The sequence below is a fragment of the Brucella sp. RRSP16 genome, from assembly GCF_052246815.1.
GTDB classification, from domain to species: Bacteria; Pseudomonadota; Alphaproteobacteria; order Rhizobiales; family Rhizobiaceae; genus Brucella; species Brucella intermedia.
In genome coordinates this window covers 344,631-401,567 of the sequence record NZ_JBQQAM010000003.1, presented here as the reverse complement: position 1 = coordinate 401,567, position 56,937 = coordinate 344,631, and the positions used below count along the sequence as shown (strand labels likewise).

The window sequence follows — 56,937 nt, the reverse complement described above, 5'->3', positions numbered from 1 at the left end:
CGCTTTGGTCCCCTGACCGCCAATGACGATATTTCGCTGAAGCTCGGACGCGGCGAAATTCTCGCTTTCCTCGGGGAAAACGGCGCTGGCAAGACCACGCTGATGAACATCCTGTTCGGCCATTATGTGCCGGATGAAGGCCGCGTGTTCGTCAAGGGCGAGGAAATCCCGCAAGGCAAGCCGCGCGCCGCCATCGAGGCGGGGGTGGGCATGGTGCACCAGCATTTCACGCTCGCGCCCAATCTTACCGTGCTTGAAAACATCACCACCGGCACGGAAAGCCTCTGGAAGCTCAAATCCGCGCACGGCCCCGCACGCACCAAGATCGCCGCAATCGCGAAACGCTTCGGCTTGCAGGTCGATCCCGATGCGCGACTTGGCGATCTTTCGGTAGGCGAGCAACAGCGCGTCGAAATTCTGAAAGCGCTCTATAACGACGCCGATATCCTCATTCTGGATGAGCCGACGGCGGTTCTCACCACGCAGGAAGCCGAAAACCTGTTTGCGACGCTGAAAGAGATGGCGCGGCAGGGCCTGTCGCTGATCTTCATTTCTCACAAGCTGCATGAAGTCATGTCCGCCGCCGACCGCGTGGTCGTCCTGCGCGGCGGCAAGCTGGTGGCCGAACGCAAGGCTTCCGAAACCTCGAAGGAGGAACTGGCCGAACTGATGGTCGGCCGCCGCGTCTCGCGCCCTTCCCGCGCCGCTTCCACGCCCGGCGAAACCCTGCTGGAAGCACGGAATGCAACGGTTGTGGAGGACGGCGCAACCCGTCTTTCTGACCTCGACTTTCACGTTCGCGCCGGTGAAACACTGGGGATCATCGGTGTTTCGGGCAATGGGCAGGCAGCGCTTGGACGCCTCGTTTCCGGCCTCAGCCAGCCGGCAAGCGGTGAACTTGTCATGTTCGGGCAGACGGTGACGAAATTCGACCCCCGCCAGTTCGTGGCCGAAGGTGTTGGCCGCATTCCGGAAGACCGCAATGCGGAAGGCGCAATCGGCGATCTGACGCTTTGGGAGAATGCTGTGCTGGAGCGCGTGCGCGACCGGCAATTCTCCAATGGTCTTCTGGTCAACCGCGCGGCAGCGCGCGAGTTTACCGACCGTATCATCAAGGATTTCGATGTGCGCGGCGGCACGCCTGACAGCCGCATTCGCCTGCTTTCCGGCGGCAACATGCAAAAGCTCATTCTGGGCCGCAATCTGGAAACCGCCCCGCGTATCCTGATCGCGGCACAGCCGACGCGCGGCCTTGACGAAGGCGCGGTGGCGGCTATCCACGCCCGCATTCTGGAAGCGCGCGCCAAGGGTGCTGCGGTGCTGCTCATCTCCGAAGATCTGGATGAAATCATTGGCTTGGCGGATCGTGTTCAAGCGATTGTCAAAGGTCGGCTCTCGCCCCCGATCGATGCCGGGGAAGCAAACGCGCAACGACTGGGCCTGATGATGGCAGGTGAATGGGGCAAAGCATGATCCCGAAAAGTGTGAAGCGGATTTCAGATAAGATCATGCTCAAGCAATTGGAGGGGCTGAACTGATGCGTATCGAACGACGCGAAACACGGCCCGTAGCACTGGTGGCAACCGCACCGGTCATCGCTGTTCTGGCCGCCTTCGTGCTTGCCGGCCTGCTGATCGCCGCCGCAGGTGCGCCGGTTCTGGAATCCTTCCGCCAGATCGCCATCGGTGCCTTCGGCAACAAGCTTTCGATCACCGAAACGCTCACCCGCGCAACGCCCTTGATGCTGACGGGTCTGGCCGCTGCCGTCGCCTTCCGCTCCAAACTCTGGAATATCGGTGCCGAAGGCCAGTTCTACATGGGTGCGCTAGCGGTCGTCGCCTGCGGCACGCAGTTGCAGCTTCCAGCCGCCATTCTCATTCCGCTTCTGCTGATCGTCGGTGCGATTGCAGGCATGATCTTTCTTCTGATCCCGCTCGGGCTGCGCCTGCGCTTCGGCGTCGACGAGGTTGTGACGACGCTGCTCTTGAACTTCGTGGCGGTGCTTATCGTTTCCATGATGATCGAAGGGCCGATGAAAGACCCCCTCGCCTTTGGCTGGCCGCAATCCGAGCCCGTGCCGGACGCGGCGGTGCTGCCGAAAATCATGTCCGGCATGCGGCTTCACATCGGCATCGCGATAGCCATCGCCCTGGCGCTCATCATCGCCTATGTACAGAAGCGAACCGTCTTCGGCCTTGAAACCAAGGCTGCGGGCCTCAATCCGCGCGCCGCGCGCTTTGCCGGTGTCCCGCTGGCAAGGACGCTGGTAAAGGTCGCCTGCATTTCCGGTGGCCTTGCGGGGCTTGCAGGCGCGATACAGGTCATGGGCGTGAAAGGCTACGTCACGACCGATCTTTCGCCGGGCTTCGGCTATTCCGGCATCATCGTCGCCATGCTCGCCAACCTGAACCCCATCGGCGCGATCTTCTCTGCACTTTTTGCTGCCGCCATGTTTGTCGGCGCCGACGGCATGAGCCGCGCCATCGGTATTCCGAGCTTCATCGCCGATGTCACCGTCGCGCTGTCGCTCCTGACCATGCTGGTCGCTCTGTTTTTCACACAATACAGGATCGCCCGATGAACGAGCTGATGGATATTCTTCTCTCCGCCGGCCTGTGGGTCTCGGTCCTGCGCATCGCAACACCGCTTATCTTCGGCACGCTCGGCGCGCTGTATTGCGAACGGGCGGGCGTACTGAATCTCGGCATTGAAGGCATCATGACCTTCGGCGCAATGATCGGCTGGCTGACCGTGTTCAACGGCGCCGACCTGTGGACCGGCGTGGCGGTTGCGGCAGCTTCCGGCGCACTGTTCGGCCTGCTTCATGCAGCCCTCACCGTGCCGCTCGGCCTCTCGCAGCATGTGGTGGGGCTCGGCATCACGCTGTTTGCATCGAGCCTCAGCTATTTCCTGTTCCGACTTCTGGTGCCGCTGTCCTCGACGCCGCCGTCCATCACGCCTTTCCAGCCGCTCAATCCGTCATGGCTTTCAGAAATCCCGTTCATTGGACAGGTGCTTGGCACTCAGACGGCGCTGACCTGGATCGCCATTCCGCTGGCGCTTCTGCTCGGTTATGTGCTTTTTCGCACGCCGCTCGGCCTTGCCATCCACATGACCGGCGAAAACCCGCATGCAGCGGAAGCGCAGGGCATCAACCCGATCCGTGTGCGCATTTTCACGATCATGTTCGGCAGCGCGCTCATGGCTGTCGGTGGAGCATTTCTTACGCTCTCCGCCTTCAACTCGTTCTTCCCGACCATGATGCAGGGGCGCGGCTGGGTCTGTATCGCACTTGTCGTCTTCGCCTCGTGGCGTCCGGCCCGCGCGCTTCTCGGCGCGCTTTTGTTCGCGCTGTTCGATGCGTTCCAGCTTCGATTGCAGACAGTCTACGGCAAGGCCGTGCCCTACCAGCTTTTCCTTATGATCCCCTACATCATGTCGATCGTGGCGCTCATCGTCATGGCGCGGCGCGCTCGTGTTCCGCAGGCGCTGATGCAGCCCTATCGTCGCGGCGAACGGTAAGCGCTTCACGCACACCAGCCCCTCACACTGAGGTCCGCCCCACGCGCACCCTGAGCCCTGAGCTTGCCGAAGGGGCGAAGGGCCTGTGCTTGAGATTGGCCGCTACACCAGCCCCTCATCATGAGGAGCCGCCGCAGGCGGCGTCTCGAAGGGCAAGGGGCGGCAATGCCGTGCGGCAGCGCGGTTTAGACGAGAGAATTTTCAAACAAAAACGGCGCCCGAAGGCGCCGTTTTCTTTATGCTGTCGGGCTTATGCAGCGCTCGACTTGCTCTTTTCAAAGCGCTTGCGCTCGTTCGGGTCAAGATAGAGCTTGCGCAGGCGGATGGACTTCGGCGTCACTTCCACCAGCTCGTCGTCCTGAATCCACGACAGGGCGCGTTCCAGCGTCATCTTGATCGGCGGGGTGAGCTTCACGGCTTCATCCTTGCCGGCGGCGCGGATGTTGGTGAGCTTCTTGCCCTTGAGCACGTTGACTTCCAGATCGTTGTCGCGGCTGTGAATGCCGATCAGCATGCCCTGATAGACCTTGACGCCAGCGTCGATGATCATCGGACCGCGATCTTCAAGGTTGAACAGCGCATAGGCAACAGCTTCACCCTGATCGTTGGAGATCAAAACGCCGTTGTTGCGGCCAGCGATTTCGCCCTTGTATGGCTGATAGTCGTGGAACAGGCGGTTCATGATCGCCGTGCCGCGCGTATCGGTCAGGAGTTCCGACTGATAGCCGATAAGGCCACGGGTCGGAGCGTAAAACACCATGCGAACGCGATTGCCGCCCGAAGGACGCAGTTCGACCATTTCGGCCTTGCGTTCGGACATCTTCTGCACAACCGTGCCGGAATATTCTTCATCGACGTCGATGACGACTTCTTCCACCGGCTCCAGCTTTTCGCCGTTCTCGCCGTCCTTCATGACGACGCGCGGACGCGAAACGCCAAGCTCGAAACCCTCGCGGCGCATGTTTTCGATCAGAACTGCAAGCTGCAATTCACCGCGGCCGGAAACGAAGAACGAATCCTTTTCGTTCGATTCCTCGATCTTCAGCGCGACATTGCCTTCAGCTTCCTTGAGCAGGCGGTCGCGGATGACGCGGCTCGTAACCTTGTCGCCTTCCGTGCCCGCATATGGGCTGTCATTGACGATGAAGGACATGGTCACGGTCGGCGGATCGATCGGCTGTGCGGCGAGCGGTTCGCTCACGGACGGGTCACAGAACGTGTCGGCAACCGTACCCTTGGAAAGACCGGCGATGGCGACGATGTCGCCCGCATGCGCTTCATCAATAGCCTGGCGCTCGATGCCGCGGAAAGCGAGTATCTTCGAGATACGGCCATTTTCGAGCAGCGAACCGTCCTGACCGAGAACCTTGACGGCCTGGTTCGGCTTGATCGAGCCGGAATGGATGCGGCCGGTGATGATGCGGCCCAGGAACGGATCGGCTTCGAGGATCGTGCCGATCATGCGGAACGGGCCTTCAGCAACCTTCGGTGCCGGAACGTGCTTTAGCACAAGGTCGAACAGCGGTGCGAGGCCTTCGTCCTGCGGACCTTCCGGGTTCAGCGCCATCCAGCCGTTACGGCCTGAACCGTAAAGGATCGGGAAGTCGAGCTGTTCGTCGGTCGCGTCGAGATTGGCGAAGAGGTCGAACACTTCGTTGATTACTTCTTCATGACGGCCATCCGGACGGTCGATCTTGTTGATCGCAACGATCGGACGCAGACCAACCTTCAGCGCCTTGCCGACGACGAACTTCGTCTGCGGCATCGGGCCTTCGGCAGCGTCGACGAGAACGATAGCGCCGTCGACCATCGAGAGGATACGCTCAACCTCACCGCCGAAATCGGCGTGGCCAGGCGTGTCGACGATGTTGATGCGCGTATTTTTCCAGACAACCGAAGTGGCCTTGGCGAGAATGGTGATCCCGCGTTCCTTTTCGATGTCGTTGGAATCCATCATGCGTTCTGCAACGCGCTGGTTGTCGCGGAACGAGCCGGACTGCTTCAGGAGTTCATCGACCAGAGTTGTTTTGCCATGATCGACGTGTGCGATAATAGCGATATTACGCAATTCCATATGGAGATCACTTCTATATGAGTTGGGAGCCGCGCCAACAGACCCGCGCGGAAAAACAATGCGGCGCTCTTACAGGTTTTTTTGCATTTTAGAAAGGGGCAGCACGAAACTGCCCCTCAATTAACCCGAAAAACCCGGATTTCGGTGCGTTTTTACACTGTCAATTTGACAGTTTTTTGTACTCATTCGGCCATGTCGTTGTTACGCCCATGCCTGGCATTACAAAAGCGTACCGGACAGAATGACCATCGCCACGCTGAAATAGATGACGAGACCCGTCACATCGACCAGTGTGGCGACGAACGGCGCCGATGCGCTGGCCGGATCGAAGCCCAGCCTTTGCAGGATGAATGGCAGCATGGAGCCCGTCAGTGAGCCGAAGGTGACGATGGCCACCAGCGCCATGCCCACGGTGAGCGCCACGAGTATCCAGTGCTCGCCATAATCGTAGATGCCGAGCGTCTGCCAGGCGATGATGCGCAGAATGCCGATGCAGCCCAGAAAGCTGCCCAGCGCAAGGCCGGATGGGATTTCACGCAGCGCGACACGCCACCAGTCCTTCAGCCTGATTTCCTGCAACGCAAGCGCGCGGATGATCAGCGACGTTGCCTGCGAGCCGGAATTGCCGCCCGAAGACATGATGAGCGGAATGAAGAGCGTCAGCACCAGCGCCTTTTCCAGTTCCGCCTCGAAATGCTGCATGGCGCTTGCCGTCAGCATTTCGCCGAGGAACAGGATGCCAAGCCAGCCGGCGCGCTTCTTCAGCATCTCGCCGAAGCCGATGCGCATATAGGGCTTGTCCAGCGCCTCCATGCCACCGAAACGGTAAGCGTCCTCGCTTGCCTCTTCGGTCATGGCGTCAAGCACGTCATCGACGGTCACGATGCCGATGATATGGCGGCTCTCATCCACCACGGGGACGGCCAGAAGGTCGTGCTTGCGGAAAAGCCGGGCGACTTCCTCGCGGCTTGCCAGCGGCGAAATCGTGATCGGCTCGTCATCCCGCGCGATGGACAGAATCGGTTCGTCCGGCTGGCGGATAATAAGACGGCGAAGGCTGACCACGCCCAACAGGACGCGGCTGGCCGGATCGACGACATAAATGGCATAAACCGTTTCGCGCGTGCGCTCGACCTTGCGGATATAATCCAGCGTCTGGCCAACATTCCAGTTGGAAGGCACCGCGATGAATTCGATGGTCATGAGCGAACCCGCCGTGTTCGGCGGATAGCCCATCAGTTTCTTCAGCGCGACCTTGGTTTCAGGCGCGAGGATGGGAAACAGGCCCGCGCGGTCATCGTCTTCCAGTTCCTGAAAAACGTCGGTTGCACGGTCCGCCGACATGCCGTCAATTAGGAGGCTTGCAAGGCCGGGCGGAAGCATGGCGATGATTTCGGTGGCACGGTGCAGTTCCGGCTGGTCGAGCAGACGGATGGCATCTTCGTGCGAAAGCTGTGCGATGACGGCGACTGCATCATCGGCATCGAGTTCGTTAACGAGTTCCACTGCGTCGCCGGTACGCATGTCCGCAATGCGGCTTGCGATGGCAGCAGCAGGGAGGTCGGCAACATTGAGTACTTCCGGGAAGAAGTTGTTGTCGGTCATGGGCTTGCCTTTCTGTCGATCCGCCGTCAAAGGCAGACCGTGCAAGCCGACCGCGAGCGATCAGATCACGAACTGCCTTGACGGCTGAAACAATCGACTGTGACTGTCGCTTGGCATAAGAGAATAAAACTCCGGTTGAAAATGCTGCCGCAGAAATTCGGCTGCGGGCGTGATTTGCGCTTGGTCGCCCATAAAGTCAAGCCCTGACGGATAATGTAGAACGGTTTTCCCGCAGCCTGTCATAACTACAACTTGCCCTTGCCCGCATGCAAGGCAGCGCCTAAATCTGGTTCAGCTTATCAACACCATCCGAACCGGAGTTCATCATGTCCGACAACACCGCCCACAATCACGCGCTGACAGACTGGAGCGGACCGTTGGGCCTGCCGGATTTCACCGCCTTCGGCGACGGGGATTTCGCACCTGCCTTCGATGTGGCGCTGGCGCAGGACCTCGCGGAAGTGGAAGCCATTGCCGGGGCGACCGAAGAAGCCACCATCGAAAACACGCTCAAAGCCCTGCAACTGACCGGCAAGGCGCTCGACCGCGTGTCAGCCATTTTCTGGCTGCGCGCCGGTGCGCACAGCAACGACACGATCCAGGCGCTGGAGCGCGAAATCGCGCCTAAAATGTCGCGTCATTATTCGCGCATCATGATGGACCCGGCGCTTTTCGCCCGCATCGACGCGCTTTATGAAAACCGGGACATGCTGGATCTCGACACCGAAACCAAGCGGGTTCTTGAAAAGACCTGGAAAGGTTTCGTCCGCTCCGGCGCGAAGCTCGATGAAGCGGGTAAGACGGAACTTGCCGGCATCAATGAAAAGCTCGCCGGGCTTGGCGCCCGTTTTGGCCAGAACGTGTTGAAGGATGAATCAAGCTGGGCGCTGTTCATCACCGATGAAGCCGACCTCGCGGGCCTGCCTGATTTCCTGAAAAACGCCATGCAGAGTGCTGCCGCCGAGCGCGGCAAACCGGATGCATGGGCCGTCACGCTGTCGCGCTCGATTGTGGAGCCATTCCTTTCCTTCTCGCAGAACCGTGCACTCCGCGAACAGGCATTCAACGCCTGGGCAAAGCGCGGTGAAAATGGCGGTGAAAGCGACAATCCTGACATCGTGCGCGAAATGGTGGAACTGCGCGAGCGCAAGGCGCATCTGCTCGGCTACGCCAACTTTGCCGCCTACAAGCTTGACGACACCATGGCCAAGACGCCCAAGGCAGTCATGGACCTGCTGGAACCGGTGTGGGACAAGGCGCGCGCCAAGGCCCGTGAGGAAGAAGTCGAACTCGAACGGCTGATTGCAGGCGATGGCGGCAATCACAAGGTTGCGCCGTGGGACTGGCGCTTCTATGCGGAAAAACTGCGTGCCGAACGCTTCGCCTTCGATGAAGCGGAACTGAAGCCTTATCTGCAGCTTGAAAAGATCATCGAAGCCGCTTTCGACGTCGCTCACCGCCTTTTCGGCATCCGCTTCGAGGAAAAGAAAGGCATCGCAGCATGGCATCCAGACGTGCGCGTGTTTCAGGTGCTCAATGCTGACGGTAGTGAACGCGGCCTGTTCCTTGGCGACTATTTCGCCCGGACGTCGAAGCGTTCAGGCGCATGGATGAGTTCGCTGCAATCGAGCCACAAGCTCGATGGCGGGCAGAAGCCGATCATCTACAATGTGATGAATTTTGCGAAGCCAAAGGCCGGTGAACCGGCCCTGCTCTCGCTCGACGACGCACGCACCCTGTTCCACGAATTCGGCCATGCGCTGCATGGGCTTCTCTCGGATGTGACCTGGCCCGCTGTTTCCGGTACTGCCGTTTCGCGCGATTTCGTGGAACTTCCGTCGCAGCTTTACGAACACTGGCTGACCGTTCCGGCGGTCCTCGAAAAATACGCCGTGCACTATCGCACCGGCGAGGCCATGCCGAAGGCGCTTCTGGACAAGGTTCTCGCAGCCCGCACCTTCAATGCAGGTTTCAACACGGTCGAGTTCACTTCATCCGCGCTGGTGGACATGGCATTCCACACCGGCACGGAAAAGATCGCCGACCCGCTCGCCTTCGAGGTAAAGACGCTGGAAAAGCTTTCCATGCCGGATGCGATCATCATGCGCCATCGCACACCGCATTTCACTCACGTCTTTTCCGGTGACGGTTATTCCGCGGGCTACTATTCCTATATGTGGTCGGAAGTGCTGGACGCAGACGCGTTTTCGGCATTCGAGGAAACCGGCGATGCCTTCAACCCGGAACTGGCAGCGAAGCTTAAGCAGCATATCTATGCCGCCGGTGGCAGCCGCGACCCGGAAGAGCTTTACAAGGCCTTCCGTGGTAAGATGCCGACACCGGACGCGATGATCGAAAAGCGCGGTTTGAACTAGAACCAAAACAAAAGACATGAGGCTGGTCTCCCTTATACGCGAGCGCGAAGCTCTCTCAACGGTGCGACAAGACCTCAAAAGCTGCAAAGGGTTCTGCTTTTTTACGAACGAAAGTTCCTGCCGGGCATGACCCAACCTCTTTGCAGCCGTCAGTGCGGTGTTGCATTCACCCCAATGACAAACGAGGCCGGAACGAAGTTTACCGTTCCGGCCTCAAATGTATAAGGCCGGGAAACCGGCCTTTTTCAATTCTTGTGGGTCAGGATATTCACGAGCCGCCCATAGGGATCACGCGTGAAGAAACGGCGCACGCCCCATTCCTCATCCGCCGGGCCGTATTCTACGGGAAATCCCAGCGCGATCGCGCGCTCCAGCATGGCGTCAACGTCATCGACCTCGATGGAAAGGGCGGGCACCGGCGCGCCGGACCCGCCTTCGATCATTATGCTCACCTGCACCCGTGCCTGCGCATCCGCGGCATAGGTGACGATCCAGCCGAAATCCATCGCCACATCGAGGCCCAGCAAGTCGCCGTAGAAGCGCTTTGCCGCCACCGGGTCGCCGGCTGCGATATTGGCAACGATGCGGCGCACAGTCATCAGTATTCGCCGAGCTTGATGTCCGGCGTGTAATCGACGCCGTCGACTTCCTTCACCACCGGCTGGCCGCAATGCATGACACCCGTGGCGGCATTGAAGGCGTAAGTCGGCGAGCCGTAAAGCTGCCAGCCCTTGTTGAGCGCCGCCGTGACGCGATGGCAGAAAGCGGAATCGTCCGGGCCTGTAATGAAACGGTATAACTTCATGCTTTTACTTCCTCTGTTATAACTTCACGCCGGTTCTGGCGAGCACGCGCCCGGCCATCTGAAGATGCAGGCGCTCGACCATCTGCCCGTCCAGCGAGACGACACCCTTATCGGCATTTTCAGGGCGGGCAAAGATTTCAACGACGCGGCGGGCGTGTGCCACTTCCTCCTCGCTCGGAGAGAATGCCCGGTTGGCCGCTTCGATCTGCCCCGGATGAATGAGCGTCTTGCCGTCAAAACCCATGGCAGCGCCTTGGGCGCATTCGGCCTCGAAACCCACGCTGTCGCGAAAATCGTTATAAACGCCGTCAAGCACGGTGATCCCGCCAGCGCGCGCGGCAAGAACGATCTGCATCAGCCAGGGGATCAGATAGGGTCGCCCCGGCTGCGGACGCACGCCCGTTTCCCGCGCTATATCATTCGGCCCGACGACAAAACAGGCAAGCCGCACAGCCGAACGATGTCCAAGAACTGCAATTTCGTCGGCGTTGAGAATGCCCCTTGGCGTCTCGATCATCGCCCAGACGCCGACGGCGGGATCGGCATCCTGACGATCAAGCCGGTTGGCTGCGTCGATTATGTCCTGCGGACGTTCGACCTTGGGCAGAAGGATCGCATCCGCGCCCATCTTCGCAGCCGCCGCAACATCGTCCTTGCCCCACGGCGTTTCTGCCGTATTCACCCGCACGATCCGTTCGAAGCCGGCCTTCGGATGGTTTGCAAAATGCGCCGCCAGCGCATCTCGTGCCAGAGCCTTCGCATCGGGCGCTACGGAATCTTCCAGATCGTAGATCACACAATCCGCCGGCAGCGTCAGCGACCTCTCCAGGGCGCGGGCATTGGAAGCAGGAACGAACAAGACGGAACGGCGGGGGCGAACAATGGTTTTCATGTCCCGATTTGTGCACCGAACTGTGTAAACGCGCAAGGTCCCGAAGCGTTCGGGGTGGTCCCGCAGGCCTTCCCGGAAAGGGACTTGAAATCCGCATCACTACTGCCTATTTTCTGGCCTTCGGTTGAATGCACCTGCCGCCCGCAGCTTCCAAGCCATGGTAAAGCATTCTGAGACTTCGTTTTTGTTCCGGTGACGGCAGAAACGGCAATGCGGGCACCCGTTCATGAAAACGCCGCTCACAATCAGGAGCGAAAACAATGCCCACAGCTATCATCGCTGGGACCAATAATGTTGACTTCAAGCATCAGGCCCGCCGTCTGCGGCAGGCTTTGAGCGAGGAAGGCATCGCCATCAGCCACGGCAAGGCCCTCGACCTTGTCGCGCGCCAGTCCGGCACGCGCGACTGGAACACACTTGCCGCCAATGGCAGCAAGGTTGAAGCCGCATCCGTGCAGGATGATACCGCGCCTTACCGCGTCGGCCAGCGCATCACCGGCCTGTTTCACACCACGCCGTTCGACGCCCGCATTATCGCGGTCGAGGAAACGATCAAGCCGGACTTGTGGCGCATCACGCTTCAGTTCGATCCGGCTATCGATGTGGCGGTTTCGCCCAACCTTTCGATGTTGCGCAGGCGCGTCACGGCTGTTGTCGGCACCGACGGGAAATCCCGCCGCCTGACCGGCAGCGAAACCGGCGGCATCGCGTTGAATGTCGGATAATTGCTCAAAGTGCATCGCATACGCATGATCCGCAAACCTTGACGCGGTTTACAGACAGGATTATGCGCATAACCCGACAGTCGAACTATCCGGCGTGCTTGCAAGCGCGCCGGATAAGTCGCAAGACGGGTCGGGAGTTGCGACCTATTGGGCAGTTTCGGCCTCAAACGTTGACTCTCGGTCAAGCTGATGTAAACCAGTTTGCAAATTGCAAATTCCCAACCGACAGGTTCAGGACATGGATAAGTTCACCAAGCTCACGGGCGTCGCCGCCCCCCTGCCGATCGTCAACATCGATACGGACATGATCATTCCGAAGGATTACCTGAAGACGATCAAGCGCACGGGTCTGAGCAAGGGTCTTTTCGCCGAAATGCGCTTCAACGAAGACGGCACGGAAAACCCGGATTTCGTCCTGAACAAGCCGGGCTACCGCAACGCGCAAATTCTCGTCGCAGGCGACAATTTCGGCTGCGGTTCGTCGCGCGAACATGCGCCGTGGGCCCTGCTGGACTTCGGCATCCGCTGCGTGATTTCGACTTCTTTCGCTGACATCTTCTACAATAACTGCTTCAAGAACGGCATTCTGCCGATCAAGGTCAGCCAGGAAGACCTGGACAAGCTGATGGACGACGCTTCGCGCGGCGCCAATGCAACCCTCACCATCGATCTCGAAGCCAAGGAAATTCACGGCCCGGATGGCGGCACGATTTCCTTTGACCTCGACGACTTCAAGCGCCATTGCCTGCTCAACGGTCTGGACGATATCGGCCTGACCATGGAAAAGGCTGGCAGCATCGACGCATTCGAGGCCAAGCGCGCCGAACAGCGTCCCTGGGCATAATGACGGCATGCGCTATATATACTCGGCCAGAATGCCTGCCAGAACGCCCGGTTGCAGGTCTGGCGGCCTGCACAAGTGAATAGGACACGATTGGCTGGAATGGCCCGAGAAGATCAAAGCGGCGACTGGGCGGGACGTCTTTCGCCCTCGCTGGACGAAATTGAATCCATCGCGATTGAAGCTCTTGCGCATCTGCCGCAGGAGTTTCGTGCGTTGTGCGGCGACATCATCATCCAGATCGCCGACTTTCCTGACGATCAGATCATCGAGGATATGGGGCTGGAAACGCCTTTCGACCTGCTCGGCCTTTTTGAAGGACGCGGCATCGGCGAGCGTTTCAGCCTGCAGACCGGCGAAGGCCCGAACCGCATCACGCTTTATCGTCGCGCGATCCTCGACTACTGGTCCGAACATGAAGAAGTGCTGGGCGATATCATCACCCATGTGCTGATTCACGAGATCGGCCACCATTTCGGCCTGTCGGACGACGATATGGAAAATATCGAGGCTCAGGCGGAGTAAAGCAGGAAGCATTGATTATGCGATCGGGGGGAGGATAAATGCAGTCGGCAGTTTCCATCAATGAGATAGAGGCTATAGCTCGTCGAAATGCAAAACACAGCAGGTCTATCCTGCTTTTGTTTTCTCCCTACAACAGAGAGACAACCGGAGTTAATTTTTTCCTTCTTGAATAAGGCCGGTGATTATCATTATCACTCAGGTAAACTGTTAGATTGCTACTGCATCGGGTATTCGTTGTACGAACCAAAAGCAAACAAGAAACTTGGGCCGGCGGTAGAATTAAAGGATAATTTCGGCTGGCCACTCTCATTCTTCTATATCAAGAGTTTCCATGAAGTTCGGGAGTTTGTTCAAGAAAAAAATTCAGGGCAGATGGGAGTATAGCGGAGGTTTTGACGCTATACTTTTCGCTGCAGATCCCGATAAAGACGTTATTATAGATTGGAGCCGAGCGGCAATTGTTAGCTCGCGACTTCACGCTGATATCTTTGACGATGAAGAGCATATTATCCGGACAATTATAAATCTTAATGAAGAGATGAACGGTGAAATGCTGCCAGAACATCTTACGCCGGAGCTCAATAGAAGAAGGCTGATTGAAGCAGCAAAGAAACTCTTGGGTAAATTGGCAGGCGAAGCTATAGGCAAGGCGATTAAATTATTATACTAAGCATGCCTTTCTTTAATCAATTTGAATGCAAAAGACGCTTTCATCAGGCGCCTTTTGCATTTTTTTAGTTACGCCACGCTCAGGCGAACATCGATATTGCCGCGCGTTGCATGCGAGTAGGGGCAGACGATGTGCGCTGCCTGAACCAGTTCTTCGGCCTTCGCCTTGTCCACGCCCGGCAATGCCACTTGCAGTGCGACATCAAGGCCGAAGCCGGTGCCGTCCTCACGCGGACCGATACCGACCGTCGCGGTCACGGTGCTGTCGGCTGCAATGGCAACTTTTTCCTTAGCGGCAACGAACTTCAACGCACCGAGGAAGCAGGCCGCATAACCGGAAGCGAAAAGCTGCTCGGGATTGGTGCCCTCGCCGCCCGAGCCGCCCAATTCCTTCGGCGTATCGAGAACGACGCTGAGCCGTCCGTCAGCGGTTTTGGCGCTTCCCGTGCGGCCGCCGGTTGCTGTGGACTGGGTGGTGTACAGAATTGGCATCTGGGTTTCTCCTTTGGTTTGTCTTCGCAGCCAAACTCGCAGATTTTTAAATTGTGCGCAATCTAATTTTGCAAAATACCATATCACGATTATATGATGCACAATCCAATTGCCTATGCTGTATATGTTTTGCCAAGGAGTTGTCTGAATGAAGCGCGACGATCAGGATTCGAATCTCGACCTTTCCAACATGGTCTGCTTTGCGATCTATTCGACCGCAAATGCGCTGACGCGCGCCTACCAGCCGATCCTCAACAAACTCGACCTCACCTATCCGCAGTTTCTGGTGATGATCGTGCTGTGGGAACAGGACGACCGGACCGTCTCGGAGATCGGCGCACAACTCAATCTGGATTCGGGCACGCTGACCCCGCTGCTGAAACGCCTCGAAGCAGCCGGGCTCATTGCGCGGCGGCGCGATGCGCGGGACGAGCGGCAGGTGCGCATCACATTGACCGATGAAGGCCGGGAATTGCGCAAGCAGGCCGAGAACATCCCGGAGCAGGTGTTCTGCGCACTGGGTCAACCTGTCGATGAGTTGCAGGATCTGCGCGCACGCTTGCTCGACATACGCGGCAATCTCGTCAACAGCCTCAGCCGCTAACAAAAAAGCGCCGGAAAACCGGCGCTTGGACTTCTGATAAGGCTACGCAGATCAGCGATAATGGTTGTTGAAACGCTTGTCGTACCAAAGCCAGCCAAGACCGGCGGCCGCTACGATCAGCGGGAAAATGTACCAAAAGAAGACCCCGGAAGTCATGGCTTCAATCTCCCTAAAACGCGTCTTGCCATAAGATGTAATACGATCGCCGGCAAAATCCAAGCTGTGACGCCGAGAAAAGAGACGAACAGGCCGCTCCCCGGCGTGAAATTAAAGGTGTTGCCCAGAACCCCGACAGCGAGAAACGCCGTGGAAAGGCGATCTAGATTGTTCGCCAGCAACTTGGTTCGTTCGTTGTGTATCAAACTCATATCGCTCCCATCCCGATCACTTCTTACCCCGGAGCTTAAGGGACCGCCACCCGCATCAAACAAAAAGCGCCGGTTTCCCGGCGCTTTTCAATATCGGTGCTGAGAAAGCAGATCAGGCAGCAAGCGCCTTCGGCTTGATGAGGCCGCGCGCGACCAGCAGTTCAGCAATCTGGATCGTGTTGAGAGCAGCGCCCTTGCGCAGATTGTCCGAGACGACCCACATGGCAAGACCGTTTTCCACGGTGATATCCTCGCGGATGCGGCTGATATAGGTCGCGTCTTCACCAGCGGATTCATAAGGCGTGATGTAGCCGCCGTTCTCGTGCTTGTCGACAACCTGGCAGCCCGGGGCTTCGCGCAGGATTTCGCGTGCTTCTTCCGGCGTGATCGGGTTTTCGAACTCGATATTGACCGCCTCGGAGTGGCCGATGAAGACCGGAACGCGGACAGCGGTTGCCGTCAGCTTGATCTTCGGATCGAGCATCTTCTTGGTTTCGGCCACCATCTTCCATTCTTCCTTGGTGTAGCCGTCTTCCATGAAGACATCGATATGCGGGATCACGTTGAACGCGATGCGCTTGGTGAATTTCTTCGCCGTAACCGGATCGGCTACGAAAACAGCGCGTGACTGTTCAAACAGCTCATCCATGCCTTCCTTGCCCGCGCCCGAAACCGACTGATAGGTCGACACGACAACGCGCTTGATCTTGGCGACATCGTGCAGCGGCTTCAAAGCCACGACGAGCTGGGCGGTCGAGCAGTTCGGATTGGCAATGATGTTCTTCTTGCGGAAGCCTTCGATTGCGTCCGGGTTCACTTCCGGCACGATCAGCGGCACCTCTGCGTCATAACGCCAGGCCGAGGAATTGTCGATGACGACACAGCCCTGCTTGCCGATCTTGGGCGACCATTCCTTGGAAATCTCGCCGCCGGCAGACATCAGGCAGATGTCCGTATCGGAGAAATCATACGTGTCGAGCGCCTTGACCTTCAGCGTGCGGTCACCATAGGACACTTCCGTGCCCTGGCTGCGGCGCGATGCAAGCGCGACAACTTCGTCAGCCGGAAAGCCGCGTTCCTCGAGGATATTGAGCATTTCGCGCCCGACATTTCCGGTGGCGCCGACAACTGCAACCTTGAAACCCATTTTTCGTCTCCTGTCCCTCTCCGCTTCCAGATTCGGAACCCCGCAGGCCACGCGGGACTTCCGCCCCCGGGCCAGACCCGGGGAGAGGGCGAGCAGGCCAAGGGAATCAGACCGTTTTCGTGGTCGTTTTGGTAATGGCCGTGAGTGTTTTGGAAATCGAAGGCATGCGCGCTGCCCCGGCAAGAATGCCGGCAGTTCCAAGCGAAACTGACGCTACGTTGACGCGATCCACGCGAGTTCTCCTTCGTTCGCCACTGCTTTTACGCGGTTTATAGATGGAGTCAATTCTCCATCCCCGCAAGGGGCGCATTTTTTGGCGCTTTATTGCTTCCCTTCAGTATTTCAAGCCGTCAGTTCTGTCTCATACTAAAGACTACTGCACGAATCCCCTTTTTCGGTTCATCATGCAAGTGTGAGGAGAGCGCCCGGACAGTTGAGAGGAACTGTTCCCGGCGCACCAGGCGAACTTCATTTACCCGATGAAGAAGTATCGCCCTACATTTGCCCGCAGGGCTCTGTTTGGGAGGACAGATTAATGGCAGTCTCGTCAAGTGCCGAGGTCGGCACGCAGAAAATGACGAGCGAAGAACGCAAGGTGATCTTTGCGTCATCGCTTGGTACCGTCTTCGAATGGTACGATTCTATCTCTATGGAACGCTTGCAGCCTTCATCGGCGCGGCATTCTTCAACGAATATCCGGAAGCAACCCGAAACATCTTCGTTCTGCTCGCCTTCGCGGCAGGCTTCCTCGTGCGCCCGTTCGGCGCCCTTGTTTTCGGACGCATCGGCGATCTCGTCGGGCGTAAATACACATTCCTTGTGACCATCGTCATCATGGGCGCGTCCACGTTTCTCGTGGGTATCCTGCCCGGCTCGGCCACGCTCGGCATTTTCGCACCGATCATCCTGATCGCCCTGCGCATGCTGCAGGGTCTCGCACTCGGCGGTGAATATGGCGGTGCGGCAACTTATGTTGCGGAACATGCTCCGAACAATCGCCGTGGCTTCTTCACGTCATGGATCCAGACCACGGCGACGCTTGGCCTGTTCCTGTCGCTGCTGGTCATTCTGGGCATCCAGACCATTATGAGCAAGGAAGCCTTTGCCGCCTGGGGCTGGCGTATTCCCTTCCTCGTCTCGATCCTTCTGCTTGGCATTTCCGTATGGATTCGCATGCAGATGAGCGAGTCGCCCGCATTCAAGCGCATGAAGGAAGAAGGCAAGACTTCCAAGGCACCGCTTTCTGAAGCTTTCGGCCAGTGGAAGAATGCAAAGATCGCGCTCATCGCCCTTTTCGGCCTCACCGCCGGTCAGGCCGTGGTCTGGTATTGCGGTCAGTTCTACGCCTTGTTCTTCCTCCAGAACGTTCTGAAGGTCGAAAACCAGTCGGCCAATATCATGGTCGCCATCGCACTCCTGATCGGCACCAGCGGCTTCGTCTTCTTTGGCTGGCTGTCGGACAAGATCGGTCGCAAGCCGATCATCATGGCGGGCCTGCTTCTGGCCGCAGTAACCTACTTCCCGCTGTTCAAGGCGCTGACCCATGCCGCAAACCCGGCTCTGGCCCAGGCCGAGCAGACGATCAAGGCGACCGTTACGGCTGCTCCCGGCGATTGCAACTTCCAGTTCAACGCCACCGGCACGTCGAAGTTCACCACGTCTTGCGATGTCGCGACAAGCTTCCTCGCCAAGAGTTCGGTGCCTTATGAGATCGTGCAGACGGCAGCAGCCGGAACGCCTGCAACCATTACGCTCGGTGACAGCACGATCACGTCTTACGACGCCGTTCAGGCTGGCGCCGACGCCGCGGCCAAGCAGTCGGCCCTTTCTCACGACGTGAACCTTGCCTTGCAGAAGGCTGGCTTCCCGCTCGTTCGCGATCCCGCGAAGGTGCCGGACAGCAAGCTCGACGCATTTGTCGCCGCCAATCCGGAACTGCAGCTGAATGCCGAAGCAATCCGCGGCGGCGAGAAGGCCATGGTTCCGGCTGCCGATCTGGTGAAGCAGAAGCTTCTGACCCAGACTGAGGCGGACGGACTCGGCGTCAGCACGCCGCAGGCCGTCTTCACGATCCCGGGGTCCGGCGCATTCAAGATGGTTGCCGACCCAGCAGAGGTCAATTGGGTTCTGACAATCGCTATCCTGACCGTCCTCGTCATCTATGTGACGATGGTGTATGGCCCGATTGCCGCGATCCTCGTCGAGATGTTCCCGACCCGCATCCGCTACACCGGCATGTCGTTGCCATATCATATCGGCAACGGCTGGTTCGGCGGCCTGCTTCCGGCTGGCGTGTTCGCACTCAGCGCGGCCAAGGGCGATATCTACTACGGCCTCTGGTATCCGATCATCATCGCCTCCATCACCTTTGTGATCGGCATGATCTTCGTCAAGGAAACCAAGGGCGTCGACCTGCACAAGCTCGACTGACCATCGTCAACCGCACAAATTGAAACGCCGCCTCCAGGGGCGGCGTTTTCATATTCGTATGGTGCACTATCGGCGGTATTGCGCCTCGATTTCGATCAGCTTCTGCTTGCGCCACAGACCGCCACCGTAGCCCGTCAGCGATCCGTCCGCGCCGATCACGCGATGGCAAGGGATAATGATGGCAATCTGGTTCGCCCCATTGGCCCGCGCCACCGCGCGCACCGCAAGCGGCTTTTCGATGGCCTGCGCAAGTTCGCTGTAGCTGCGCGTGTCCCCTGCCCGGATATTCTGAAGCTCGCGCCAGACATGCTGCGTGAAAGCACTGCCATGCAGAACCAGCGGCAGGTCGAACGTCGGGGAATTGCCCTCGAAAAAGGAATTCAGTTGTCGCTCGACAAGATCATGCGTGTCGAAACGGCCAATCCCCAGATCGCCGCGGCAGGTGGCATACAGTTTCTTGAGCTCAGCGGGCAGCGCCTTGCGATCGACGAATTCGAGAAGATGCAGGTTTCGCGCGTCACAGATGGCGATCATCGTACCGAGCGGCGTCCTGATCCAATCGGCCCGCAGCAAGCCATCGCCGCGCAATTTTCCGGGCGGCAGTCCGAGAATACGCGCAAAGGCGCTGCGGAAAGCTTCGGGAGATTCAAATCCCGCGTCGATCTGCGCATCGATCACACGCCCGCCATCGGCAAGCGCCTGGAACCCGTGCCGCAGGCGCTCCTGCCGCGCCATTTCGAGAAACGTCATTCCGAAATGACGGCGGAAACTGCGACGGACGGTCGAAGGATCAAGCCCCAGCCGGGCCACATCCTCTTCACTCCAGCGCCGCTCGGGTTCGGCTTCAAGCGCGTCGAGAAGCTTCCTGACGGCCGGTTCCGCTTCGGCGGCGGGCTGTAACGGATGGCATCTTTTGCAGGGCCTGAATCCGTCGGCCATGCATTCGGCAACCGATGCGAAGAAACGGCAGTTTTCTGGTTTCGGTTTGCGCGCCGGACAGGTCAGGCGACAGAAAATTCCGGTCGAGATAACGCCGACATAAGCCCTGCCCTCAAAAGCGGCATCGCGGGCGACAAGTGCATCGTAAAGTTTGTTTTGATCAGGGAGCGTGAACAACATGCCGCTATTCTTATGCAGCGAAGCATGAATTTACAGCCTCAAATCGGGCACTTATTCAAAAAAGAAAAGCCCGCCATGCAGATTGCATGACGGGCCATATATCAAGCGATCCTGTCGCGCTTATGCAGCGGAAAGCTTGGAGAACTTGTCGAGGATTGCGTCGCCCATTTCGACGGTGCCGACCTTGGACTTGCCTTCCGACCAGATGTCGGCAGTGCGCAGGCCATCATCGAGAACCTGTGCAATCGCTGCTTCCAGACGATCCGCTTCGTCGACGAGATTGAACGAATAACGCAGGCACATGGCAAGCGAAGCAATCATCGCAATCGGATTGGCAACGCCCTTGCCTGCGATATCCGGTGCCGAACCGTGAACCGGCTCGTAAAGCGCCTTGCGCTTGCCGGTTTTGGAATCGACCGCACCAAGGGAAGCCGACGGCAGCATGCCGAGCGAGCCGGTCAGCATCGCGGCCACGTCCGACAGCATATCGCCGAACAGGTTGTCCGTGACGATGACGTCGAACTGCTTCGGCCAGCGCACGAGCTGCATGCCGCCAGCATCGGCCAGCATATGTTCCAGTTCCACGTCGGCGTGCTTTTCCTTGTGACGCGCGGTGACGACCTGATTCCACAGAACGCCGGACTTCATCACGTTGCGCTTTTCCATCGACGTGACCTTGTTGCGGCGCGTACGCGCCAGCTCGAAGGCGACATCGGCGATGCGTTCGATTTCGTAGGTGTCGTAGACCTGCGTATCGATGCCGCGCTTCTGGCCGTTGCCGAGGTCGATGATTTCCTTCGGCTCGCCGAAATAGACGCCGCCGGTCAGCTCGCGCAGGATGAGGATATCGAGACCTTCGATAACTTCCGGCTTCAGCGAGGAAGAATGGGCCAGCGCCGGATAGCAGATGGCCGGACGCAGATTTGCATAAAGCTGCATGTCCTTGCGCAGACGCAGAAGACCGGCTTCAGGGCGCACTTCATAAGGCACGCTGTCCCACTTCGGACCGCCAACGGCACCGAAAAGCACGGCATCGGCGGCCAGAGCTTTCTCCATATCCGCATCGGAAATCGCCTGACCATGCGCATCATAGGCGGAACCGCCAACCAGACCTTCTTCCGTCTCGAAACCGAGATTGAGGCCTGAGTTGAGGAAAGCGATGATCTTGCGGACTTCCGCCATCGCCTCTGGGCCGATGCCGTCGCCGGGCAGGAGAAGGAGTTTTCTGGATGCCATAATGCCAAGCCTCTGTTTTATTTCGCATATTCCGCAAAACGGAGATCCGCGTTATCAAGAATATCGCGTTCAAATTCACGACAACAACAAACAGCAGGAGGCCGTCCGCCATCATCTTTATCAAGTTCCGCGAGGGTTATAGAGCCCCGTTGTCCGACAAGCAATAATGCGCATGGCTGAAACTAATGAAAAAGATAGGGGCCTGTGTGGAAATTATATAACAGTCGAAAAAGCAGACATAGTCCGGCGCGCGAAGCCTCCAGCCAGCACCAGAAAGGCCCGCGATCACTCCGTCAAACTGCGCGCTTCTGACGGCAGCATGATGGGAATGCCGCCCCGGACCGGATAGGCAAGCTTTGCCTTGTGCGAGATCAGTTCGCCATGTTCCGCGTCATATTCCAGCGCCCCTTTGGTTATAGGGCATACGAGAAGTTCCAGCAGGCGCACGTCGATATTGCCGGTTTCCGTCTTGTCATCCATGATCCTATTCCTGAAATCTACTGTAAACGCGATCCGAAATCGTCGTCCTTTACTCGGGCCAGCACCATTTCGGTGATGGCGATCAACGTCGCTGCGCGCGTCTTCAAATCCGGGGCTTCCAGAAGCGCCTGTTTTTCAGCCGGGCCGAAAGGCGACATGATGGAGAGCGCATTGACGAGGGTTTCGTTGTTTGCCCGCGCGATACTATCCCAATCGGCTTCCAGATTGTGCGCTTCGAGATAATCCCGGAACGCACCCAGCAAGGCTTCCCGGTCGATCTCCGATGACTCCCGCGACTGCTCCAGGTCGGCAAGGAACGGCATGATCCGGCACTGCCGATAAGGCTGGCGGCAATTGATCTCCTCGCGCACGCGAAAACGGCAGATGCCCTGCAAGGTGATCAGCAACCGGCCATCGCCGGTTTCGGCAAAAGTGGTGATACGGCCAAGGCAACCGACACTGCTCAACTGTGGGCGAAGGCTTTCGTCCAGCTCGTCGGTCGGCTCATCATCCTCGCCGTCGATTTTCGGCTGGATCATGCCGATGATGCGCTTGCCGGCCAGCGCATTCTCGACCATCGCCAGATAGCGCGGTTCAAAAATGTTGAGCGGAAGCTGGCCACCGGGCAGAAGCAGCGCCCCTTTCAACGGGAAAACCGGCACAGTCTCAGGAATATCCGCGCCCGTCCTGTAACGGGCATTGCCCACTTGCATTACAACCTCCCTTTAGGGCTCACGCGACATGCGCCCTAACAGTTGGAATCCGCATGGCGGGCAAAGCGCAATTTGTCCGCCATGCTCCCGACCGCTTGCGGTCAGGAAAACAGAAGCGACGACAGCTTGCGCCGTGCGCCGAGCGTCGCGGGATCGGCATTGCCCCACGCCTCGAAGAACTGGAGCAACTGCTTGCGCGCACCGTCATCGTTCCACTCGCGGCTGGCCTTCATGACGAAAAGCAGCTCATTGGCCGCATCTTCACGCCGCCCCTGCGCGTTACGCACCTGCGCAAGATCGAACCGGGCCTGATAATCATTGGGATCAGCCTGAATTCGCTTTTCGAGTTCAATCGGATCACCGATGAGCTTGACCTGGTCGGCCAGTGCAAGACGTGCTTCCAGCGCCCGGACGGCAGGCGCGTTCTGCTTGTCTGCAGGAATCTGGGCCAGAATTTCCCGCGCCTTTTCCGCGTCGCCGGATTCCAGAAGGCAGGTCGCAAGACCGACGACTGCATCGACATTATCCGGGACTGCATGAAGGATCGACGAGAATATCTCCGACGCCTGAACGAAATCGCCAGCTTCGACCAGTTCGTTCGCCGCCGCGATTGCCTCGGCAATCGCAGTTTCCGCGTCACTCGGCCCACCAACCTTGGCGATGAACTCCTTCACCTTCGATTCCGGGACAGCCCCCATGAAACCGTCAACCGGCTGACCGTTGACGAAAGCAATGACTGCCGGAATGGATTGAATGCCAAGCTGGCCGGCAATCGCCGGATGGTCGTCGATATTCATCTTGACCAGCTTGACGGCGCCGCCAGCCTCGCGGACCGCCTTTTCAATGATCGGGGTCAACTGCTTGCAGGGGCCGCACCAGGGCGCCCAGAAATCCACCAGCACCGGCTGCTTGCGGGATTCTGCGATTACATCCGCCTGAAAGCTTGCAGTCGTGGTGTCCTTGACGAGATCCGCTCCTCCGGCAGCGGCCTGCGGCGCGCCGAAAGCGACATTCGCCGTCATCTGGCCACCCGCGCCAGCATAAGGATTGTTTTGGCTGCTCATAAGAAATTCCTTCGTATTTTCCGGTCGATGCAACGCTCCGCATGCAAGGCCGCGTCGTTCATTCAGTTCGTATCTTCGAAAGCCAATTTCAAGACGGTCGATTCAGCAGTTGCGCTGTAACTTAGCGCTTCTGCTTCCCACTTCAATCGCCAATCGCCGCGTGGGAAAACTGCCGTTCCGACCACCAGTCTATACCGAAGCATCAGCCTTGGCACGCTCGGAAACGGCCAGAATGCGCGGTTCGTGTCCCGTGGACTTGAGGAAAGCAACCAGATCGTCGCGCTTGATGGAAGTCGTGGCGTCGTTGGTCAGCGGATGCCCGTTGATGACATCATGCTTCATGAGATCGGCATCGAGGATCATCTGCACATTGTGTGCGGTATCGTTGACAGCGCCGAATACGGTGACCGAACCGGGAATCACACCCAGATAATCCATCAGCTTTTCCGGCTTGCCAAACGAAACACGGCTTGCCGCACCGATCAGTTGATGGATCGACTTCAGATCGACCACCGCGTCCTCCTCGACCGTCACGAGAAAGAAATTGTCCTTCTTGTCTTTCAGGAAGAGATTCTTCGTGTGACCGCCCGGAATTTCACCGCGCAGACTTTGGGAATCGGCGACCGTGAACAAGGGAGGATGTTCAACAGTCTTTACTTCGATACCGAGTTTATCAAGATAGTCGTGTAGCTCGCTCGGCGACAAAGGCATGGTCCCACCCTATTCTGTTCGGCATTGAATATGTTGCACATGCCGCCGCGCTCCTCACGCTTCGGCGACACACCACAGCTTATAGACCATGGATAGAGGCTTAGAAACCACGCAAAACAAATTGGATTGCTTGTCCGAAGCACTGCGGTCTGACTCGCACCAATCCTACAGAATTCAGCGCCCCGAGCAGGCGCCTGTCTCCTGTCCGGGGAAGAAATCACAGCTGAAACCAGGCCCTACACCTCGAAATAATGACATAACTACGGATAGTTAGCCAACGCCTCACAGCCAATTTCGTCGAAATGACATTTTCATGTAATTTCCCTGTTGCAATCTCGGAAGCGTTAGTTCATATACCGCCTGCCTGACGGAAACGACTGGCGCGAGCGGGTGTAGCTCAGGGGTAGAGCACAACCTTGCCAAGGTTGGGGTCGAGGGTTCGAATCCCTTCGCCCGCTCCAGTTTTCCGATCATATTTGCAACAAAATCCCGGCTTCGTCCGGGATTTTTGCTTTTTCAGGCGTATTTCCATACGATTTCCGCAAGGTCACCTGTTCAGCCAGCGCCAAGCGCCAGCTGAATCCTCGACCTGTGAATAAAGCGAGCGTCAGGTGACCACGTTTTCTTCGTATGTCCGTTTAACCCCCGGCACACAGAGACAAGCTGGCACGATCAACACGGCAATGAGCATCATCGCTATGAAAGTCGTGTGCAGCGCGTGTTGAAGGGCCAATCGAAGTTCCTGCTGATCGATGAGCATGTCAGCGCCATTCAGGAGATCCCGCAGTTGGTCTGACGTAATAGCCTGACCATGATTGGCGTTGGCAAGACCGTATGTCAGCACCGCGCCCAGAATGGCCGCTCCGAGCGTGCTGCCAAGATTGCGCGAAAAGACATTCGATGCAGTGGCACTCCCGCGTTCCGACCAGTTCACGCTGTCCTGCGTCAAGATCAGCGCCCCGATGTTGAGCAGGCCCATTCCGAATCCCATGATCAGCGAACCGGCGCCCGCCATCGTGGCCGAGCTTGACGGGTCAAGCATGACGAGCAACGAGGTTCCTATCGGAATGCAAATGCTTCCGACGATCATGATCGGACGCAATCCAAACCGCGTAAACTGCCGCGAAGCAATCGTCGCTCCGCAAGGCCAGCCGAGCAGCAGCATGGTCAGGGCAAAGCCCGCGACCACCGGAGAACGGTCGAGAACCGTCTGCACATACATCGGCAGAAACGTCGTCAGTCCCATGATCGACATGCTGGCAAGGAAAACCGCCAGATTGGAAAATGCGATCGGTCGCTTCAGCCACAAGCCGGGCGCGACCATGGGTTCCTTTGCCCGCCGTTCCTGCCAGATGAAGGCAACCAACGACAAGCCGAAGAGAACCAATGCCAGAACCGCTTCCGGCGAGACGGCGCTTTCCATGAGGGTAAGCGCAATCATCAGGGATGAAATCGAGACGGCAAAAAGCGCTGCGCCAAGCACATCGACCGATACGGGCTTGGAGCGTTTTTCTTCATGCAGGAAGAGGAGAAAGCCCGACGCCGCCAGCATACCGACCGGCACGTTTATCCAGAACACCCACGCCCAGCTGAGATTGTGAATGATCAGGCTGCCAAGGAGCGGGCCGACAACGGCTGACAGCGCCCAGACGCTCGCAAGATATCCCTGAACCTTGCTGCGCTGTGCGCCCGGAAAAAGGTCGGCGACAACAGTCATGGATGCGGGCTGGATCGCCCCTGCCCCAATGCCCTGCAATAGCCGGAAGACAATCATGGAAGGCATCGACCATGCAAAGCCCGCCAGTATCGACGCGATCAGGAACAGGGCAATGCCGAAAATGAGCACTGGCTTGCGACCGTATATATCGGCCAGTTTTCCAAACACGACGGTCGTCGCGGTCTGGGTCAAGAGGAACGATGAGAAAACCCAGGAATAGAGATTGAGCTGGCCCAGTTGCGCAGCGATCTGCGGCATTGCGGTCGATACGATTGTAGCCTCGACTGCAATCATGCCCATGCTTGCCATGATCGCGGCAACAACGAGCCCGCGATGAGAATGTTTTTCTGTCATGGATTGCCTTCAGACCGGAGCGGTCGTCGTTGAGTGGAAGCCTCCTCGCTCCCAACCCTGTTTCTTAGACCTGCCCGATCACCACCGCAATAGGTTGCCCGCCCCGATCGATACACATTATTGCTACCACGTTTCCACCGATTAACGGCCAGACGTGCCAGAACGGCTCTCGAGCCGTTTGTCCACCACGATGCGACTTGTTTTAACAGGCAACCTGTCCGACAACCGCTTCACACTTTTGAGACACTGGGAGAATGACCATGACAAACAGCACGACGCCCTATTTCCTTGAAGACACGGATGAGAGCGAGATTTCCTCCGATGTCGCAGGCATCGGCAACCTGCTGGTAACCACGCATATTCCCATCCGGGCAGATGGCACAATGGAAACCGGCGATATAACCGCGCAGAGCGAATGTACGCTCAACAGTCTCAGGACTTCACTTGAAAAGGCAGGCAGCAGTCTGGCCAACGTCATTCATTTGACGATCTATCTGACCGATATCAACGAACGTCCTGCATTTAACGAGGTTTACCTGCGCTTCTTCAAGAAACCTTTTCCGGTTCGTTGCGCTGTCGGCGTGGCGGGACTGGCCACGCCGGAGATGCGGGTGGAAGTCACGGCGATGGCGGTACGCAATCAGTAGCCGCCGACACACGGCGTTACTCGCCTTATCGGGGCCGTGGGACATGAACGGCCCCGAATTCGCGCTCCCTCAGCGGAATCCTGCACGATTAGCATATAATCATACGCTAATTTCATAATTCGTTTCTGCGAGTGGCCTAGCCGACGCTTGCGTGTTTATGCAATGCTCGTGCGTCAGACCAGTGGAGGGGTCGATAAGATGAGAAAAATCATAACAATAATGGGTATCGCAGGCGCTATTCTGGCAACGGGATTTGCGGCTCATGCGGGTGAGACGCTGGATCGCGTCATGGAAAAGAAGGCCATGGTTGTTGCAACCAATGCAGGCTGGCCTCCGCAAAGCTTTCTGGACGATTCCAACCAGCTCGTGGGATTCGACGTTGACGTTGCCAATGAGATCGGCAAGCGTCTGGGCGTCGCCGTATCCTTCGAGACACCGGACTGGGCAACCTTGACCGGCGGACGCTGGCAGGGACGCTATGACGTAGGCGTCGGATCGGTCACGCCGACCAAGGCGCGCGCCAATGTCATCGATTTTGCCGGCATTTATTATTACAGCCCATATGTCTATGTCGTGCACAAGGACAGCGAAGCGAAATCGGTCGCTGACCTCAAAGGCAAGGTTATCGGCGTCGAGACAGCCACCACGTCGGAAGATTATGCGCGTCACCAGCTGGAGATCGACGCACCTGGCCATCCCCCCATCGAGTACAAGCTCGAACCCGGTGAAATTCGCACCTTCGCGGATTCCATGCTGCCGTTCGACGACCTGAGACTGGGAGATGGCGTTCGTATCGATGCGATCGTCGCACCGGAGCAGACGGCTCAGAACGCCATCAAGAACGGCTATCCCGTAAAAATCCTCGAAGGCGACTATGCCTTCCGTGAGCCGCTCGTCGTTATCGCCGAGAAGAACGATCCCGAATGGACCGCCAAGATTGGTGAAATCATCAAGCAGATGAAGTCCGACGGCACTCTCGGAACGCTCACTGCAAAGTGGTACGGCAAGGACTACAGCGCCGACTGACCTTTCCCTTGCTTCGATATTGAAATGAGCCATCCATGCGGTGGCTCATCCGATACCCTTATTTTGGTGTTACGATGACATATCCCGTCACTTACTACAGCCGTACCAAGGCAGACGACTTCGCACGTCCGACGCTGGAGCGTGAGATAACAGCAGATGTCGCGGTGATTGGCGGCGGGCTTGCCGGATTGTCGGCTGCCTTGCAGATGGCGCGCGCTGGCAAGAAAGTAGCTGTTCTGGAAGCCGAAAGCATTGGCTTCGGCGCATCAGGGCGCAATGGCGGATTTGTCAGCCCCGGTTTTGCGACCGGCGGCGATGCGATTGCCGCCCGTGCCGGGGGCAATGTCGCCAAAACGCTTCACGAAATGTCGATCGAAGGCGTCGAGTTCGTTCGCCAGAACATTGCCTCGCTGAATATCGAGGAAGCCCAGCTATCACCCGGCATCATGAGCGTTCGTCGCTATGACGATGGCGACAGCCTGAAGCACTACGCCGACGAACTCTACCGCGACTACGGCTACAAGCTCGATTTCCATACAACAGCCGAAACCCGCAACATTTTGAATTCCAGACGCTATTTCCAGTCTGTCACTGATCCCAATGCCTTTCATATCCATCCCTTGAATTATCTGCGGGCGCTTGGGCGCGAGATAGAGCGGCTTGGCGGGCGGATATTCGAGCACAGCCGTGTCGTTCAATTGCTCGACCCCGGTGATGGCAAGCTTGTAAAGACGGCTCAGGGACAGGTCAAAGCAGGCGCCGTGCTGATAACCACCGGCGGCTACACAGACGGGCTCGTCGGGCAGATCAAGCGGGCCTACCTGCCCATCGCAACCTATGTGATGGTAAGCGAGGAAGCGCCCGAACTGATTGCGTCGGCAATTCGCACCACATCCGCCATCGGTGATAACCGGCGGGCGGGCGACTATTATCGTGTGATCGACGGTGGCCGCAGACTGTTGTGGGGCGGACGCATCACGACAAGAGCAGCGGATACGCCCGGCGTCGTGCGGGAACTGCGCAGCGAAATGGAGGGGACCTACCCTCAGCTCGCGTCGCTGAAGACGGAACTCGCATGGTCGGGCCTTATGTCCTATGCGAGACATCTCATGCCACAGATCGGCAAGCTGGACCGCGCCACCTGGTATTGCACGGCATTTGGCGGCCACGGGCTCAACACGACCGCCATCGGCGGCAAGGTCGTCGCCGAAGCCATCTGCGGACAAAGTGACCGGTACAAGCTTTTCGAAAAATTCGGGCTGGTCTGGGCCGGAGGAGCTGCGGGTCTCGCAGCTGCCCAGCTGACCTATTGGAAATTGCAGATGCAGGATTGGCTTGCCGAGCGAAAAGCAGGCTGACAGGGGAGAAAATATGCTCGGGAGGTTTTTTCTGACGCGGCCGGAGGCCGCTAAACGGACTGTTCAGGTAGCGTTTTTTGTTATCCTGACAGCGCTCTTCTGTTTCATGAATGTCCGGTTCTCGGGCATAACAAACTGGCTGGGGATCGATCCCAAAGTCGCGAAGGCGGGTTTCACCAAGGCGACGTTGCTTTCCTCTGTTCTGCTCAGTCTCATAATCTTCGCCAATTGGAGCTTTCTGAGACTTTTTCCGCGTTGGGCACAGATCATCGCCATTTGGGCGGAACTGTTCCTGCTGCTGATGATCTTCTTTTATTCATTCAATCTCTCGTTTGAATTCATCGCCAGAAAGATCGGATTTCTCATCAGCCAGGGCGTCGTTACGACGCTTTATATTTCCACCGCCTCCATCTTCTTCGCAACCGTTCTGGCGCTCATCGGCGCTGTGGCCAAACTCTCCAAGAACGGTCTGGTCTACGGTCTGGCGACGTTCTACACTTCGCTCTTCCGCGGCCTGCCATTGCTGATGCAGATTTACATTATTTACCTCGGCTTGCCGCAGGTGGGTTATGTCATCGGGCCGATTCCCGCCGGTATTCTGGCGCTGTCCCTGTGCTATGGCGCTTACATGACGGAAATCTTTCGTGCCGGCATCGAAAGCATCCCGCGCGGACAGCAGGAAGGTGCCGCGGCCTTGGGCCTCGGACCATCACAAACAATGTGGCTGGTCATTCTTCCTCAGGCGATGCGCATCATCATTCCGCCAACGGGCAACCAGTTCATCGCCATGCTGAAAGACTCGTCGCTGGTCTCCGTCATCGGCGTATGGGAACTCATGTATCTTGCCCGCACACAAGGCCAGACCGAGTTCCGGCACATCGAAATGCTCATAACCGCATCGATGATCTACTGGGCCCTGTCCGTCGTTCTGGAATATGGCCAGGCGAAACTCGAAGCTCGCTTCAAACGTTCTCTCGTGCGTTGAACGCGTCATCGTAGAGGCGTCGGGCCTGAAGCAACATCAAACGAAAATCGGCGCGGAATTACCGCGCCGATCCATTTTAAAACCTGTTTCAGACTATCGCCGCCATCTGAGCGACATGCATGACAGGCCTGCATCGATCCGCCCGATTTCGCCTGTCTTGAGGGGGACAACCTTATATCCCTCCTTATCAAGCTTATCGATCGTGCGGGGATAGTCCGCGCCGACGAAAACGACATCGTTGACCCGAAGCGCATTGGCGGCTGCCTCTTCACCTTCCGGCGTCACAATTTCACGCATGCCTCGAAAGAAGCCGGAACCCGCCAGCCTGTGCGTCGCAAGCACCGTCTCCTCGTCTAGCAGCGAGCAGTCGGTCTTGAAGTGCAGTACACCCTTCGGCGTCTCGACAATTTCAGCGGCGCGTCCGAGCCCTGCCAGTGCAGCCCGAAGCCCTTCGGCGCCACTCTTGTCGGTACGGGCCGACAGGCCGATCATCACCACCTTGGGCGTCACCAGCACATCACCGCCATCGGCAAAACCGGGCGAAGGGAGCGACACGACATTCTCAAAGAGCGAACGCAGAACCGGTTCGATTTCAGCCGTCTCACCCATGCGCGATGGTGCGCCGGGACGCAGCAGAACTGCGCCTTCGTGGAACACCAGCGCCGGATCTTCTACAAATATCGAATCCGGAAAATCCTCCATCGGCGGCAGAACCGTCACCTCGACACCAGCGTTTCGCAACGCCTGCACATAGGCTTCGTGTTCTTCCCTGACACCTTCGTAGGTCGGATTACCCCTGTCATCGGCGCGCAAACCATTGACGACGGATCGTCCCGGCGTGCGGACGATAGCTGCATTGAATTGATAAACGGCGGTCATGGAAATCACTCGGGTTTGAGATAGGCTTCAGCAAGCTCGGTCCAGAAGGCCGCGCCGATGGGGATCAGATCATCGTTGAAATCGTAAGACGGGTGGTGGAGCTGGAAGTCGTTCTCTCCCTTACCGCCGCCCACAAAGAAGTAGGTTCCGGGCCGCTCACGGAGCATATAGGCAAAATCCTCGCTGCCCATGAAAGGACGCTCCAGATCGATCACGTTCGCCGCGCCAAACGACTTCACCGCCAGGGAGCGGGCGAAATCAGTTTCCGCGGCATGGTTGATCGTCGCATCATAACTGCGCAGATATTCCACTTCAGCGGTGAGTCCGAAGCTCTCTGCCTGATGCGCTGCAACACGTTTGATGCGTTGCTCGATCTGATCGCGGATGGTGGGCGAAAAAGTGCGAATACCGACGACGATTTCTGCCGTCGACGGAATGATGTTGCTGGCCGAACCACCATGGAATGCGGCAACCGTCACAACCGCCGGATCGAGCGCTGGCACGTTACGCGACTTGATGGTCTGCAGGGCCATCACAATCGAAGCGCCCGCTGTTATGGGATCGGCAGTTTTTTCCGGTTCCGAACCGTGACCGCCGTAGCCGTTCACCCTGATAAATGCCTCATCGACCGCAGCCATGATCGGCCCATCGCGGAAGGCAAACTTGCCGAGGGGAATGCCGGGATCGTTATGAAGGGCAAAAACAGCATCACAAGGAAAACGGTCGAACAATCCTCCGTCTATCATGATCTTGGCGCCGCCGAAATTCTCTTCCGCTGGCTGGAAAATCAGATGAATGGTTCCGTCGAAATTACGCCGCTCAGCCAGAGCCTTGGCAGCACCGAGCAACATCGTCGTATGGCCATCATGTCCACAGGCATGCATCAGACCCGGGGACTTGCTGGAATAGGGCAGATTTGTCTGCTCATGAATGGGAAGCGCGTCGATATCAGCACGAATGCCGACCGACTTGCAGCCCGATCCATTGGTCAAAGTCCCGATGACCCCGGTTTTCGCAAGTCCTCGCGTGACCTTGTATCCCAGAGCCTCGAGCTGCCGCGCAATGATCTCGGAAGTCCGTTTCTCCTCGAGCCCCAGTTCGGGGTAGGCATGAAGGTCATGCCGCAGTGCTGTCAGCTCTGGAAGGTTGTTGCGAATAGCAGTTGAAAAATCGCGCATTCAAGCACCTCTTGTCGGAATTCGGTTCTCAAGACGCCGGAAGACCAGGACCAGACCCGCGGTCAATATCATGTAGATCAAGGCCAGCAGCAGAAGCGGCTCATAAGTGAGATAGGTTTCCTGGCGCACCCGCGAAACGACGCCGTAGACATCGACGACGGTTATGGTTGCCACCAGCGGCGTCGATTTCAATTGGAGGACTGTTTCGCCGTTCAGTGTGGGCAGCGCGCGATGGATCGCGCGCGGCAGCCAGATACGGCGAAACACTTTCCAGGGCGACATGCCGAATGCACGACCGGCCTGCAACTCGCCGGACGGCACGCCGGCAAACGCACCGCGCATGACCTCCCCCTCATAGGCCGCGAAAGAGATCGTCAGCGCGGCAAGTCCATATGGCCATGCCTCGCGCAGATAAGGCCAGATAAAAGAGCCGCGAATGCCGGGAATGGAGGGGAATAGCGAACCAAGGCCGTAATAGAGCAGCCAAAGCTGCAGCAGCAATGGTGTTCCCCGGATGACGGTGCAGAACGCCTTCGCTGGCCAGCTCAACCACCATGGGCCAGTCACCTGAAGCAATCCGAGGGGAAGAGCCAGCATAAACCCCAGAATTGCAGACCCGAACAGCATGAACAGAGTTACCACGATGCCGGAACCCAGACGGGGCAGGTATTGCGGCAGCCAGTCCCAGCGGCCAAACACCACCGCCGAGGCAAACAGTGCGATAGCAATGATAATCAGCACAAGGCGGTGCGGTTCGAGCCAGTTTCTGGCGGATGTCCGGTTTCCCAATACTGCTGAAGATGTGCTCATCTCAGTCAATCCGTGCGAAACCACGGCGCGCGCGCCGCTCGACAATGCCGATGAAGACGTTCGAAATCAGGGTAAGCCCGAGGTACAGCACGCCAGCCGCCATGAAGAACAGCAGATAATGCTTGGTCGTGCCCGCTGCCTGTCTCGTCACCAGCGTCAGTTCACTGAAGCCGACAACCGCCAGAAGGGCTGTATCCTTGGTTGAGATAAGCCACAGATTGGCAAGGCCAGGTATGGCGAAGGGCAGCATGGCCGGTATCGTGATGCGTCTGAGCATCTTGGACGGGGGCATGCCGAATGCGCGCGCCGCCTCGATCTGGCCGGGCGCGATCGCTTTGATCGCACCGCGCAGGACTTCCGTCGAATATGCGCCCTGCACGACACCGATGACAAAAATGCCGGCCGCAAGCCCGCTGATATCGACTTTGCCATGGCCAAACAGAGCAAGCAGCTGGTTCAACAGATCGGTGCCCGCGTAGTACAGGATAAGGATCAGCACCAGTTCCGGCACGGCGCGGACCACTGTCGTATACACTTCCAGAAGGTCGCGGATGATCGGACCGCCATAGAGCTTGCCCAGCGCACCGAACATGCCGATCAGCAGACCGAGCGAATAACCGCCAACGGCAATTTGCAGCGTGTGCCAGAAACCCTGCAGAAGCACCCCTCCCCATCCCGGCGGATTGAGAGCAAGCAGGCTCCAGTTGATCAATGGTGCATCCATGGGCAGTTCCGTTCATGCTGAAATCAGGGAGGCCAGCCGAAGAGATACCGGCTGGCCAGGAAACTCACTGACCGTAAATGTCGAAATCGAAATATTTTTTGGTGAAGGTATCGTAGGTTCCATTCGCACGGATGGCCTTGATCGCGGCGTTCAGCTTGTCCTTGAGTTCCGTATCGCCCTTGCGCAATCCGATGCCTACGCCCGGTCCCAGAACTTCAACATCCTTAGCGACGGTTCCCTTTTCCTCGCAGCATGCCTTGCCGTTATCCGTCGCAAGGAACGTCCGCAGAGCCAGAGAGTCCGCCTGCACGGCATCGATGCGCCCGGCGGTGAGGTCGTTGTTGGCTTCGTCCTGCGTCTGATACTCCTTGATCGTGGCACCGGCGGGCGCGAAATGCTTCACCGCGTAAGCCTGATGGATGGTAGAAACCTGCACGCCAATCGTCTTGTCCTTCAACCCCTCCGGCGTCGCGTCGAATTTGAGATCCTTGGTGCCGATGACGATCGTCGGCGTATTATAATACTTGTCCGAGAAATCGATCGTCTTGAGACGTTCAGGCGTCATCGACATTGAACCGACGATCATATCGATCTTGCCCGTCGTGAGTGCGGGGATGATGCCATCCCAGGCGACCGGCGTTATCACGCAATCAAGCTTGGCCTCTTTGCAGACTGCATCCGCAAAATCGATTTCCCAGCCGTGCCATTTTCCCGTGGCGTCCGGTTCCGTGAAAGGGGGATAAGGTTCGGCTGCGATACCGAGCTTCACCTGTTCGGCACTTGCCGCCCCCACGCCCGCAACGGCAAATGTTACACCAACGCACAGACTAGCTAAAAGACACTTCATTGGTACTCCTCCCATTCCCATTTCAGTGTGTTGAACTGATAAATTTCTTCAATCGCTCGGATTTGGGCGCCCCGAAGACCTCTTCGGGAGGTCCCTCTTCCTCAATCCTGCCATCGTGCAGAAAAACGATGTGATTGGCGACCTTGCGCGCGAACTTCATCTCGTGCGTAACCAGGATCATCGTGCGCTTTTCCTTGGCCAGATCACCAATAACAGTGAGAACCTCGCCGACCAGTTCAGGGTCCAGCGCAGATGTCGGCTCGTCGAAAAGCATCACCAACGGCTCTATCGCCAGCGCCCGCGCAATCGCGGCACGCTGCTGCTGGCCACCGGACATGAAAGCGGGATAGACGTCTCGCTTCTCGTAAAGTCCGACGCGCCTTAAAAGCGCTTCGGCCCGCTCTGTCGCTTCGGCCTTCGGCACGCCCAGCACATGCACAGGCGCTTCGATCACATTCTCCAGAACGGTCATGTGCTGCCATAGATTGAAGCTCTGGAAGACCATTCCAAGCCGCGTGCGAATACGCTCGATCTGCCTTCGGTCCGCAGGTATCTGGCCGCCATTGCCGGCGTTTCGCATGACGATGGTTTCACCGTGGATGGTGACCGCCCCCGATGTTGGCAATTCCAGCATGTTGATGCAGCGAAGGAATGTCGATTTGCCGGAGCCCGATCCGCCAATAATGGCGATAACATCGCCCTCGCGCGCCCTGAGTGAAACGCCTTTAAGCACCTCGAGATCACCGAAACGCTTGTGAAGGTCGACGACGGAGATCGCCTCTTCGCCTTGACTCATGCGGCACAAACCTCCCTTGGCCCGACACCTTTACGGTTTGTCGCAAGCCACCTGGATATTGCTTTATTATCAGCCACTTCGGAGTTCTTTCGACTTCTCGACAAGCGGCCAACCGTTCCCTTGACGTTGACTATACACTTGAATAAGTATTGCGCAAGTGCATAGTCAGACATCGAGGGAGGAGAGGATGACCGCATCGTTTCGACGTGCGCCGGACTTCGATCGTCGCACGGACATGATAGAGGCTACGCTCGACTGCATTGCCGATCTCGGAATTCAGGCGACAACGGTTCGTGCAGTTGCGGCGCGTGCAGGCGTCAGCAATGGCCTGATCCGCCATCATTTCGCATCGAAGGCCAATCTCATCGCCGCCGCCTACCAGCGCATGATCGAAATGATGACCCTGCCCGCATTGAGCGTTCTGGAATCGGATGGCGGCACGCCCCACGACCGGCTGACGCGGTTCATCGCAGCCAGCCTTGGCGGAGCCGTGGCCGATCCCCGGATGCTTTCGCTCTGGGCGACTTTCGTGAGCCAGGTTCATCTTGATCCGGATCTGGAGCACGAACATCGCGAAGGGTATCTCGCTTTCCGGCGAGCCACGGAAACCTTGATTGCCGAGGTATTATCGGCAGAAGGCCGGGAACCGACCCCGCAATCGTGCCGGAAACTTGCCATCGCAGTCAACGCCCTGATTGATGGCCTTTGGATCGAAGGCTGTCTCAGCGCGGATGAAATCGACGAAACCACGCAAATTGGCATCGGACTAAGCTCAATCGGCGCTCTTCTCGGCATCGAGCTTCCTGACGCGCCACCACTTCCGAGAGAATGACATGCATTACGCCTCCATCACCGATAGACTCTCAGGACTGGGTTCGGACAAATGGCGGGTCCATGCACGAGGCAGGGAACTGCGCGTGCTTGGCCATCCCGTCATAGAATTTACGATCGGCGAACCCGACGTTGCCCCCGATTCCTCGCTGCTCGAAGCCTGCAATAACGCCATGCGCGCCGGACGCACACGCTACTCCAGCGGTCGCGGCGAACCGGCGGTGCTGGCGGCGCTGGCGGCAAAATATTCAAAGCGCACCGGCCGTGTCATCACGACCAATAATGTCCTCTATTTTCCCGGAACCCAAACAGCGCTTTATGCCGTTCTGACTGGATTGGTCGAGAGTGGCGACAAGGTTCTCGTCCCCGATCCCTATTACGCAACCTATGAAGGCGTGGTGCGGGCGCCCGGAGCCGATATCGTCCCGGTGCCACTGCGGGCCGACGATGGCTTTCATCTTCGAGCGGAAATACTGGAAGCGGCAATCACGCCCGGCTGCCGGGCATTGCTTCTCAACAACCCGCACAATCCGACCGGAGCGGTTCTCACAAAACCCGAAATTGCTGCGATCAGCGAAGTCTGCCGCAAGCACGATCTCTGGATCGTGTGCGATGAGGTCTATGAAGAGCTTACTTTCGGCGCCGCATTTGCGTCGCCGCTCGACCTTCCCGAAATGGCTGACCGTACCATCGTGGTCTCCTCCATATCGAAGTCGCACGCAGCCCCCGGCTTTCGTGCAGGCTGGGCGGTCGGTTCCGAGGAGTTTTGTCAGAGATTGCTGCCTTTCTCCGAATCCATGCTCTTCGGTGGACAGCCTTTCATCGCCGACATGGCAGCCTATGCGCTGACACATGATCTGCCGACAGCCTCAGTCATGCGCGCGCAGTACAAGGCGCGGTCCGAGCTGATCGTGGAGCGTTTGCAAGGCGTTGCGGGGATCAAGCCCCTGATGCCGGAAGCGGGCATGTTCGTGCTGCTGGATATTGGCGGCACTGGCCTCAATGGCGAGGAATTCGCCAGCCGACTGCTTGAGGAACACTATGTCTCGATGATGCCCGGCACGTCTTTCGGTCAGGTGGCGAAGAATCTGGTCCGCATGAGCGTCACCGTTCCTGAAGACAGCATAATCGAGGCATGTGATCGCATCGCCCGTTTTGCCCGCAGCCTGAACTACAGAGCGGAAAGTCTGGTTTCATGAGCACCAAAATAACGGTCGGGCAAGCGTTGATCCGCCTTCTGGAAGCATACGATGTCGAGACAGTATTTGGCATTCCGGGCGTGCACACAGCCGAACTTTATCGCGGTCTTGCGGGATCGAGCATCCGGCATATTACCCCCCGCGACGAACAGGATGCGGGCTTCATGGCAGATGGCTATGCGCGGGTTTCGGGCAAGCCGGGTGTCTGCCTGCTGATTACCGGTCCGGGACTTACCAATGCGATAACCCCGATGGCCCAGGCCCGAGCCGATTCCATACCGATGCTGGTCATTTCGGGCGTCAACGCGCGCCACACGCTTGGACAATATAAGGGGCACCTGCACGAGCTTCCCGATCAGTCCGCGACCATGCGAACAATCGTCCTGTCGTCAGAGCGACTGGAACAGCCCGGCGATCTTGCAGAACTGGTTGGCCGTGCCTTCGCTCGGATGAAATCCGGACGTCCGGGCCCTGTCCATATTGAAATCCCGACGGACCTTATGGAAGCCCCGTTTGAAGGAAATTTGCGCAAGCCCCCGGTAGCTGCGAGCGCTACGGCTGTGGATTCCAATGTCGGGAAAATCAAAGCCGCTGCAACCCTTTGCGCCGAAGCCCGCCGTCCTTTGATCCTCGCAGGTGGGGGCGCCAACCGGGCGGGTGATGCCATTTCCACCCTTTCGCAGATGCTTGACGCCCCGGTGGTGACCACAACGAACGCCCGTGGTTTGCTTGGCCGTCATCCGCTCGCGGTGCAGGCAAGCCCCAGCTTGCCGCCTATCCGCCAGCTGATCGCCGATGCCGATCTCGTCATTGCAATTGGAACACAGTTCGGTCCGACAGATTACGATATGTATGTGGATGGTGGTTTCGAGCCTCCTGCCCGCATGATCCGCATCGACGTCGACCCGGATGCGGAAGCAACCAGCGCACCGGCTGGCCTGATGATCGTGGGCGATGCCGCCCCAATAACGGCAGAGATCATCTCTGCTCTGCAGCTTCTTCCTCAGGCACCACGTGAGGGCGGAAAGGAGCGCGCAACAGCGGCCAAGGCTGCGGCATACGATTTCCTTTCACCCAAGATGCAGGCTTTGACCGGAGTTCTGGACACCATTCGGGATGCGCTGCCCGGCAGTATCATAGTCGGGGATTCCACGCAGCTCGCCTATGCTGGCAACCTTTTCTTCGAAGCCGATGGCGCACGAAGCTGGTTCAATGCTTCAACCGGGTACGGCGCGCTCGGATTTGGCCCCCCGGCCGCAGTGGGCGCCAGTCTTGCGCAGGGCGACACACCCGTGGTCTGCCTGGTGGGAGACGGCGGTTTCCAGTTCTGTCTCGGCACCCTTGGCACTGCCGCAGACGAAAAAGCGCCTGTGATTTTCGTCGTCTGGAACAATCACGGTTATCAGGAAATCGAAGATTACATGCTTTCTCGGGGCATCGAGCCCGTGGGCGTGCGCCCCACACCTCCCGATTTTCTCAAGCTCGCGCAGGCCTATGGCATACCAGGGGAACATATCCGCCTGACTAATCAAGACAATCAGGATGCGCTTCATCCAAGCGCACTCGACCTTGCGCAACTCGCCGGGGCGCTTCACCGCGCCCAGGCGGTCGAGGGGCCCGCACTTATAGAAATAACGACGCCATAGGCCGGGACGGTCTGGCAAAGCGACTGGGAGGAACGCTATGCATTTCGGACTGACTGAAGAACAGGAAATGATCGTCTCGACAGTTCGGAGCTTTGTCGAGAACGAGATTTATCCGCATGAAACCACCGTCGAGCGGCTTGGCTACGTGCCGGAGGAAATCGGCGACGAAATCAAGCGGAAGACCATCGAACTTGGCTTCTATGCCAGCAATTTCCCGGAATCGGCGGGTGGCCCCGGACTTTCGCATCTTGAGTTCGCGCTGGTGGAGCGCGAGCTGGGACGCGGGTCGATGGCGCTCACCCATTTCTTCGGACGCCCGCAAAATATCCTGATGGCCTGCAAGGGTGAGCAGATCGAGCGCTATCTCCTGCCAGCGGTGCGCGGCGAAAGGATGGATGCACTTGCCATGACCGAGCCCGACGCCGGCTCCGACATTCGCGGCATGAAAGCCAATGCGCGCCGCGACGGCGGCGACTGGGTGCTGAACGGCACCAAGCATTTCATTTCCGGCGCCGAGCACGCCGACTTCGTCATTGTCTTCATGGCGACGGGCGAGGAACAGTCCTCCGCCGGAACGAAGAAGAAAATCACGACCTTTCTGGTGGACCGTGGAACACCGGGCTTCACCATCCGCGAGGGTTACAAATCCGTCAGCCATCGCGGCTACAAGAACATGATCCTTGAATTCGACGACTGCCGTCTTCCCGATGCGCAGGTGCTCGGAGAGGTGGATGGTGGCTTTGCGGTCATGAATGAGTGGCTTTACGCGACCCGCATAACAGTTGCGACGATGGCGGTTGGACGTGCCCGTCGCGTATTCGACATGATGGTCGACTACGCCGCCCAGCGTAAGCAATTTGGCCAGCCCATCGGCCGCTTTCAGGGCGTCGGCTTCCAGCTTGCCGATTCCGTCACCGAAATCGACGCCGCCGACTGGCTGACGCTGGCAGCGGCCTGGCGTCTCGATCAGGGATTGCCGGCAAATCGCGAAATTGCCTCGGCGAAAGTCTACGCATCGGAAATGCTGGCTCGCGTCACCGATCGGGCCATTCAGGTGCATGGAGGCATGGGCCTGATGGACGATCTCCCGCTGGAACGCTTCTGGCGTGATGCGCGTGTCGAGCGGATATGGGACGGCACAAGCGAAATCCAGCGCCATATCATCGCCCGCGACCTCCTTCGCCCGCTCGGAGCCTGATCGTGAGCAAAAAGAACCTGTCTCGTGTCTTGCGTCCCCGTTCCATAGCCATTTTCGGCGGAGGATGGTCTACGGCGGTGCTCAGGCAATGCCATAAAATGGGCTTTGAGGGGGAACTCTGGCCTGTCCACCCCACCCGCGATACTATCGACGATATTCCCTGCTACCGATCTGTCGCCGACCTTCCCGGCGCACCGGATGTAAGCTTCATCGGCGTCAACCGCGACGGAACAATCGATATTGTTCGCCAGCTCTCAGCGCAGGGGAGTGGCGGCGCAGTGTGCTTTGCCTCTGGCTTCAACGAAGTATCCGACGGCGCCGAACGCAATCAGGCCCTGCTGGCGGCGGCAGGCGAAATGCCGATCCTCGGCCCCAACTGCTACGGCTTCATCAACTACCTTGATGGAGCCTTGCTGTGGCCCGACCAGCATGGCGGCAAGAGGGTGGAAAGCGGCGCCGCCATTGTCGTGCAGTCTTCCAACATAGCTATCAATCTTACGATGCAGCGCCGGGGTCTTCCCATTGCCTATGTGCTGACAGCCGGAAATCAGGCACAGACAGGTCTTTCCGAATTGGCGGAAGCCGCGCTCGAAGACCCCCGGGTTACCGTTCTCGGTTTGCATATAGAAGGCTTCGACAATATTTCGCGGTTGGAACGTGTCTTCGCCAGAGCGCGTGAGATGAGAAAACCGGTTGTCGCCATCAAGGTTGGAACTTCAGCTGCGGCACAGGCGATGACCCTGTCACACACGGCATCGCTAGCTGGAGCAGACACGCTTGCCGACGCTTTCTTTGCGCGATGTGGCGTCGTGCGTGTTGGAACGCTCGACGAATTTGTCGAAACGCTGAAACTGCTCCATGTGCTTGGCCCCTCACCGGACAACAGCCTTGGCTCGATGAGCTGTTCGGGCGGCGAAGCCTCACTTGTCGGCGATCTTGCAAGCGCCACTGGTCTCGATCTCAGACCGCTGGCGCCGGACGAGGCAAACAGGCTTCGCGCCACCCTGCCCGAGATGGTTACCATCTCCAACCCCCTCGACTACCACACCTTTACATGGGGAAACGGGCCGTCGCTGACTGAGACCTATCGCGCCATGCTCGATGGCAATTTCGGCCTGACCATACTGGTGCTCGACTTCCCCCGTGGGGACCGTTGTGTTGACAATGGTTGCGAAACATCGCTCGAAGCGGCGATAGCGGCGCACGAAGCTGGAGGCGGTCGCTTTGCGCTGGTTGCCAGCCTGCCGGAGAACATGACGGAAGCCCGTGCCGAACGTCTAACAGCCGCAGGAATAGCACCTATGATGGGGCTTGCAACTGCGCTCGCGGCGGCAGCCAATGCTGCCTGGGTTGGCGAAATCTGGTCGAAACCGCAATCTCCAATGCTGGCTGACCAAGCGCCAGCGTCGCCATCTGCAGCCACCGCAATGGATGAGTGGTCATCGAAATCCGCCTTGCGCGAAATCGGCCTCATAACCCCGACGGGCGGCGTAGTATCGACTATCGACGATGCTGTCGCCCTTGCCGAAAAGCTGGGTTACCCCGTCGTTCTCAAGGGGGTGGGTGAGAACTTGCTTCACAAAACGGAAATGGCGGCGGTGTGCCTCAATCTGGCGAATGCCGAAGCAGTACGCACTGCCGCCCTCTCGCTTACTGCTTTGAAATGCGATTTTCTCGTCGAGAAAATGGTTCAGGGTGGTGTGGCTGAACTGATTATCGGCATCGCGCGCGACCCGCAATTCGGGCTTTATCTGACCATTGGCGCAGGTGGCGTGATGGTTGAGCTTTGGAACGATACACGGTCGCTGCTCTTACCTGCGAGCCGCGAGGAAATCCGCGAGGCGCTTCTTTCCCTGCGCTCCGCATCCCTTCTCACCGGCTTTCGGGGCAGGCCAAAAGCCAATATCGAAGCCGCCGTCGAGGCCGCGTGGCAGGTTGGCAACTATGCGCTCGAACAGGCAGGGAAACTTGAGGAACTCGACATCAACCCGCTTATTGTCACAGCGGATAATGCAATCGCCGTCGATGCCCTGATACGCAACAGGAGAGCTTGATGACTGACGAGGTGAAGGCCGTTCGCAACGGTCAGATATTGGAGATCACGCTCGACCGGCCAAAGGCCAATGCCATCGACCAGCCAACCAGCCGAATGCTGGGCGATGCTTTCGCCATGTTTCGCGACGACCCGGATCTGCGCGTTGCTATTTTCACAGGCGGGGGCGAGAAGTTTTTTTCCGCCGGCTGGGATCTGAACGAAGCGGCTTCGACCGGCGGAGATGGGTATATCGCCGACTATGGTCAGGGTGGAATCTATGGCTTTTCCAAATTGCCCGGATTGGAGAAGCCCGTCATCTGCGCGGTCAACGGTTATGCCATCGGCGCGGGTTTCGAAATTCTCCTGACTGCCGATTTCATCATCGCCGCCGACCACGCGCAATTCTGGCTGCCGGAAACTTCGCTCGGGGTTCTGCCGGATATCGGCTCATTCGTTCTGCCCAAGCTCCTGCCCAAGGTTATAGCGAACGAAGTTCTTTATGGAGGACGGCGTTTCAGCGCGCAGGACTTCCTCCGCTGGGGTCTGGTCAATGACGTGGTGCCGCAGGCGGAGCTGATGAGCGCTGCTCGTGCGCTCGCTGCCCGTATCCTGCGCTCCGCGCCGCTTTCTGTGGCCGCAGCCAAACAGACAGCGCGTATGGCCGAACATATGAGCCTGGCCGAAAGCTACGCCGCCATGCGGGCCGGTAATTTCCCGCTGTTCAAATCGCTGATCGAAAGCGAAGACGCGCTGGAAGGACCGCGCGCAGCGGTCGAAAAGCGCGATCCCGTATGGAAAGGCAGATGAAATGAGCGCACATGCCGAAGACGCCATAACAACCCGCCGGGACGGGGCTATTCTGGAAGTTACGCTGGATCGGCCCAAGGCCAACGCCATCGACTTGCCGACATCGCGCGCGATGGGTCAAACTTTTGCAGCCTTCCGCGATGACCCGGAATTGCGTATCGCCATCCTCAAGACCGCTGGCGACCGTTTCTTTTCTGCCGGTTGGGATTTGAAAGCCGCGGCAGAAGGCGCGCCTATCGATGGTGACTACGGAATTGGCGGTTTCGGCGGCATCCAGGAACTGCGAGACCTGAACAAACCTGTCATCGCCTGTGTCAGCGGCATGGCCGCAGGCGGCGGCTTCGAACTGGCGCTGTCCTGTGACCTGATCTATGCCTCGGAGCATTCAACCTTTTCGCTTCCCGAAATTCGCTCCGGAACCATTGCAGACGCAGCAAGTATCCGGCTTCCGAAACGCATTCCATACCACATAGCCATGGAACTTTTGCTGACCGGTCGCTGGATCGACGCTCACGAAGCTCATCGCTGGGGTTTCGTCAACGAGGTCCTGCCTCAGGAGAAGCTCGAAGAACGCGTTTGGGAGATCGCCCGTCTGCTCGCCTCCGGTCCTCCACTCGTTTACGCCGCGATCAAGGAGACGGTCCGGCGCGCAGAAAGCGAGGACTTCCAAACCATGATGAACCTCATCATGCGGCGCAAGTTGGCGACGGTCGACATTCTGTATGGTTCGGAGGATAATTTGGAAGGCGCCAGAGCTTTCGCCGAAAAGCGCGATCCTGTCTGGAAGGGAAAATAGCGACTGTTGTATCAAGGAGCAGACGCGCGGCCGGTGGCAGATACCATCCACCAGACCGGCTTTTTATCGCAGGCTGCCGATAAGACAGTCCGGCAGCTTTTTTCTGCGTTCAATATGTCCCGCAATTATTGATTGCGGAGTTTTTCCAGCTTCTCCGAAACCAGGTCCTCAGGGACCAGTTTGGCGAATTCATCGCCATCCTGCGGATCGGAATGCTTGAACACGTACCAGCCGCCAGTCGGTTCCTTCCTCTGGTAGATCGTCTGGCCATCGATCATGTGCTCGAAACACGTCCTGTCGCTGGATGTGCCGTTTGGAGCATGCCAGTCGGCTTCAAGGCACATCCGTCCGGTGTCGGCCGCCAAGCTTGCCGCCGTCAAGGCGCAAACCGCCCGCATTGACATGGGTATCGCCCTTGAAACCGCTGCTGTCGCCCGAAAACGCCAGCATACCGTCACCCGACTTGGTCAGGCCGCCCGTACCGGTAAAGACATTCGACAGCGCAAACTCATTGCTGGCCTCGACAATGTCGAAGGTGCCGCCGCCCGCACCCCAGGTGATCGCCTTGTTGGTGCCCTTGAAATCCGTGCCGGTGATCTGCAAGGTGCCGCCGTCAAAATTGAGCGCGCCTGAACCGAGGTTCTCTTCCTGCTCGACCGAGATCACACCGGCATTGAGATAGGTATCGCCATAGCTGTTATTGCCCGAAAGCGTCAGCGTGCCGGTGCCGTCCTGCGTCACGCTGCCCGTGCCGCTGACATTGCCATCCAGCACCGTCGCGCCCTGGGTGGCGACCACCAGGTCGCCACCGCCAAGCACGATATCGCCGAGAATCGAACCATCCGTCGTGCCATCGCCCAGTTGCAGAATGCCGCCAGAAACCGTCGTCCCGCCCGTATACTTGTTGTTCGCCGTCAGGACGAGCGTACCGGCGCCAAGCTTGGTCAACGCACCGCCAGCCCCAAGTGTCTGACCGACGGTAAACACATTGTTCGCATCGGCAATGTCGAAACCGCCGCCCTCACTGCCCCAGTTGATCGTGCGACCCGTCGACTGAAAGTCCGTGCCGGTGATCTGCAGGATGCCGCCGTTGAAGCTCAGCGCTCCGGCGGTATCGCCCAGATTGGCTTCCCGGCTCACCGAAAGCGTCCCGCCATCCAGTATCGTGCCGCCGGAATAAGTATTGTCCGAGGTCAGGACTGTCGTGCCGCCTCCCAGCTGGCGTACATTGCCGGTACCGGAAATGAGGCCGCCAAAGAGCATCGGATCGGAACGGTTGAAAGCCAGCGTTCCTTTGGTGCTTGCGTCGAGACCGGTATTGACATCCCCAGTAATCTCGCCCTTTGTGCCGCCATCGCCGATTTGCAGCACGCCCTCCTTGATCGTCCAGTCTTCCGAACGACCGGTCAGCGACCAGGTGCTCGTGCCGGTCTTCTCATAGATCTGGAAACCGTAATATTGCGCCCTTCCGTCTACGCCTACCCCGGAAGTCATGTCCCCGGCAAAGGTCGCATCCGTATCCCCGCCAAGAATGAATGTGTTCGACCCGCCTGTATCGGCCCAAACAATCCCGGTAATGTCCGAACCGGCATGAAGCTCAAGTATATTCGTACCGCCTTGAAAGCGTATCGCGTATCCGTCTTTACCGGCGTTACTGGTTCCTGGAGCGCCGCCAATGCCATTTCTAATGGTGCCGCTGTTCACAATCGACAGATTTGAACCGACAATAGCATCGCCGCCATCACCATTAGGACCGCCTGTGTCAGACGCCCCACCATCGCCGCCGAGGATCTCACCGGTATTGTTAATGGTTGCCCCGAAGCATAGATCGCAACGCCGCCTCGGCTGCCAGGACCACCCTTACCGCCCTGCACTGTCCCCGAATTATCGATAATGTTTCCGGATTGGCTGAACGCAGATGTCGGCATGGAAACACTGGCAGCACTTAAGATCGCCAGAAACGAGACGGAGCGCGCCAGCGCAGAGGCGCGGTTGTTGATTGCTGTTGATCGGGAAGGACGAGACCTGGAGAGAGTGGACAATGTAAACTCCTGCGTAAAATCAATAAAGGATTAGATGGCAAAGACGCGCGGCGTGGCGGCTTCAGCGCCACTGACGGGCACCGCCAGCTTGCAAGCGCCTGCGCGCAGACTGCGTTTAAAGCGAAGGGCTGCACTTGAAGGGGCCGGCATTGCTGTCTGTTTCGATCGATCAATCATTTTTTCTTCCAAACGCATCTTCAAAAATCACTGTGTATGTATGCCGAACCCGCAAAGGGCTAATTCGTCTGCCGCCATCGCCAGATGCGCGTTGTGGGAGTTACCCCAACCGCACGCTTCGCAACCCCATCACCTGCCATATCCAGGCGCTTCGCTCCGCAAACGCATATGCGCGCTTTGCCATGGTCATCTTGCCGGCGACCGGAACAACGAAAGGATGCGACCCGGATGGAAATGAAACCGGGCGAGATCGGCATGGCGCAATCAATGCAGCCAGGCTGCGTTCTCCGATTGTCCTTTACCCCGCCAGTCTTCCACCTCCCCCAAAACCTTTTCGTGATAAAATCTCAAATCAAAAGCGCACCACGGCCACAGTGGAACGAAGAATCGAACCAAGATATATCACGCGGGTGTTACCGGAGAATAACTAACGATTCTTCTTTAGTAAATATACACCAACTAATTGCATAATATTAGTGATAGATAAATTATAATAATATTATAATATATGCAACTTATGAATGAGAAAATAGGAGCTTCTCAAGAGATTAAGTTCCAAAAGGTTTGATCTCTTCTCGTATCATGCTCCAAATCTTTGATTCACTCACGAAGAACTGCAACCAGATGGTCAACGAAGGAGCGGAAACCGCCTGCAATCGGCCTGCAGCAGCAATTCGGCTGAACTGAAGAACATTGAAGGGTATGGCTGTTGCGAGTTGATCTATCCTGATGAGGAATGGCGTTCAGCTCCGGCAATGAAATAGAGTGCGAGATTTGATCTTTCAGACGGGAATCTGATTGCCTGACGGGGCGGCTTTGCCAATATTGATTTAAACACCTCGAACGGGAACAGACGATACTGTGACGGTTCAGCCTATTTTGCTTCGCACGACCCCTATTGGATCGAGCAACGGTCGCGATCGATAGGGCTCTATATCCGGGCCGAATAGCGTAGCCGCCAAATTCGCCGGACACCCTTACTGGCCGCTGGCATGTCACGTGGATTTTGCAGCAATGACGCCGCCTTCGTTCCGGGGGGGATATCCCCTAGCGGCTCAATAGGACCACGGGTGCAGTGTATATGTGCACCGACACGACGGAAGTCATCGGCGTCGATCCAGCCGATCACTGGCACCAGGTCCACAACCGGCTGAACCAATCTCAAGCCGAACACTACATGCCCAAACGCCATCCCGCACGGAGCGGACGTCATAGAAGCAGGCCGCGAGTTGAGACGGCATCCCTGCGGTGACGTTGCTCGCCGCCATCCGCATCACTGCCCCAGAATCGCCGGAGTTGTCATCGGAGTTCAGTTGGAATGTGACCGCCTGTGCACTGAACGGCTCTCTACCGGCGGGCCAACTCAAGACCGGCCACTGTCACGAGAGGCAACATACCATCGAGCGGGAGGCTGCTCTACGATAGACAGTGGAAACTATATGATTGTTTCCACTGATTTATAAAGGGATATAGCGTACAGCCGGCCGTGTCCGGACGGGCCTAAATCATTCCCACTCAATCGTGCCTGGCGGCTTTGACGTCACGTCGTAGACGACGCGGTTGATACCACGCACTTCGTTGATGATGCGGGTTGCTGCATTGCCGAGGAAGTTCATGTCGTAGTGATAGAAATCAGCGGTCATGCCGTCTACGGAAGTCACGGCGCGCAGCGCGCAAACGAATTCGTAGGTACGGCCATCGCCCATCACTCCGACGGTCTGAACCGGTAGCAAAACAGCGAAGGCCTGCCAGATGGCATCGTAGAGGCCAGCCTTGCGGATTTCGTCCAGATAGATCGCATCCGCTTCACGCAGAATTTCCAGCTTTTCGCGCGTGATGCCGCCGGGGCAGCGGATCGCGAGGCCCGGTCCCGGGAACGGGTGACGACCGATAAAGCTGTCCGGCAGGCCGAGTTCCTTGCCGAGCAGGCGCACTTCATCCTTGAACAGTTCGCGCAGCGGCTCAACCAACTGCATCTTCATGCGCTCGGGCAGACCGCCGACATTGTGGTGCGACTTGATCGTGACCGAAGGTCCGCCGGTAAAGGAAACGCTTTCGATAACGTCAGGATAGAGCGTGCCCTGCACCAGGAAATCTGCGCCGCCGAGCTTCTTGGCTTCTTCTTCGAATACTTCGATGAAGAGGCGTCCAATCGTCTTGCGCTTCTTTTCCGGATCGGTTTCGCCTTCCAGTTCGCCGATGAAACGGTCGGAAGCATCCACGAGGATCAGCGGCAGATTGTAATGTTCGCGGAACATTTCAACGACCTGCTGCGCCTCGTTCTTACGCATCAGGCCGTGGTCGACGAGAATGCAGGTGAGCTGATCACCAATGGCTTCGTGGGCCAGAAGGGCTGCAACAGAGGAATCCACGCCACCGGAAAGCGCGCAGATGACCTTGCCGCTGCCGACTTGCTTACGGATCGCTTCGACAGCCTTTTCGCGGTATGCGCCCATCGTCCAGCCCGGCTTCACGCCGACGATACGATGAACGAAATTCTGCAACAGCTTGGCGCCATCCGGCGTATGCACAACTTCCGGATGGAACTGCACGCCGTAATATCTGCGCTTTTCATCGGCGATGGCTGCAAAAGGTGCGTTCGGCGAGGTACCGATGATTGTGAAACCATCCGGCAGCGACGTTACGCGATCGCCGTGGCTCATCCAAACCTGGTGACGGGTGCCCTTGGCCCAGATGCCTTCGAAAAGCGGGCTGTCTTCCTGCACATCCAGGAAGGCACGACCAAATTCGCGGTCATGACCGCTTTCCACCTTGCCGCCCAGCTGGGCGCAGATGGTCTGCTCGCCGTAGCAGATGCCAAGAACCGGAATACCTGCCTCGAAAACCGCCTGCGGCGCACGTGGCGAGCCGATGTCGGTCGTCGAATGCGGGCTTCCTGAAAGGATGACGCCTTTCGGCTTCAGCCGTTTGAATGCCTCTTCAGCAGACTGGAAAGGAACGATTTCACAATAGACATTGGCCTCGCGCACGCGACGCGCAATCAGCTGCGTGACCTGGCTGCCAAAGTCGATGATAAGGATTGTGTCGGGATGTGCCGTAATACTCATGTGCAGCATCTATTTAAAAAGTGGCCGGGATGCAATGCCTATATGGGGTATGGACGAGATGCTCAACAAGTGTGTTGCGAAAAAGGGGCTTATACTGACACACCATTGTCAGGAGGAGATGAGGCCATCCGCAATCGCAGCTTCCAGTCGCTCGACCGCATCGGCCAGTTTTTCATCTATAACGTGCAGATACTGCGTCCAGTCGCCGACATGCTGCAACTCGCTTGCGCCATCGGAGATACCTCTAAGCCCGAAAAGAGGGACACTTGCGAGTTGGCAGGCTCGCAGGCAGGCGTAAGTCTCCATATCGACCATATCTGCATCAATTGCCGAATAAATATCGCCAGAAATAATGTTTGCGCCGGTTGAAAGCGATGCAGCAGGGATTTCGGGCACGCAGATCGAAAGTTCAACCACCGTGGGGAGATCAAGAAAGGGTGTCGCCCCCTTTTCAAATCCAAGCGGGGAGGCATCCATATCGCGATAAGATACGGAAGATACCTGAAATACTTCCGCCTGGGCTAATTTGGCTGATCCCGCCGAACCCAGGGAGACCACGAGGTCGGGCTTTTTGCCTGCGTGAATCAAGCTGCCGAGAGCATATGCGAGATTGGCCGCCGCTTCGACTGGCCCTACCCCGATCATGACCGGCGTGAAGAGCTTCGCCAGGTGCCGTCCATATTCGGCATCCGCTGCCATAACGTAGAGCAGGTGCTTTCCGGCGACGGTCTTTATCATCCCTGCAAGCCTTTTCTATCCTGCACTACCATCATGGTCCCGGTCATCGTCGCGATGAGACGCACTTCCGTGTCGGTGACGGCAAATGCCTGGCCATCGCTGACCATGATCGTCCGACCGGGTTTGGTCACCTCGCCACGGAACAGAAAGCGTTCGCCCTTGCCCGGAGCAAGCAGATTCACCTTGAATTCAATGGTCAGCACCGCCGCATCGGACGGCATCAGCGTAAGTGCCGCGTAGCCACAGGCGGAATCGAGCGCAGCCGAAATCATGCCTGCGTGGAGAATGCCGTGCTGTTGCGTCAGTTCTTCCCGGAACGGCATCTCGATTTCGACAATACCGGGCTCACACCGTGCCAGCTCAGCACCAATCAGCTTCATCGCAGCCTGCCGCCCGAAACTTTCCTCCACGCGTTCCTTGAAATCCGGTTCCGCTACACGGTGTGCTGACATCGGCTCGGTTCCCCGTTCCATTCGTTTGCTTTTACACATTGTCCGGCCCAAACCGCTTCGCACTTTTGCCGGGAATGCTCTAGTTCGACCTTTGCAGAATGCTCACATAAAAACCGTCAGTGTCAGTAGACAATGGCGAAAATACCGCGCCGTGCTTAGGGAATACCGGCTTGGTGTCATCGGCATCTGCAACAACTGCGTCCCACAAAGGCTGCGGGGCGACTTCCGTAAACTCAGCATTATCGCGAAGAAACTGCGCCACTTGCCGGGTATTTTCTTCAGCAAAGAGCGAGCAGGTGACATAAGCAAGCCGTCCTCCCTGCTTCACATAGTGCTTGGCCGATTCCAGCACTTCCCTCTGATCCTGAACGCGCCGCTCAAGCTGCTGCTCGTTCAGCCGCCATTTTGCATCGGGACGGCGGCGCCATGTGCCGGAGCCGGTGCAGGGCGCATCGGTCAGCACCAGATCCATCTGCCCTGTGAGCGGGTCGAGCGCGTCGAGATTTCCATGCACCTGTGTATTGCGAACCCCTGCACGCTGCAGTCGTTCGTGCATGGGTGAAAGCCGCGCCCGTTCGGCGTCGTAGGCGTGAATTTGACCGCTGTTTTGCATCGCTGCCGCCAGAGCCAAAGTCTTGCCCCCGGCCCCGGCACAGTAATCCAGTACCTGCTGACCGGGTTTCGCGCCGGCAAAAAGCGCGGCAAGCTGTGATCCGAGGTCCTGCACCTCGAACCAGCCGTCGAGAAAGGCCTGCTCGCCCTGTACATTCGGATGGCGACCAAGCGCTTCGATCGGCGGTATGCGCAAGGCTTGTGCAAGGAATGGGACCGGTGCAGCGCCGGCCTTTTCCAATGCCGCAAGCGTTTGCTCAGGCTTGGCCTTCAAACTGTTTACACGCAGATCGACGGGTGGCCGCGTTGCCAGTGCCCTGCCCTCGTCCACCCAGCGCGGACCAAAAAGCTCCTCAAACGAGGAGGCACACCATTCCGGTATGTCTGCTTGGACGTGCGAGGGCGCTTCGGCTATATCCCGGCTTTCCCAGGCAACACGGCGCGGCTGTTCCAGCGTTTCAGGCGCGAACTTGTCGCCATCGAGGACCGTATCGATGGCCGCGATATCCATGCCGCCATCGGCCAGCAAGGCGCCGAATGCGAGCGCGCGCGCGTCATCGGCATCCATTCGCCACGCAATGGACAGTTTGCGGCGCAGCGCGTCATAGACGATATTGCCGATCACAGCGCGGTCGCCTGCGCCTGCGAAACGATGGGAAGCGCCCCAATCCTTCAGCACATCAGAAGCCGGGCGCGTGCCCGCTTCGATCTGATCCAATACCTCGATAGCCGCCTGCAGGCGTCCGCCAAGCCGCATTGTGTCTCCTTCTCGAATGCCTGCTCGGGCATAGCCTTCCTTGCAGGGAAAAGGCAATCGGCAAATCAAAACAAAAAAGCCGAAGCGGCGAGCTTCGGCTTTTTCACGCTTACAATGACAGCTTATTCTGCCGCTGTTGCCTCTTCGCTCAATGCAATCGTGTTGGCTTCATAGCCATGAGCATCCTTAAGCGCTTTGCGCACCCCGGCTTCATAATCGGGATGGACCAGCTTGAAATGACCAAGCTGGCGCTCAACGATGAACCCTGGCACTCCCGCCATAGCCGCAGCAATGTTGGAGAACAGGCGCTGCTTCTGACCGTCATCGAACAGATTGAACAGAGCACGTGGCTGCGAATAGTCGTCATTTCCGATACGGTGGTCGTAACGGGCGGCATCGCCGGAAATACGCAGCGGCGGCTCCTTGGCAGCTGGCTGCTCTACTGGGCCGTTGAAGGAATTCGGCTCGTAATAAGCATCCGGATTGCCGGTCTTGATACCGCCATAGACATTCATCTGGCCGTCGCGGTGATAATGATGGACCGGGCATTTCGGCTGGTTGACGGGAATGCTTTCGTAATGCGTGCCCAGCCGGTGGCGATGAGCATCCGCATAGGAGAAGATACGAGCCTGAAGCATCTTGTCAGGCGAGTAGCCAATGCCCGGCACGATATTCGACGGCGAGAACGCTGCGTTCTCAATCTCGGTGAAATAGTTTTCCGGATTGCGGTTCAACTCCATGATGCCGATGTCGATCGGCGGATAGTCGGCATGCGGCCAGACCTTGGTGAGGTCGAACGGGTTGTAGGGCGTCTTGTCGGCATCGAGTTCCGGCATGATCTGCACCTGAACCTTCCACTTCGGATAATCGCCCTTATCAATGGAAGTGAAGAGGTCTTCCTGCGTGGATTCACGCGTGCGGCCAATCACAGTCTCGGCTTCCGCATTGGTCCAGTGCCTGTGCCCCTGCACGGTTTTGAAATGGAACTTGACCCAATAGCGCTCACCGGCATCGTTCCAGAACGAATAGGTGTGAGAGCCGTATCCGTTGATGTGACGGACGTCCGTAGGCAAGCCGCGATCCGACATCAGGATCGTTACCTGATGCAGGCTTTCCGGCGAGAGCGACCAGAAGTCCCACATGGCTGTCGCTGAACGCAGGTTTGTCTTGGGGTGACGCTTCTGGGTATGAATGAAATCCGGGAACTTGACCGGATCGCGCACGAAAAACACAGGCGTGTTGTTGCCGACCAGATCCCAGTTGCCTTCCTCGGTGTAGAACTTCAGGGCAAAGCCGCGCACGTCGCGCTCAGCGTCGGCGGCTCCAAGTTCGCCGGCAACGGTGGAAAAACGCGCCAGCATCGGCGTCTGAGCACCCGGCTGGAGAGCCTTGGCCTTAGTATATTTTGAAATGTCGCCGGTGATGGTCAGTGTACCATAAGCACCCCAACCCTTGGCATGGACCGCACGTTCCGGGATACGTTCGCGATTTTGATGGCTCAGTTTTTCAATGAGCTGGTAATCCTGCATCAAAAGCGGGCCGCGCTCGCCTGCGCTCAGGGAATTCTGGTTGTCCGGTATCGGAGCACCTGCGCTCGTCGTCATTATCGGGCGATCTGCCATGGGAATTCCTCCTGAAAAGCCAATATTAGAATACGACCAGCTTCCGAGAAACATGACAAGGCCTGTCCGCGTCACACCGGGGCTAGTTAACGGGCGTAGATTAGACCTATTCCAATCATAATCTCCAATTGCTTTTCCGATTATTTCCGATAAGTTTTTCCTATCATGTTTACAGTACGTCAGATGCGCTATTTCGATGCGCTCGCCACCACACTGCATTTTCGCAAGGCGGCCGAACTGGCCCACGTGTCGCAACCGGCCCTTTCGGCTCAAATAGCGGAAATGGAAGCTCTTGCAGGTGCGCCGCTCTTCGAACGCTCGCAGCGGCAAGTGATAATGACAGAGCTCGGCAAGCAACTTTATCCGGGCATCCAGACGGTTTTGCGCGAGCTCCACTCCCTTGAGGAAATTGCAGCGCAGAGCCGGGGGCTTCTGCAGACACGGTTGCGGCTGGGCATAATTCCCACAGTGGCCCCCTATCTAGTCCCGGTTCTGATTCCGCTTCTGCGCGAACGACATCCGTCGTTCCGCCTTCAATTACGAGAAAGCGTGACCGGCAGACTACTGGATGAACTGCATGCAGGCGATATCGATGCGATTGTTGCCGCTCTTCCAATTGACGACGAGCGACTTACCCAAAGGAAGCTCTTCGATGATCGCTTTCTGATCGCGACCTCCACCAACGATCAAACTGTTCTCGCTTCGCCGATGACACAGGACAATGTCGCACTCGATCGTCTGCTCCTGTTAGAGGAAGGACATTGCATGCGGGATCAGGCGCTTGCCGTTTGCTCGCTACCTTCGCAGCGCCAGCTGGTAAAATATGGCGCCACCAGCATGACCACCCTTTTACAAATGGTGAGCCATGGCATGGGCCTTACACTCATCCCGGAAATCGCAGTGCGGGCCGAAGCACGCAGCAATCATATGCGTATTGTCCCGTTTGACGGCGAACAGCCGAAGCGGGAGATTGCGCTCTTCTGGCGGCGGCAGAGCATGCGTCGAAAGGATTTCAACGCCCTCGCCGACTGTATCGTCGAAAGCGCACAAAAATTGAAAGTGACCCCGGACGATCTCATCACCCTCGGCTCGTAAGACCTTTGCACTCTTAAGGCTGCATTAAGCTTCGAAGCCTAGCCACCCAACGTTTTGATTCTGAAACGTATTGCCTGGAGGGGATGATGAGGTGGTCTGATTTGACGGCCTATGGCGTGGTCTTTTGCCTTAGCCTGGGATATTTCGCGGCGACGAGCGGCAGTTCGCGATCGTCTGCACCGCCGCGTACCAGCAATAGTGTCGCCAAGAGTACGGCGACTGCGCCGCAGAAAGCGGCGACTGCTGCAAACACGCAAAGCGCGCCCGTAAAAGCCACAGAGACTGAAGAAGCGGCTTGGAACATACCGGATCCAGATACATTGCCTGATGACGCGTGGGGACGCGTTGTGCACCAGGGCCGCGATCTGATTATTGCGACTTATGCGCATATAGGCCCGGAAGTAGCCGATGAAACCAAACGTTTTGCAGGCAACAATCTTTCCTGCCAGAGCTGCCATCTGGAAGCGGGAACCAAGAAGTATGGATTACCACTGGTTGGCGTCTACGGGGACTTCCCACAATATCGTTCCCGTGAAGGGCAAGTGGGCACGATTGAGGATCGCGTCAATGGCTGCATGACCCGAAGCCTGAACGGCAAAGCGCTCCCTATCGACTCTGCCGAGATGAAGGCGATGGTCGCATACATCAAATATGTATCTGCTGGCACGATTGTCGGTGAAAACACGAAGGGGCGCGGCTCCGGAAAAATGCCTGAATTGAAGCGCGCGGCGGATCCGGTACATGGCGAGAAACTCTACGCCGAAACTTGCGCCGCCTGTCATGGAGCGGATGGCCAGGGCAAGCGTGTTGGCGTCGTTGGCGATGCAAAGGGTTATGAATTTCCACCGCTTTGGGGCCCGGATAGCTTCAACAATGGCGCCGGCATGAACAGGCTGATCTCAGCCGCGAATTTCATTCACGCCAACATGCCGAACGGCGTATCGCTGGAGGAGCCACAGCTGGAGCCGGAAGACGCCTGGGACATCGCTGCTTTCTTCCAGTCCAAGCCGCGTCCGGCGAAAGCGGACCTGGATAAAGACTTCCCGAACCGGTTGGAAAAGCCGGTGGATGCTGGCTACGGCCCTTATGCCGACGACCTGCCCGTGCAAACGCATAAAGTTGGCCCGTTTGACGAAATCAGAGCTGAGATCAAGAAGCTGAAGACAGTGACGAACTGAAAAATGGAAAAGGCGGCGCAACCGCGCCGCCTTTTTCCTTTTACCAATGCGATATGATATTACATACCGCCCGGATAATTCGGGCTTTCCCGGGTAATCGCAACGCCATGCGAATGACTTTCCCTCAAACCGGCATTGGAAATGCGCACAAAGGTTGCCTTTTCGCGGAATTCTTCCAGCGTCTTCGCACCCACATAACCCATGGAAGCGCGCAGTCCACCAGCAAGCTGGTGAAGAACCGCGGAAATCGGACCCTTGTAGGCAACCTGTCCTTCGATACCTTCCGGTACAAGTTTCAGTTCATCGCGCACTTCCGCCTGGAAATAACGATCAGCCGAACCACGCGCCATGGCTCCGACCGAGCCCATGCCGCGATAGGCTTTGAACGAGCGGCCCTGATGCAGATAGACTTCGCCGGGGCTTTCCTCGGTCCCGGCCAGCAGCGAGCCTGCCATCGCGGCTACTGCACCGGCGGCCAGAGCCTTGGCAAAATCACCCGAGAACTTGATGCCACCGTCTGCGATCACCGGGATATTTTGCTTCTGCGCCGCCTCGACCGCTGACATGATGGCTGAAAGCTGCGGAACGCCGACGCCCGCAACGATGCGCGTGGTGCAGATGGAGCCCGGCCCGATACCAACCTTGACCGCATCCGCTCCGGCATCAATCAGCGCCTTGGTACCGGCAGTGGTTGCCACATTGCCTGCAAGAATTGCGACATTGGGATAGGCTTTCTTGATGCGCGCCACGGCATCCAGAACGCGCTGCGAATGGCCATGTGCCGTATCTACGACCAGAAGATCCACTCCCGCTTCGATCAGGCGCTCAGCGCGTTCGTATCCGTCTTCACCGACGCTTGTTGCAGCAGCGGCGCGCAGGCGACCTTGCGCATCCTTCGCGGCGTTGGGATTGAGCTGCGACTTTTCGATATCCTTGACCGTCACCAGACCGACGCAACGTCCCTGA

Annotated in this window: 52 protein-coding genes, 1 tRNA gene and 1 pseudogene (2 of these 54 running past the window's edge); 24 read left to right on the top strand and 30 right to left on the bottom strand. The window is 57.8% G+C overall.

The features are described from left to right. From ACS5UA_RS07385 to ACS5UA_RS07375, 3 genes are all read left to right on the top strand, one after another. Positions 1-1,473: the 3' portion of an ABC transporter ATP-binding protein gene (locus ACS5UA_RS07385; RefSeq protein ID WP_273771092.1), read on the top strand. Its footprint begins 39 nt before the window's first position; 1,473 of the gene's 1,512 nt are visible here — the last part of the coding sequence; its start codon lies off the left edge, out of view; the stop codon is at positions 1,471-1,473. 64 nt (positions 1,474-1,537) lie between these two features. After that, entirely contained in the window at positions 1,538-2,581 is a 1,044-nt protein-coding gene (locus ACS5UA_RS07380; RefSeq protein ID WP_100652284.1) for an ABC transporter permease, read from the top strand. Next, on the top strand, positions 2,578-3,522 hold the full coding sequence (locus ACS5UA_RS07375; RefSeq protein ID WP_273771093.1) for an ABC transporter permease: 945 nt from the start codon (positions 2,578-2,580) through the stop codon (positions 3,520-3,522). The genes ACS5UA_RS07380 and ACS5UA_RS07375 overlap by 4 nt, the downstream gene beginning before the upstream one ends. Positions 3,523-3,772: 250 nt before the next feature. Here the strand turns inward: ACS5UA_RS07375 and typA are convergent, their stop codons facing one another. Then, positions 3,773-5,596 carry a translational GTPase TypA gene (gene typA, locus ACS5UA_RS07370; protein ID WP_006468571.1) on the bottom strand — a complete coding sequence of 608 codons (1,824 nt, stop codon included), beginning with the start codon at positions 5,594-5,596 and terminating at the stop codon, positions 3,773-3,775. 219 nt (positions 5,597-5,815) lie between these two features. Beyond that, entirely contained in the window at positions 5,816-7,201 is a 1,386-nt protein-coding gene (gene mgtE, locus ACS5UA_RS07365) for a magnesium transporter (protein ID WP_273771094.1), read from the bottom strand. A gap of 326 nt (positions 7,202-7,527) precedes the next feature. Here mgtE and ACS5UA_RS07360 point away from each other — a divergent pair, with 326 nt between their 5' ends. Further along, positions 7,528-9,576 carry a M3 family metallopeptidase gene (locus ACS5UA_RS07360; RefSeq protein ID WP_273771095.1) on the top strand — a complete coding sequence of 683 codons (2,049 nt, stop codon included), beginning with the start codon at positions 7,528-7,530 and terminating at the stop codon, positions 9,574-9,576. Between the two features lie 245 nt (positions 9,577-9,821). Here ACS5UA_RS07360 and ACS5UA_RS07355 read toward each other — a convergent pair whose 3' ends face one another. From ACS5UA_RS07355 to ACS5UA_RS07345, 3 genes are read right to left on the bottom strand one after another with little or no spacing between them, the layout of a single operon-like run. Next, entirely contained in the window at positions 9,822-10,175 is a 354-nt protein-coding gene (locus ACS5UA_RS07355) for a VOC family protein (RefSeq protein ID WP_273771096.1), read from the bottom strand. Then, complete coding sequence (locus tag ACS5UA_RS07350; protein ID WP_002965766.1) at positions 10,175-10,381, bottom strand: DUF1737 domain-containing protein; 207 nt, start codon at positions 10,379-10,381, stop codon at positions 10,175-10,177. Before ACS5UA_RS07350 ends, ACS5UA_RS07355 begins: the two co-directional genes overlap by 1 nt. 16 nt (positions 10,382-10,397) lie before the next feature. Beyond that, positions 10,398-11,273, bottom strand: coding sequence for an HpcH/HpaI aldolase/citrate lyase family protein (locus tag ACS5UA_RS07345; protein ID WP_273771144.1), 876 nt, complete (start codon positions 11,271-11,273; stop codon positions 10,398-10,400). A 260-nt stretch (positions 11,274-11,533) separates the two neighbouring features. On the opposite strand from ACS5UA_RS07345, the gene ACS5UA_RS07340 reads away from it, so the two are divergent. The 4 genes from ACS5UA_RS07340 to ACS5UA_RS07325 all read left to right on the top strand — a co-directional run bounded on the left by ACS5UA_RS07340 (position 11,534) and on the right by ACS5UA_RS07325 (position 14,034). Beyond that, complete coding sequence (locus tag ACS5UA_RS07340; RefSeq protein WP_273771145.1) at positions 11,534-11,998, top strand: glyoxalase superfamily protein; 465 nt, start codon at positions 11,534-11,536, stop codon at positions 11,996-11,998. 238 nt (positions 11,999-12,236) lie between these two features. After that, on the top strand, positions 12,237-12,842 hold the full coding sequence (gene leuD, locus ACS5UA_RS07335; protein ID WP_006472229.1) for a 3-isopropylmalate dehydratase small subunit: 606 nt from the start codon (positions 12,237-12,239) through the stop codon (positions 12,840-12,842). A gap of 99 nt (positions 12,843-12,941) precedes the next feature. Further along, positions 12,942-13,364 carry a metallopeptidase family protein gene (locus ACS5UA_RS07330; RefSeq protein WP_006472228.1) on the top strand — a complete coding sequence of 141 codons (423 nt, stop codon included), beginning with the start codon at positions 12,942-12,944 and terminating at the stop codon, positions 13,362-13,364. 331 nt (positions 13,365-13,695) lie between these two features. Next, on the top strand, positions 13,696-14,034 hold the full coding sequence (locus tag ACS5UA_RS07325) for a hypothetical protein (RefSeq protein ID WP_273771146.1): 339 nt from the start codon (positions 13,696-13,698) through the stop codon (positions 14,032-14,034). A 68-nt stretch (positions 14,035-14,102) separates the two neighbouring features. Here the strand turns inward: ACS5UA_RS07325 and ACS5UA_RS07320 are convergent, their stop codons facing one another. After that, complete coding sequence (locus tag ACS5UA_RS07320; protein WP_112700956.1) at positions 14,103-14,525, bottom strand: organic hydroperoxide resistance protein; 423 nt, start codon at positions 14,523-14,525, stop codon at positions 14,103-14,105. Positions 14,526-14,673: 148 nt separating this feature from the next. Here ACS5UA_RS07320 and ACS5UA_RS07315 point away from each other — a divergent pair, with 148 nt between their 5' ends. Then, positions 14,674-15,129: a MarR family winged helix-turn-helix transcriptional regulator gene (locus tag ACS5UA_RS07315; protein WP_266029336.1), complete on the top strand. Its 456-nt coding sequence runs from the start codon at positions 14,674-14,676 to the stop codon at positions 15,127-15,129. Positions 15,130-15,281: 152 nt separating this feature from the next. On the opposite strand, the gene ACS5UA_RS07310 is transcribed toward ACS5UA_RS07315, so the two are convergent. The 3 genes from ACS5UA_RS07310 to ACS5UA_RS07300 all read right to left on the bottom strand — a co-directional run bounded on the left by ACS5UA_RS07310 (position 15,282) and on the right by ACS5UA_RS07300 (position 16,876). Continuing rightward, positions 15,282-15,497, bottom strand: coding sequence for a hypothetical protein (locus ACS5UA_RS07310; RefSeq protein WP_266017311.1), 216 nt, complete (start codon positions 15,495-15,497; stop codon positions 15,282-15,284). A gap of 112 nt (positions 15,498-15,609) precedes the next feature. Further along, positions 15,610-16,644 (bottom strand): aspartate-semialdehyde dehydrogenase, encoded by a 1,035-nt coding sequence (locus ACS5UA_RS07305; protein ID WP_006472226.1) that lies wholly within the window; start codon positions 16,642-16,644, stop codon positions 15,610-15,612. A gap of 106 nt (positions 16,645-16,750) precedes the next feature. Then, positions 16,751-16,876: a hypothetical protein gene (locus ACS5UA_RS07300; RefSeq protein WP_006472225.1), complete on the bottom strand. Its 126-nt coding sequence runs from the start codon at positions 16,874-16,876 to the stop codon at positions 16,751-16,753. 303 nt (positions 16,877-17,179) lie between these two features. Between ACS5UA_RS07300 and ACS5UA_RS07295 the strand changes: the two are divergent. Further along, a pseudogene (locus ACS5UA_RS07295) lies at positions 17,180-19,074 on the top strand (MFS transporter). A 66-nt stretch (positions 19,075-19,140) separates the two neighbouring features. Here ACS5UA_RS07295 and ACS5UA_RS07290 read toward each other — a convergent pair. The 6 genes from ACS5UA_RS07290 to ACS5UA_RS07265 all read right to left on the bottom strand — a co-directional run bounded on the left by ACS5UA_RS07290 (position 19,141) and on the right by ACS5UA_RS07265 (position 24,397). Then, positions 19,141-20,193 carry a bifunctional transcriptional activator/DNA repair enzyme AdaA gene (locus ACS5UA_RS07290; RefSeq protein WP_266029335.1) on the bottom strand — a complete coding sequence of 351 codons (1,053 nt, stop codon included), beginning with the start codon at positions 20,191-20,193 and terminating at the stop codon, positions 19,141-19,143. 120 nt (positions 20,194-20,313) lie between these two features. Next, a complete protein-coding gene (gene leuB / locus ACS5UA_RS07285) occupies positions 20,314-21,429 on the bottom strand; it encodes a 3-isopropylmalate dehydrogenase (RefSeq protein WP_006468554.1) in 1,116 nt (371 codons plus the stop codon). 285 nt (positions 21,430-21,714) lie between these two features. Further along, entirely contained in the window at positions 21,715-21,909 is a 195-nt protein-coding gene (locus ACS5UA_RS07280; RefSeq protein WP_006468553.1) for a Trm112 family protein, read from the bottom strand. A 17-nt stretch (positions 21,910-21,926) separates the two neighbouring features. Further along, positions 21,927-22,622 (bottom strand): LON peptidase substrate-binding domain-containing protein, encoded by a 696-nt coding sequence (locus ACS5UA_RS07275; RefSeq protein ID WP_006468552.1) that lies wholly within the window; start codon positions 22,620-22,622, stop codon positions 21,927-21,929. Between the two features lie 101 nt (positions 22,623-22,723). Next, positions 22,724-23,686 (bottom strand): thioredoxin, encoded by a 963-nt coding sequence (gene trxA / locus ACS5UA_RS07270; protein WP_266033421.1) that lies wholly within the window; start codon positions 23,684-23,686, stop codon positions 22,724-22,726. 189 nt (positions 23,687-23,875) lie between these two features. After that, positions 23,876-24,397, bottom strand: a complete 522-nt coding sequence (locus ACS5UA_RS07265) for a prolyl-tRNA synthetase associated domain-containing protein (protein WP_266030625.1) — start codon at positions 24,395-24,397, stop codon at positions 23,876-23,878. A 386-nt stretch (positions 24,398-24,783) separates the two neighbouring features. On the opposite strand from ACS5UA_RS07265, the gene ACS5UA_RS07260 reads away from it, so the two are divergent. Then, positions 24,784-24,858 (top strand) — tRNA-Gly (locus tag ACS5UA_RS07260). Between the two features lie 146 nt (positions 24,859-25,004). Here the strand turns inward: ACS5UA_RS07260 and ACS5UA_RS07255 are convergent. Continuing rightward, a complete protein-coding gene (locus ACS5UA_RS07255) occupies positions 25,005-26,468 on the bottom strand; it encodes an MDR family MFS transporter (protein ID WP_273771147.1) in 1,464 nt (487 codons plus the stop codon). 260 nt (positions 26,469-26,728) lie between these two features. Between ACS5UA_RS07255 and ACS5UA_RS07250 the strand changes: the two genes are divergently transcribed. The 4 genes from ACS5UA_RS07250 to ACS5UA_RS07235 all read left to right on the top strand — a co-directional run bounded on the left by ACS5UA_RS07250 (position 26,729) and on the right by ACS5UA_RS07235 (position 30,484). Beyond that, on the top strand, positions 26,729-27,115 hold the full coding sequence (locus tag ACS5UA_RS07250; protein WP_006472221.1) for a RidA family protein: 387 nt from the start codon (positions 26,729-26,731) through the stop codon (positions 27,113-27,115). Between the two features lie 198 nt (positions 27,116-27,313). After that, positions 27,314-28,141 (top strand): transporter substrate-binding domain-containing protein, encoded by an 828-nt coding sequence (locus ACS5UA_RS07245; RefSeq protein ID WP_420703404.1) that lies wholly within the window; start codon positions 27,314-27,316, stop codon positions 28,139-28,141. 74 nt (positions 28,142-28,215) lie between these two features. After that, positions 28,216-29,499 (top strand): NAD(P)/FAD-dependent oxidoreductase, encoded by a 1,284-nt coding sequence (locus tag ACS5UA_RS07240; RefSeq protein ID WP_443101242.1) that lies wholly within the window; start codon positions 28,216-28,218, stop codon positions 29,497-29,499. A 13-nt stretch (positions 29,500-29,512) separates the two neighbouring features. Beyond that, the gene (locus tag ACS5UA_RS07235) at positions 29,513-30,484 is read left to right on the top strand and encodes an amino acid ABC transporter permease (protein ID WP_151660703.1); all 972 of its coding nucleotides are present in this window, start codon (positions 29,513-29,515) and stop codon (positions 30,482-30,484) included. Positions 30,485-30,577: 93 nt separating this feature from the next. Here the strand turns inward: ACS5UA_RS07235 and ACS5UA_RS07230 are convergent, their stop codons facing one another. From ACS5UA_RS07230 to ACS5UA_RS07205, 6 genes are all read right to left on the bottom strand, one after another. Continuing rightward, a complete protein-coding gene (locus tag ACS5UA_RS07230; protein WP_266030627.1) occupies positions 30,578-31,363 on the bottom strand; it encodes a dimethylarginine dimethylaminohydrolase family protein in 786 nt (261 codons plus the stop codon). Positions 31,364-31,368: 5 nt separating this feature from the next. Then, a complete protein-coding gene (locus tag ACS5UA_RS07225) occupies positions 31,369-32,541 on the bottom strand; it encodes a M20 aminoacylase family protein (protein WP_273771148.1) in 1,173 nt (390 codons plus the stop codon). After that, complete coding sequence (locus ACS5UA_RS07220) at positions 32,542-33,351, bottom strand: ABC transporter permease (RefSeq protein ID WP_266030631.1); 810 nt, start codon at positions 33,349-33,351, stop codon at positions 32,542-32,544. A 1-nt stretch (position 33,352) separates the two neighbouring features. After that, positions 33,353-34,075 (bottom strand): ABC transporter permease, encoded by a 723-nt coding sequence (locus ACS5UA_RS07215; RefSeq protein ID WP_021588144.1) that lies wholly within the window; start codon positions 34,073-34,075, stop codon positions 33,353-33,355. A 64-nt stretch (positions 34,076-34,139) separates the two neighbouring features. Further along, entirely contained in the window at positions 34,140-34,922 is a 783-nt protein-coding gene (locus ACS5UA_RS07210; RefSeq protein WP_100652244.1) for a transporter substrate-binding domain-containing protein, read from the bottom strand. Positions 34,923-34,944: 22 nt separating this feature from the next. Beyond that, positions 34,945-35,718 carry an ABC transporter ATP-binding protein gene (locus ACS5UA_RS07205; RefSeq protein WP_266030634.1) on the bottom strand — a complete coding sequence of 258 codons (774 nt, stop codon included), beginning with the start codon at positions 35,716-35,718 and terminating at the stop codon, positions 34,945-34,947. A 187-nt stretch (positions 35,719-35,905) separates the two neighbouring features. On the opposite strand from ACS5UA_RS07205, the gene ACS5UA_RS07200 reads away from it, so the two are divergent. Genes ACS5UA_RS07200 through ACS5UA_RS07170 form a run of 7 tightly spaced genes read left to right on the top strand, consistent with a single transcriptional unit; the run spans position 35,906 to position 44,230 of the window. Continuing rightward, on the top strand, positions 35,906-36,550 hold the full coding sequence (locus tag ACS5UA_RS07200; RefSeq protein WP_266030636.1) for a TetR family transcriptional regulator C-terminal domain-containing protein: 645 nt from the start codon (positions 35,906-35,908) through the stop codon (positions 36,548-36,550). A 1-nt stretch (position 36,551) separates the two neighbouring features. Next, positions 36,552-37,748, top strand: coding sequence for a pyridoxal phosphate-dependent aminotransferase (locus tag ACS5UA_RS07195; protein WP_443101241.1), 1,197 nt, complete (start codon positions 36,552-36,554; stop codon positions 37,746-37,748). Further along, complete coding sequence (locus ACS5UA_RS07190; RefSeq protein ID WP_443101240.1) at positions 37,745-39,394, top strand: 5-guanidino-2-oxopentanoate decarboxylase; 1,650 nt, start codon at positions 37,745-37,747, stop codon at positions 39,392-39,394. The genes ACS5UA_RS07195 and ACS5UA_RS07190 overlap by 4 nt, the downstream gene beginning before the upstream one ends. A gap of 37 nt (positions 39,395-39,431) precedes the next feature. Continuing rightward, complete coding sequence (locus tag ACS5UA_RS07185; protein WP_176073033.1) at positions 39,432-40,592, top strand: acyl-CoA dehydrogenase family protein; 1,161 nt, start codon at positions 39,432-39,434, stop codon at positions 40,590-40,592. Continuing rightward, positions 40,589-42,646 (top strand): acetate--CoA ligase family protein, encoded by a 2,058-nt coding sequence (locus tag ACS5UA_RS07180; RefSeq protein ID WP_277402828.1) that lies wholly within the window; start codon positions 40,589-40,591, stop codon positions 42,644-42,646. The genes ACS5UA_RS07185 and ACS5UA_RS07180 overlap by 4 nt, the downstream gene beginning before the upstream one ends. Next, positions 42,646-43,434 (top strand): enoyl-CoA hydratase-related protein, encoded by a 789-nt coding sequence (locus ACS5UA_RS07175; RefSeq protein ID WP_443101239.1) that lies wholly within the window; start codon positions 42,646-42,648, stop codon positions 43,432-43,434. The genes ACS5UA_RS07180 and ACS5UA_RS07175 overlap by 1 nt, the downstream gene beginning before the upstream one ends. 1 nt (position 43,435) lies before the next feature. Next, a complete protein-coding gene (locus ACS5UA_RS07170; protein ID WP_021588151.1) occupies positions 43,436-44,230 on the top strand; it encodes a carnitinyl-CoA dehydratase in 795 nt (264 codons plus the stop codon). A gap of 125 nt (positions 44,231-44,355) precedes the next feature. Here ACS5UA_RS07170 and ACS5UA_RS07165 read toward each other — a convergent pair whose 3' ends face one another. The 7 genes from ACS5UA_RS07165 to katA form a co-directional block, all read right to left on the bottom strand. Further along, the gene (locus ACS5UA_RS07165; RefSeq protein WP_241083995.1) at positions 44,356-44,595 is read right to left on the bottom strand and encodes a DUF995 domain-containing protein; all 240 of its coding nucleotides are present in this window, start codon (positions 44,593-44,595) and stop codon (positions 44,356-44,358) included. Further along, a complete protein-coding gene (locus tag ACS5UA_RS07160) occupies positions 44,564-45,724 on the bottom strand; it encodes an autotransporter-associated beta strand repeat-containing protein (RefSeq protein WP_241083996.1) in 1,161 nt (386 codons plus the stop codon). The genes ACS5UA_RS07165 and ACS5UA_RS07160 overlap by 32 nt, the downstream gene beginning before the upstream one ends. Positions 45,725-47,954: 2,230 nt before the next feature. Then, a complete protein-coding gene (guaA, locus tag ACS5UA_RS07155) occupies positions 47,955-49,517 on the bottom strand; it encodes a glutamine-hydrolyzing GMP synthase (RefSeq protein ID WP_241084039.1) in 1,563 nt (520 codons plus the stop codon). Between the two features lie 108 nt (positions 49,518-49,625). Next, positions 49,626-50,255 carry a 5'-methylthioadenosine/S-adenosylhomocysteine nucleosidase gene (locus tag ACS5UA_RS07150; protein ID WP_241084040.1) on the bottom strand — a complete coding sequence of 210 codons (630 nt, stop codon included), beginning with the start codon at positions 50,253-50,255 and terminating at the stop codon, positions 49,626-49,628. Continuing rightward, positions 50,252-50,707, bottom strand: a complete 456-nt coding sequence (locus tag ACS5UA_RS07145) for a PaaI family thioesterase (RefSeq protein WP_100650611.1) — start codon at positions 50,705-50,707, stop codon at positions 50,252-50,254. The genes ACS5UA_RS07150 and ACS5UA_RS07145 overlap by 4 nt, the downstream gene beginning before the upstream one ends. Before the next feature lie 79 nt (positions 50,708-50,786). Beyond that, positions 50,787-52,076: an RsmB/NOP family class I SAM-dependent RNA methyltransferase gene (locus tag ACS5UA_RS07140; RefSeq protein ID WP_241084041.1), complete on the bottom strand. Its 1,290-nt coding sequence runs from the start codon at positions 52,074-52,076 to the stop codon at positions 50,787-50,789. A 122-nt stretch (positions 52,077-52,198) separates the two neighbouring features. Further along, entirely contained in the window at positions 52,199-53,698 is a 1,500-nt protein-coding gene (katA, locus tag ACS5UA_RS07135; RefSeq protein ID WP_100650609.1) for a catalase KatA, read from the bottom strand. Between the two features lie 165 nt (positions 53,699-53,863). Between katA and ACS5UA_RS07130 the strand changes: the two genes are divergently transcribed. Together ACS5UA_RS07130 and ACS5UA_RS07125 are read left to right on the top strand one after the other, a co-directional pair. Then, the gene (locus tag ACS5UA_RS07130; RefSeq protein WP_241084042.1) at positions 53,864-54,793 is read left to right on the top strand and encodes a hydrogen peroxide-inducible genes activator; all 930 of its coding nucleotides are present in this window, start codon (positions 53,864-53,866) and stop codon (positions 54,791-54,793) included. An 86-nt stretch (positions 54,794-54,879) separates the two neighbouring features. Further along, positions 54,880-55,971, top strand: coding sequence for a c-type cytochrome (locus tag ACS5UA_RS07125; RefSeq protein WP_443101238.1), 1,092 nt, complete (start codon positions 54,880-54,882; stop codon positions 55,969-55,971). A 59-nt stretch (positions 55,972-56,030) separates the two neighbouring features. On the opposite strand, the gene guaB is transcribed toward ACS5UA_RS07125, so the two are convergent. Beyond that, positions 56,031-56,937: the 3' portion of an IMP dehydrogenase gene (gene guaB, locus ACS5UA_RS07120; RefSeq protein ID WP_100650605.1), read on the bottom strand. Its footprint extends 587 nt past the window's final position; the window shows 907 of its 1,494 coding nt (coding positions 588-1,494); the start codon falls outside the window, past its right edge; its stop codon occupies positions 56,031-56,033.

Excerpts from the sequence above, each read along its gene's own strand:
- ACS5UA_RS07230 (WP_266030627.1), bottom strand. The coding sequence starts at position 31,363 with ATGACCGCCGTTTATCAATTCAATGCAGCTATCGTCCGCACGCCGGGA.
- ACS5UA_RS07225 (WP_273771148.1), bottom strand. The coding sequence starts at position 32,541 with ATGCGCGATTTTTCAACTGCTATTCGCAACAACCTTCCAGAGCTGACA.
- guaA (WP_241084039.1), bottom strand. The coding sequence starts at position 49,517 with ATGAGTATTACGGCACATCCCGACACAATCCTTATCATCGACTTTGGC.
- ACS5UA_RS07290 (WP_266029335.1), bottom strand. The coding sequence starts at position 20,193 with ATGTTGTTCACGCTCCCTGATCAAAACAAACTTTACGATGCACTTGTC.
- ACS5UA_RS07310 (WP_266017311.1), bottom strand. The coding sequence starts at position 15,497 with ATGAGTTTGATACACAACGAACGAACCAAGTTGCTGGCGAACAATCTA.
- ACS5UA_RS07275 (WP_006468552.1), bottom strand. The coding sequence starts at position 22,622 with ATGCAAGTGGGCAATGCCCGTTACAGGACGGGCGCGGATATTCCTGAG.
- ACS5UA_RS07220 (WP_266030631.1), bottom strand. The coding sequence starts at position 33,351 with ATGAGCACATCTTCAGCAGTATTGGGAAACCGGACATCCGCCAGAAAC.
- ACS5UA_RS07150 (WP_241084040.1), bottom strand. The coding sequence starts at position 50,255 with ATGATAAAGACCGTCGCCGGAAAGCACCTGCTCTACGTTATGGCAGCG.
- ACS5UA_RS07375 (WP_273771093.1), top strand. The coding sequence starts at position 2,578 with ATGAACGAGCTGATGGATATTCTTCTCTCCGCCGGCCTGTGGGTCTCG.
- ACS5UA_RS07355 (WP_273771096.1), bottom strand. The coding sequence starts at position 10,175 with ATGACTGTGCGCCGCATCGTTGCCAATATCGCAGCCGGCGACCCGGTG.
- ACS5UA_RS07140 (WP_241084041.1), bottom strand. The coding sequence starts at position 52,076 with ATGCGGCTTGGCGGACGCCTGCAGGCGGCTATCGAGGTATTGGATCAG.
- typA (WP_006468571.1), bottom strand. The coding sequence starts at position 5,596 with ATGGAATTGCGTAATATCGCTATTATCGCACACGTCGATCATGGCAAA.
- ACS5UA_RS07195 (WP_443101241.1), top strand. The coding sequence starts at position 36,552 with ATGCATTACGCCTCCATCACCGATAGACTCTCAGGACTGGGTTCGGAC.
- leuD (WP_006472229.1), top strand. The coding sequence starts at position 12,237 with ATGGATAAGTTCACCAAGCTCACGGGCGTCGCCGCCCCCCTGCCGATC.
- ACS5UA_RS07315 (WP_266029336.1), top strand. The coding sequence starts at position 14,674 with ATGAAGCGCGACGATCAGGATTCGAATCTCGACCTTTCCAACATGGTC.
- ACS5UA_RS07305 (WP_006472226.1), bottom strand. The coding sequence starts at position 16,644 with ATGGGTTTCAAGGTTGCAGTTGTCGGCGCCACCGGAAATGTCGGGCGC.
- katA (WP_100650609.1), bottom strand. The coding sequence starts at position 53,698 with ATGGCAGATCGCCCGATAATGACGACGAGCGCAGGTGCTCCGATACCG.
- ACS5UA_RS07175 (WP_443101239.1), top strand. The coding sequence starts at position 42,646 with ATGACTGACGAGGTGAAGGCCGTTCGCAACGGTCAGATATTGGAGATC.
- leuB (WP_006468554.1), bottom strand. The coding sequence starts at position 21,429 with ATGGCATCCAGAAAACTCCTTCTCCTGCCCGGCGACGGCATCGGCCCA.
- ACS5UA_RS07145 (WP_100650611.1), bottom strand. The coding sequence starts at position 50,707 with ATGTCAGCACACCGTGTAGCGGAACCGGATTTCAAGGAACGCGTGGAG.
- ACS5UA_RS07340 (WP_273771145.1), top strand. The coding sequence starts at position 11,534 with ATGCCCACAGCTATCATCGCTGGGACCAATAATGTTGACTTCAAGCAT.
- ACS5UA_RS07255 (WP_273771147.1), bottom strand. The coding sequence starts at position 26,468 with ATGACAGAAAAACATTCTCATCGCGGGCTCGTTGTTGCCGCGATCATG.
- ACS5UA_RS07130 (WP_241084042.1), top strand. The coding sequence starts at position 53,864 with ATGTTTACAGTACGTCAGATGCGCTATTTCGATGCGCTCGCCACCACA.
- ACS5UA_RS07240 (WP_443101242.1), top strand. The coding sequence starts at position 28,216 with ATGACATATCCCGTCACTTACTACAGCCGTACCAAGGCAGACGACTTC.
- ACS5UA_RS07190 (WP_443101240.1), top strand. The coding sequence starts at position 37,745 with ATGAGCACCAAAATAACGGTCGGGCAAGCGTTGATCCGCCTTCTGGAA.
- ACS5UA_RS07350 (WP_002965766.1), bottom strand. The coding sequence starts at position 10,381 with ATGAAGTTATACCGTTTCATTACAGGCCCGGACGATTCCGCTTTCTGC.
- ACS5UA_RS07235 (WP_151660703.1), top strand. The coding sequence starts at position 29,513 with ATGCTCGGGAGGTTTTTTCTGACGCGGCCGGAGGCCGCTAAACGGACT.
- ACS5UA_RS07280 (WP_006468553.1), bottom strand. The coding sequence starts at position 21,909 with ATGGATGACAAGACGGAAACCGGCAATATCGACGTGCGCCTGCTGGAA.
- ACS5UA_RS07160 (WP_241083996.1), bottom strand. The coding sequence starts at position 45,724 with ATGACTTCCGGGGTAGGCGTAGACGGAAGGGCGCAATATTACGGTTTC.
- ACS5UA_RS07185 (WP_176073033.1), top strand. The coding sequence starts at position 39,432 with ATGCATTTCGGACTGACTGAAGAACAGGAAATGATCGTCTCGACAGTT.
- ACS5UA_RS07360 (WP_273771095.1), top strand. The coding sequence starts at position 7,528 with ATGTCCGACAACACCGCCCACAATCACGCGCTGACAGACTGGAGCGGA.
- ACS5UA_RS07250 (WP_006472221.1), top strand. The coding sequence starts at position 26,729 with ATGACAAACAGCACGACGCCCTATTTCCTTGAAGACACGGATGAGAGC.
- ACS5UA_RS07170 (WP_021588151.1), top strand. The coding sequence starts at position 43,436 with ATGAGCGCACATGCCGAAGACGCCATAACAACCCGCCGGGACGGGGCT.
- ACS5UA_RS07330 (WP_006472228.1), top strand. The coding sequence starts at position 12,942 with ATGGCCCGAGAAGATCAAAGCGGCGACTGGGCGGGACGTCTTTCGCCC.
- ACS5UA_RS07200 (WP_266030636.1), top strand. The coding sequence starts at position 35,906 with ATGACCGCATCGTTTCGACGTGCGCCGGACTTCGATCGTCGCACGGAC.
- ACS5UA_RS07320 (WP_112700956.1), bottom strand. The coding sequence starts at position 14,525 with ATGCCAATTCTGTACACCACCCAGTCCACAGCAACCGGCGGCCGCACG.
- ACS5UA_RS07245 (WP_420703404.1), top strand. The coding sequence starts at position 27,314 with ATGAGAAAAATCATAACAATAATGGGTATCGCAGGCGCTATTCTGGCA.
- ACS5UA_RS07215 (WP_021588144.1), bottom strand. The coding sequence starts at position 34,075 with ATGGATGCACCATTGATCAACTGGAGCCTGCTTGCTCTCAATCCGCCG.
- trxA (WP_266033421.1), bottom strand. The coding sequence starts at position 23,686 with ATGAGCAGCCAAAACAATCCTTATGCTGGCGCGGGTGGCCAGATGACG.
- ACS5UA_RS07205 (WP_266030634.1), bottom strand. The coding sequence starts at position 35,718 with ATGAGTCAAGGCGAAGAGGCGATCTCCGTCGTCGACCTTCACAAGCGT.
- ACS5UA_RS07345 (WP_273771144.1), bottom strand. The coding sequence starts at position 11,273 with ATGAAAACCATTGTTCGCCCCCGCCGTTCCGTCTTGTTCGTTCCTGCT.
- ACS5UA_RS07325 (WP_273771146.1), top strand. The coding sequence starts at position 13,696 with ATGAAGTTCGGGAGTTTGTTCAAGAAAAAAATTCAGGGCAGATGGGAG.
- mgtE (WP_273771094.1), bottom strand. The coding sequence starts at position 7,201 with ATGACCGACAACAACTTCTTCCCGGAAGTACTCAATGTTGCCGACCTC.
- ACS5UA_RS07210 (WP_100652244.1), bottom strand. The coding sequence starts at position 34,922 with ATGAAGTGTCTTTTAGCTAGTCTGTGCGTTGGTGTAACATTTGCCGTT.
- ACS5UA_RS07380 (WP_100652284.1), top strand. The coding sequence starts at position 1,538 with ATGCGTATCGAACGACGCGAAACACGGCCCGTAGCACTGGTGGCAACC.
- ACS5UA_RS07125 (WP_443101238.1), top strand. The coding sequence starts at position 54,880 with ATGAGGTGGTCTGATTTGACGGCCTATGGCGTGGTCTTTTGCCTTAGC.
- ACS5UA_RS07265 (WP_266030625.1), bottom strand. The coding sequence starts at position 24,397 with ATGCCTTTGTCGCCGAGCGAGCTACACGACTATCTTGATAAACTCGGT.